A 56,526-nucleotide genomic window follows, 5' to 3' on the forward strand; every position below is an offset into this window, starting at 1 on the left:
CGATCGCAGCCGTCGCCGCCGACAAGGCCTTTCACATGTCGATCCTTGCAGCAACGCATAATCCGGTGCTGCAAAGCCTGCGCCAGGCGATCGAATCCATTCTCGATGCCGTTTTCCCGCATACGGTCGGTGCATTTGCGGCCAATCTCGAAAACCACGCCGCAGTTGCCGAGGCAATCGCCGCAGGCGACAGTATCGCCGCCAGACACGCGATGGAGGCTGTTCTCGACCAGACGTCAGGCTTCCTTGGGCACGCGCGGGAGCGGGCGGCATCATAGCCATCAAGATTTGCTCGCCAAAGCGAGGACTGTGAGGACATGGATGACGGGGGAAGGACCGGACCGCGAAAGGGGGTTCGCCCCTCGTAAACGGAACGCTCTCACGGCCGGTCCCATATTTCCTGCAGGCCAGGCCCGCAAGAGGCGGCGCTTTTGCGCGCCCATTGCGGCAATATATTGTCTAACGCTAAAAAATGGAGACCAGACAAAATAGCGCGATATCGGTTCCCATTATCGCCTCGTGCGTAGATAGTGCCCTCGGGCGCCGCCTGTCGTTATCTCTCATTCGGCAAGACACCTCATATGATGACCGCAAGATCGATCCATCGCTCCTCCATAGAGACAGCACGCCTCCGTCTGCGGCCGACATCGGCCGCAGATACGAAACGCGCATCCGAAATTCAGAGCGATTGGGCTGTGACGCGCATGCTGAGCAACGCCTCATACCCGCCGAACGAAAACGATATCAAAGATTGGTTTTCCAGCCATGAGCGCGAATGGGCCGAAGGCTCCGCCTATCGCTTCGCCATCGAACAAGGGGAAAGAATGATCGGTGTCGTCGATGTCGATGGCATTGTCGGCAGCGCGGGCAGTCTTGGATATTGGCTGGAAAGGCAAGCCTGGGGAAAGGGCTATGCCTTCGAGGCGGCGCAGGCACTGATCGGCTTCATCTTCCACGAAGTCGGTCTCTTCAGCCTCGAATCCGGTCACGCATCCGACAACCCGGCCTCTGGACGGGTGCTGACCAAACTTGGCTTCCGCCAAGTCGGCAGCAGGGAGCTTTTCTCGCGGGCGCGCAGCGAAACCATCGTTCAATGCTGCTATGTGCTCGAGCGACAAATACCGTGAACCCACAGCGCGGTGCTAAGCCGCAGTGTCCTTAGAGCTCGATTTCGTAGACCCGCTCATGCGTCGCGACGAAACCCTTGCCTTCCGGCGTCACCCAGCCACGAAACATTCCCGGCGTATTGTAGGGCGCGACGGCAATACCCTGAGCATCTATAGCCACCAGGCCGGCGCCGATCTGATGCGGCGCCAGATCGTGGTTGATCAACCCCTCGGTCGCGGTCGCGATATCCTGCTTCAGATAGGCCATGCGGGAGGCAATCTCGTGTCCAACCACATAGCGGATGAAGAACTCGCCCTTACCCGTTCCAGACACCGCGCAGACGCCGTCGCGTGCATAGGTGCCCGCACCGATGACCGGGCTGTCGCCCACGCGCCCGTCAGGCTTGTTGTTGTAGCCGCCCGTCGAGGTGGCGGCGGCAAGATGGCCGGCGGCATCGAGCGCCACCGCCCCGACCGTACCATGCTTTTCGTTCTCGGTTCCTTCGGTGCCGTCAGCGGCATGGCGCTTCATCGCCTCCAGCGCCTCGACCCGCTTCAGTGTAGTAAAATAGGATTGCGGCTCGATCTGCAGCCCCTTGGCTTCGGCAAAACGATCGGCAGCCGGGCCGGTCAGATAGACGGCACGGCCATCCTCCATCAATGCGCGGGCAGCCTTGATCGGGTTGCGGATCGCGCGAGAGGCGCTGATGGCGCCCGCCTCCAGCGTCGTCCCATCCATGATCGAGGCATCGAGCTCGTGCACGCCGTTTTCGTTGAGCGCTGCGCCATGGCCAGCGTTGAAATGCGGGCTGTCCTCCATGATCACGACAGCTGCCTCGACGGCATCGACCGCACTGTCACCGGCCTGCAACCGTGTATAGCCTGCACGCAAAGCGGCAGCTAGGTCGCGGAGCGCGCCCTCCCATTCCTCTGGCGTCATGCTGTCTTCGGGCATGACACCGCAGCCACCGTGAATAGCCAGCGCAATCTTCGTCATTTTCCACTCCGATCCGGCGCCGGTGCAACCTTTATGCCCAACACCGCTCTCCTCACCAACGCCCGATCACCCTGATCGGGACGCCATTTCAGTTGAAGGCGATATCGCCGATGACCCTTACTCTTACGCGGCGCGCTCCGCCGGGAAGATAGGCAATCGGAATATCCTCGACTTCGAGCGTCTTCACGCTTTCCTGGCTCGCACCGGAAGCAACGGCTGCATCCTGCGCCTCCGCTTCTGCCTTGGCGATGGCTTCGTCGCGGCTCAACCCCGAAAACACCTGGTCGACTTCGCCCGACACCTGCGCCATCGCGGCGCCGAGCGCATTGGCAACGCCTGCATTTTCGACACGCAGAACTTCGGAAGCTCCCGCGATCTTTTCCGGGATCAGGAAGGCGCCGCCGCCGACGGCGATCAGCGGTACGTCCTCTGCCGACGTCTTCATCTGGTCGAAGCTGTCCGTCACCATATCGCGGATTCGTTCAAGGCTTGCCTTAACGAAGGCCGGATCGAGATCGCGAACGCGATCCCTGTCTCCCATCTCGATCAGACCGGCGGCGACGGCGACGTCCGAGGTGGTCAGGGTGTTCCCGCCAAAGACGCGTGCCTCCGTCAGGATGCGATAGCCGACCGAACGCGGGCCGATCTTGCCAGTTTCCGGATCGATGATCGTTCCGCCGCCAAGGGCGATCGGCAGAAGATCGGGCATGCGGAATAGGGTGCGCACGCCGCCGATGTGGACGATATTGTTGGCCTCGCGCGGAAAGCCGCCGACGAGGCAGCCGATATCCGAAGTGGTACCGCCGACATCGACCACCATGGCGTCGCTCAAGCCGGTCAGGAAGGCGGCACCCCGCATCGAATTCGTCGGACCGGAGGCAAAGCTGTGAACCGGATTGGCGGCCGCGACATCTGCCAGCGCCACCGTACCGTCGTTCTGCGTCAGGTAAAAGGGTGCGGCAACACCTGCTTCGCGCAGCGCGTCCGAAAACGCCTGCACCGTGGTCCTGCCGAGCGACTGCAGCGCCGCATTGAGAAGTGCAACATTCTCGCGCTCGAGCAGACCGATCCGACCGAGAGTATGAGACAGCGTGATCCTCGCATCCGGGATCACCGACCGAACGATCTCAGCCGCCTTGACCTCGCATTCGGTGGTCAGCGGCGAGAAGGTCGCGGATATCGCGATCGACGTGATGCCGGCATCGCGGATCTGCATCGCGGCTTCGCGGATCTCGTCGGGGATCATCGGCACGAGCGGGCTGCCGTCATATTCATGACCGCCATGAACCATGAAGATGAGCGGATCGACTGCCGCGCGCAGGTCGTTTGGCCAATCGCACATCGGCGGCAGGGAAGCGCCGGTCGGGAGTGCAATGCGGATCGCAGCCACCCTTTCCAGTCGCGCCCGTTCGACAACCGCGTTGGTAAAGTGCGTGGTGCCGATCATGACGGCATCGATCGGCCGGCTGGACGCGCCGGCATGGCCGGCGACATGGCTCAAGGCCGACTTCACGCCTGACATGACGTCCTGCGTGGTGGGAACCTTGATGGAAGCGATGATCGTCTCACCGTCGATCAGAACGGCATCCGTATTAGTGCCGCCAACGTCAATACCGATGCGTTTCATGCGAATACCGATCTGAATTCAATGTCGTAACCGAAGGCACGAGGACCGACCGCAGCGATCCCGGCAGGCGAGGTCAGGAGTTCGGGTGCCGGAAGAGCCACCACGGTCACGCGCTGGCCGTAACGCACGGATTCCGTGCCGATGGCACTGCCGGAAATCGTGTCGAGCAGGCAAAGGAGATCCGGCGTCATTGCCACCGGCTCGCCATCGCGGAAAGCGACCGCCCATTCATTCTGGAAAGCGAGCTCCATTCGGGAGCCCTTGTCGGTGTCAATGCCCTCGATCACGGTTCGCCCACGAAGGAAGCCGCCTGTGGTTTCGCGCGCCACGTCGATCACCTTGCCGCGAAACAATTGCTTGCCGCCCTCATGATCGAGAACTGCCTTTACCGGATCGTCATGACGGGCACGCGCCTCGATGACGGCGCGGCCAAGCTCTGTAGCCTTCGTTATGGTGTAATGAATGCCCCATTCCTTCACCTCGCGGCCGGTGCGCGGCGCCTTGCAGGTGGCGGCAGTCGAGCCAACCTCCGTGCAGACCTTGCGCGAAATTCGCTCCATCCATTTCCAGGATGCGGCCTTCGTGACGATAACCTCATTCTCGCGTACGTCGACGAGGGAAAGCGGATACATTGGCAGATTGCCAATGGCGAAGGAGGTCATCTGCGCCTCGGGATAGGCGCGTCCCATCGCATCGGCATTGACGACCGGCCGGCCCAGCATCGCGGCGGCGAGAAAAGAGGAGAGCGCATTCGAACCACCGATCTCCACGCTCATGATCGCGCGAAAGGGCTTGCCGAGATAATCCTCCATGACCTCGACGGCGCGCGCCAGATGCACGGGATCGCTGAGACGCTCCTGCCCGACCAGCGGCGCGCCCATCTTCGAGACGACCGCAACCATATCGTCGTCATCGAGCGCCATCGGATCCATCACCTGCACGCGACGCCCCTCGGCATAGAGTCTTCGAAGGTTAAGAGTCGAGATATAGGGATTGCCACCGCCGCCGGTTCCCAGAATCCAGGCTCCCGTTGCGAGCGGCTCGATATTGTCTTCGGAAAATTCCTGAAGCATGTTTCACCTTCGGCAGTAGCTCCCCCGACCCCGAATGGGGCCGGGTCTATGTCATGTGCAGGCGAAGGTCAGTTCGCCTTGCAGTCCCAATGAAAGTTCGAGAAGTTCAGATCCCAGCTCTGCATGGGAATGAACTCATAGCCCTGAAGGCACTTGTTCGCCGCATAGCGCCGGTTTGGCGACACCGCCCATACGTCGGGTTGCAGCTCGGCGAGCTTGACCTGCAGCTCCTTGTAGGTCGCGTTCTGCTCCTTGATATCGGTGGTCGACCTCGCCTTGTCGATCAGCGCATCGACCTCGGGATTCTGCAGCCATTCCATCGACATCCACGTGCCGGAAGCCTTGGAATGATACTGATTATAAAAAATCGCATCCGGCGACGGGTAGTTGGGCGAGATGTTGACCTGTGTCGAGGCCGGCGTGGTCTCGGGTTTGGAGGAGAGCTCGACGATGCGGTTCCAAGGCTCGGGCTTGATGTCGAGCGTGATGCCGATCTGTTCGAGATTGGCCTGCATCAGCAGCGCCACTTCGGATTCGAAAGCGAGCGAGGCGACATAGCTGTTAACCAGCGTGATCTTCTGACCGGCATATTTGGATTTGGCGAGCTCTTCCTTCGCCTTTTCGAGGTCGAAGACGCCGGGCTGGATATCGTCGTTGTGCGCATCCTTGAACACGGTCGAGAGCGGGCCGGTCATGTCGAAGCCCGGATAGATCGCTTCCTGAATGGTCTTGTAGTCGGTGGCATAGGCGATTGCCCGGCGCACATGCACGTCGTCGGTCGGATAGACCTTGCTGTTCAGCTTGATGACGAAGCCGCCGGCCGTCGTCGACTGGAGCAGCTTGTAGCCCGGCATCTTGCCGATGGTTTCATAGGTGTCGTTGCCGAGACCATGCGAAGAAAGTCCGAGCTCACCCTTTTCGGCAAGCGCCTTGACGGTGGCGTCGTCGCTCGTCTGGACGAAGCGCACCTCGTCGATCGGCGTTCCCTTGGTCCAGCCTAGGAAGTAATCGGGATTGCGCGCGATCACCATATCGGCGGAACGATTGTAGCTAACAAGCTTGTAGGGACCCGAGCCGGCCGAATGCTCGCCCACATAGGCTTCGCCCCATTTGTCGTCCGGCTTGGAATTGGCTTCGATCAGCTTCTCGTTCAGCGCCATCATCAGCGGCGTCACGGCCATGAACGGCGAGAACTGGCGATCGAGCCTGACGACGACGGTCTTGTCATCGGACGCGGTGACATTGTCGGGCTGCACGAGGCCGACGACGAGGTTCGATGGCCCCTTATTGATGCCGATCAGGCGCCGGATAGACCAGACGAAGTCGGAGGCCTTGACCGGCGTGCCATCCTGGAACTTGGCGTCATCGCGAATATGGAAGGTGTAGGTCAGCCCATCCTGGGAGATATCCCAGGATTTTGCCAGATGGGGCACGATCTCGCCCGAAGGGCTGACGGTCGTCAGCGCGTCATACATGTTCACGATCGCCATATAGCCTGTGTAGTCTGTGACCTTGGCCGGATCGAGCGAGCTGAAAATCTGCATCGTGTTGACGGCAATCGACACCTTGTCGGCCGCCGATGCAGCAACCGAAGTTAGCGGCAACGCCAAGGCGCTCGCAAGCAGAAGCGTGGAAAGACGCAGATTTCTGGAACCCATCTTCATTCTAGTTCTCCTCTTTGATGCGGGAACTGCCCCGCTTATGGTTAGGCTGCCTTCCGGCCCGGAGCCGGCAGCGGCGAATAGGTGATGTCCGGATAGCCGAAGGCGGCAGGACCGACGACCTCAAGCGCGCGAACGCTGCGCAGCAGCTCGTGGCAGGGAATGGCGACGACGGCGACGCGCTGGCCGTAGCGCAGCATTTCGGTTGTGATCGGATAGCCGGTATCGACATCGAGCAGCACGATCAGATCCGGCACGCAAACCTCGATCACGTCATCGCGGCGGAAGACCAGAAATTCGTTCTGGATCGCCACGTTCGCTGTCTGGCCGTTGCAATCATCGAAGCCGGCGAGCTCCATGTCGCCGACGACGAAGCCGCCGCGCAGATGGCGTTTGAGATCAGTGATCTTGCCGTTGAACACCCGCCGTCCGCCTTCCAGCGCGCAGACGGCAGCAATGGGATCTTCCTGCGCCTTGCGGGCACGGATCACGGCTTCGCCCAGCGCGATCGCCTTGGTGAAGCTTTTTGGAATACCATACTGATGGACATAGTGAGCCTGCATCGGCGCCGTCGCCAGCATGGCGCCGCCGCCCTGCGCGACCACGCAAGCGCGCGCCATGCGCTCATGCCAGACTTCCGATACGGCATGGCTGAAAATCACCGCATTGCCATGCAGGTCGCACATGACGGAAGGCGTCGAGCTGTGACCATAGATCGAAAAGGTCGTCATCTGCATTTCGGGGAATGCCCGACCCATGCCGTCGCAATCGAGGATGGGAAGACCGCCGAGAGCCGCCGTCACAAGCGGGTTCATCGAATTCGCGCCGCCGATCTCCTCGCAGACGATCGCATCGATCGGCGTGCGGATGAGTTCTTCCATGGCACGCAGGCAGCGCAGCCCTTCGCGTCCCTCACGGATGCGTTCGACGCCGACGACCGGTGCGCCGATACCGCCGATCGACATGCAGAGCGCGTCCGTTTCGATGGCGTCGGTCGCCAGAACCTTCATCTCGTAACCGGCCTTCATCGCCTCCAGAGCCAGAAGCTTGCCCTGGTAGGGATTACCGCCGCCGCCGGTGCCTAGGATGCCCGCTCCGATTTCCAAAGCATCGAGATCCTCTGATGTCAGCCGGCGCAGAGCGGCATCATCATATTTCTGCTTGCGCGTCTCAGGCATTATGGCCTCCCATTTCACCGACGACTTTGACGTGAATGCGCGTGGCGTTGCCTGGCAGATAGGCAAGAGGCGTATCCTCGCGCTCGATAACTTCCAGGGTTTCCGCGAGAGCGCCGGCTGCGATCGCCTTTTCGCGCGCCTCCGCTTCGGCTTCCGCAAGCGCGCTCTCGCGCGTGCGGCCATTGACGAGCGAGAAGACGCGATCCGTTTCGCCGCTGATCTGGGCGATGGCGGCGCCGACCGCGTTTGCGACGGCAAAATTCTCAGGCATGATCACTTCGAGATCGCCGATACGGTCGGGCATGAGAATTGAACCGCCACCAACAGCGATGACCGGCACCGGCGTCGAGGAAATTCGACTGCGTTCGACGCAGGCTTCGAGCATGGCGTTGATCTTTGCCACGGCCGCATCGATCAGACCCTTGTCGAGATTGGCAACCAAGGCGCAGTCACCGACGTCGGCCTTGCCGGAGGCAACCGCGATATCGGTTGCGGTCAGTATCGATCCGCCGAAGCAGAGCGCCTCCTTGCGCACCCGATAGCCGACCGACTTCGGTCCGATTGTAATGCCCGCTTCACCCCTGACGACGAGCGAACCGCCGCCGAGACCGATCGAAAAGACATCGGGCATGCGGAAATTGGTGCGAACCTCGCCGATATCGACGGTCGTGGAAGCCTGGCGTGGAAAACCGTGCGAGAGAGCCCCGACATCCGAAGTCGTGCCGCCGACATCGACGACGACGGCGTCCTTGAGCCCGGTCAGAAACGCGGCGCCGCGCATGGAATTGGTCGGGCCAGAGGCAAAGGTCAGCACCGGAAAGGCACGCACGACATCGGCGGCCATCAGTGTACCGTCGTTCTGGGTGATGTAGAACGGGCATGGTATACCAGCCGCCGCTAGCGCCTTGCCGAAGGCTGCAACGGTGCGATCCGCCAGCGACAGCAGGCTCGCATTCATGATCGCCGCACTTTCCCGCGCCAGCAGGCCGTGACGGCCGATGTCCTTCGACATCACCACAGGCAGGCCGGGGCAATGCTGCTGCAGGATTTCCTTGGCCCGCACCTCCATGGCATCGTTGATGCCGCTGAAGACGCAGGTCACGGCGGCAGCCTTTAAACCCTTTGCACGGATTTCACCTGCGATGCGCACGATGGCGTCTTCATCGAGCGGCGAAAGCTCGCGCCCATCGAACTCGTAGCCGCCTTTGACCTGATAGCCGTGATTGCCGACGATCTCGCGCAGATCGTCGGGCCAATCGACCATCGGCGGCAGACCGGCGCCGGACGGCAGGCTCAAGCGGATGGCTGCGACCTCATCCATGTGGCGGCGCTCGATGACCGCATTGGTGAAATGCGTCGTGCCGATCATGACGGCGGCAATACGGGCCCGATCGATGCCCGAGGCATCGATAACCTTCTCCAGCGCCTCGATCACGCCCGAAGTCACATCTTCGGTCGTCGAGGCCTTGACCCCAGCAAGAACGGTCTTTCCCTCCAGGACGACGGCATCCGTATTGGTGCCGCCGACGTCAATTCCAACGCGATACACGTCAGGCTCCTCTTCGATCAATCTGTGGTTTTGACGAGGAAGCGCATGCGCTCCTCCTCGGTCACGACGGGCTTCAGGCGTTCCTCTTCGTCGGTAACGACGGGGATCGCCGCGATCAGCGCGCGCGTGTATGGATGATTGGGGGCGGCGAAGACCTCTGGCGTCGGCCCTTCCTCGACGATCTCGCCGCGCAGCATGATGGCGATGCGCGAGCAGAAATTGCGCATCAGCGAAAGGTCATGCGAGATCATCAGATAGGTGAGACCCAGTTCCTCGCGCAGCTGCAGCAATAGCTCGATCACGGTTTTCTGCACCGACACGTCGAGCGCCGCAGTCGGTTCGTCGAGGATCAGGATCTTCGGCTCGGCCGCGAGCGCGCGCGCAATCGCCACACGCTGCTTCTGACCGCCGGAAAGCTCGTGCGGATACTTTGCCAGATAGGATTGCGGCAGCCGCACGAGATCCATCAGTTGCTTCATCCGTGCCTCGCGGGCCGGCCCATCCATACCTATGGATCTTAGGGGCAAGGCAAGAGTCTCCTGGACATTGCGCTTCGGATTGAGCGATGTGCCGGGGTTCTGGTAGACGATCTGCGTCAGCCGCCTGCCACGCCCTGGTGCCGGCGCATCGATGGTGACGCTGCCTGAGGTCGGACGTGACAGGCCCATGATGATGCGTGCAACCGAGGTCTTGCCCGAACCGGACTCGCCGGCCAATCCGAAGATTTCGCCCTGATGCAACGTCAGGTTCACGTCGCGAACCGCATGGAAGCCTGGCTTCCGGCCATAGATCTTGTTCAGGCCCTCGACCCTGACGATGGGCGCGCCGTCGCTCTGCGACAGATCGGTCACGCGCTCGCCGTAAAGCGGCGGCACGGCGTCGAGGAGCGCCTTCGTGTAGGGTTGATGCGGGGCAGTGAGTATCTCACGGCAAGGTCCCGCCTCGACGATATCGCCGTGATGCATGACCACCACCCGGTCGGCAACTTTGCGCACGACACCGAGATTGTGGGTGATCATCAGAAGAGCCATGTTCTCCTCGATCACCAACTGATTGATCAGATTGAGAATCTCATCCTGGGTCGTCACGTCGAGCGCAGTGCCCGGCTCATCGGCGATCAGAAGCTTCGGCTGGTGCAACAGCGCAAGCCCGATCAGAACGCGCTGACGCATGCCGCCCGAAAGCTCGGACGGATAGGCGTTCATCACTCTCTCAGCGTCAGCAAGCTGCACCCTCCGCAAGACCGCGGCAATTCGCGTCCGCCGCTCGGCCTTCGACGAGCGAATGCCATCACGCTTGTCCGCAAAACGCATGATATCATCGAGATGCGTGCCGATCTTGAAGACCGGGTTGAAGGACGAGAGCGGGTCCTGCATGATCAGGGAAAAGGCGGTGCCTTTCAGCGCCTCGCGTTCCCTTCGCTGCATTTTCAGAACGTCACGTCCTGCGACGGAAATGACGCCGGAGTTGATGGCGGCATTCTTCGGCAAGGTGCCGATGATTGCCTTTGCTGTCACGGACTTGCCCGACCCCGTCTCGCCAATCAGTGCGACGCGCTCCCCAGCAGCGACGGTGAGGGAAATGTCACGGAGCACCTGCCGGGTGCGGCCGTAGGTCGTGAACGAGACGTTCAGAGCCTCGATCTTGAGAAGCGGCTCGCTCATCGCTTAGCTCTCCACATCAAACATGTCACGCAAGCCGTCGCCCAGGAGATTGAAGCCGAGCGTCACGTAGAAGACCGCAGCACCAGGGCATACGACCTCCCACCAGTAATCGGGCATGAACTGGCGACCGTCGGCGACCATGGAGCCAAGATCCGGAATGGGTGGCTTCACACCGAAGCCGAGGAAGCTGAGCGTGGCACCGAACAGGATGACGAAGGCCGCATCCAGCGTTGTCTTGACGGAGATGACCGCCACGCAATTCGGCAGGATTTCGCGAAACAGGATGTGCATCGGCCCGGCGCCGGCAAGGCGGGCGGCCTCGATATAGTCTTCCGACGCGATAGACTTGGAAACGGAGTAGATCAGCCGCGCATGCCAGGTCCACCAAAGCAGCGTGATGGCGATCATCGCGTTCGTCAGGTTCGGCTCGAGCAGGTTCGACACGGCAAGCGCCATGACCAGCGGCGGCATTGCCAGCATCACATTTGTCAGGCCGGTTATGATTTTTTCGACCCAACCGCCGAAGTAGCCGGCGATAAGGCCGAGCACGGTACCGATCGGCACCGAAATGCCAAGCACGCCGATGACCAGAAGCAGTGAAACGCGCATGCCGAAGACCGTGCGGGAAAAGATATCCCGACCGACTTTGTCGGTTCCGAACCAATGAGCGGCATCCGGCGACACGTGCCGAGCGCGGAAATCGACCACGGCGCCGACATGTTTCGGATAGGGAGTAAGCCACGGTGCGAACACAGCCAGCACGAAGACCGAAATCAGGATCAGCGTGCCGATTACCGCGGCCGGATTGCGGCTGAAGCGATACCACATCATGTAACCGGTGCTCAGCGCGCGATCGGATGCATCCAGCATCTTCATATCGGCCATCAGCGTGCCTCCTTGCGGCGTTGGCGCGGGTCGATCATCGAGATCAAGACATCCACCACCAGGTTCGCAACGATGAAAAACAGGCCGGCGACCAGCACCACGGCGGTCACGGCATTGAGGTCCTTTTGCAGGATGGCGTTCAGCCCGTAGGAGGCGAAACCGCCCCATGCGAACACCATCTCGATGACGAAGGCATTGCCGATCAGCGACGCGAATTCGAGGCCCATGATCGTCAACGGCGCGATCGACGACAGCTTGAGAAGGTAGCGGAAAATGATGACCCGCTCCGGCACACCGAAACTCTGCAGGGTCAGAACGTGATCCTTGCGCTGGTTCTCCAGCATGGAGGAACGAGTGATGCGGGTAATCTGGCCGATGCCGGCCATGGCAAGCGCGAAAGCCGGCAGCACAAGATGCTGAAGCGCATCGACAAACACATCCAGACGTCCCGCCAGCAGGCCGTCGATCAACAGAAATCCGGTCGGTCCGGGCTGAAAGCTCAGAGAATGATCAAGCCGGCCGATGATCGGCCAATTCGGCAGACAGCGTGCGGCAAGCAATTGCAGGCTTATCGCAAACAGGAAACTCGGAATGGTCACACCGGTCAAGGACAGGATGCGGCCGATATGATCCAGCGCACGATCCCTAAAATGTGCGGTGACGACACCGAGCGGAATGGCCACCACGAACATGAAGACCACGGAGACGAGAACCAGTTCCACGGTGGCGGGCACCGTCTGTTCCAGATCGGTCGTGACGGGACGTTGCGAGACCAGCGACATGCCCAGATCGCCTTGCAGCGCCTTGCCGACATAGTCGACGTATTGAACCAGAAGCGGCTTGTCCAACCCCATCTGCACACGCAATGCATCGACCTGCCCCTGCGTTGCCGCCGGGCCGAGAGCCATGCGCGCGGGGTCTCCCGGCACGACGCGCGCCAGCGCGAAAATCATGATGGAAAGCGCGATCATGACCAGAACGAAGGTGCCAAGCCGCGTCAGGATCGCGACTAACGGATGTTGCTGCATCGACGGGAGTTTCCTTGTTCGTCAGCTAACTGACAAACAACAATCCTCATCTGCGGACGATGAACAACTGGCTGTGGGTATAGTTTTTTAGCCTTATGGTATAGGTTATTTTTCAGTACTCGCTTACGAACCCCCGCATGCACAGACTGATTGCCCGACCCCATCTTTGCCATCGCATCGCGACGGAACACGCCGGCGTCATCTTCCTGCGTGCCCCCGCGGGCGCCGGAAAGAGCACAGTCCTGTCCATGACTGCAAAGGCGATGGGCAAGGAGGTTTGCAACCTGCAGCAACCGCGCATGAGCGACGTGAGGGATGGATGGCTCTTATGGGATATACCGGTTTCCGCTCGATCGGCTCGTCTTTCCGCTCAGCTCATAGAGACCGTCGAGGTTCTGGTCATCGCCTGCCGTCCCGATCAGCGCATCAGCGGGCTGGCGCGGCTCATCCTGCATCGAGGTGCGGTGACGCTCGACGCCGCCGATCTGACATTTTCCGTTGAGGAATTGGGGGAACTGCCAGGCGAAGAAGCCAACAGGTTGATCAGGGATTATGCCGGCTGGCCGGTTTTCCTGCCGCTGACACGCCAAAAGGATCCTCGCCTATCCATCGACTATCTGCGCGAGAATTTTCTCGGCCACCTTTCGCCGGGACAGACCGCGCTGCTTTCCATCTGGCTCGAAACGCAATCTCCTGTCACCGTCGAGGAGTGGACGGGCCTTTTGCCACCACGCCTGATCGAGGCACCGGACGAACATCAGGAACTGCTGACACTCTTGACGGGCGCCGTCAGCGAACGCCTGGCAACCTTCGAAACCACCGTCGCCGTGATCGAGGTAGCCTCCGCTTACGAGCAGGCGGGACGTGCGCTTGCCGCCATGTCGCTGCTCCTCGACCATGGGCACGAGGCCCATGCGGCGCAGATTCTGGAGCGTGCCCGGGGTCTGGAGCTGATCTATCGAAACAGCCTCGGGACCTTTCGCGATATCATCATGCGCTTTTCCCACGAGATGATCGCGACCAATGAAGTCGTGCTTTTTGCCATGGCTCGCACGCTCCTGAAGCTCGGAGAATTGCAACGCGTGCGCCACCTCGTCGGCAAACATCTGGGTTCGGATTATCTCGATCCGCTGAAGGTCCTGCTGCGCGGATCGCGCTTTTCCTTCGCGGCGCGAACGTTCCGGCTCAACCTCATGATTTCCGAGGACCTGATGCCGACGGACGCAATGATTACCCGCCTCGGCGAGTTCATGGCGGATTATCCGATGGGCGATTACGGCAAGTGGGCCGCCTACTACAACGCGCTGCTGGAATTCGAGATTCGCCGCAGGAATTTCCGAGAAGCGGAAGCCGCCGCAGCCCGCGCCTTGATCTATCTCGGCCATATGGGCGGCCAGCCGCTGCTGGAATTCTTCATCCATCTGCATCAGACAGTGCTTCGACTGATGAGCGGCGATGCCCTTTTCGCGCGTCGTGCCGCCCAGGAAGCACGGCAGAAACTGGAACAGGTGCCGCACGCAGCAGAGGCTGAATTCCGTATGCTGCGGCTCGCCGAAGCCTGTATCTCCTACGAAGCCGGCCAGCCGCGCGATCTTCTCCAATTCGTTCAAAACGAATTCGATGATTTTGCCGCCGCAGAAATCTGGCCGAGCCTGATGCAGTTCGCTCTTCACTATGCATCGCAGGTGCTGGCCGACCATTTTCCGATGGTGATCAGGCCCGGCTTTCTCGACGGGCTCTGGATTCATCTGTCGGAGGGCCTGCAGTTTCACGCCATGATGGAGATCCGCACCGCCGTCGCCTACCAGAATGCCAATCGCTGGAGCGACGCGGCGGCAACGCTGTCCGCCGTCCGAATGCGTATCGGCCGTAACTGGGTGGAAAGCGCCAACGAGGAGCTGACGCGCCTGACCCGCCGGGACGAAATTTCCTACGCCATGGCATGGCTGCGCGACAGCGTGCGCCTCTCGACGCCGCGGCCCTATTTGTCGCGCCAGATCGACGCGCTGATCGCAAACCCGAAAGTCACCAACCGCGAGAAAGTCGCCCTGCAGCTATGGCAAAGCTATACCGCTTACCAGCGTCGCGACAATGCTGCGACGCGCGCGCATCTTCTATCCGCGCTTGAAGGCGCAACGCGCCTTGGCTGCAACGGCGTGCTCTCCGAGGAGCGGATCTTTCTCTCGCCGCTTCTCAAGAACCAGCGCATTCGCAGCTTCATCGAAACCTCATCCGAGGTCCGCACCGCACTTTCGCTCTTTGCAAGCTCCGTGAACTCGCCACAGGCGAAAGCCCTCCAGGGCGGTCTCTCGCAGCGTGAGGTCCAGATGATTCAGCTGATCGCGAGCGGCATGTCGAACAAGCGCATTGCTCATACCCTTAATGTCTCCGAGGTGACGGTGAAGTTTCACCTCGGAAATCTGTTCCGCAAGCTGGGCTGTCATCGCCGCGCCGAAGCAATCCGGGCGGCAACCGCACTCGGCTGGCTGTGAGCATCGAGCGGATGGGTTGAACGTTACGACGGGCGCCTTTCGACCGATGTCTCCTCGGGCGGCTGCTTGGGCGGAACGTTGCCGTTCTGCTCGGCGCGATCGCGATGCAGCGCGGCGCGGGCGAGGAGCATGAAGGTGATCGGCGTCGTCACCGTGATGAAAATACCGATCAGCAATTCATGAATGACGAGCGTCCGTGTCGCGGTCGAAAAGAAGATCATCGACGCGATCATGATTGCCCCGATGCCGCCGCTCGTTCCCAATGTCGGCGCATGAATGCGCTCGTAGAATGTTCCAAGCCTTAGAAAACCGATGGCGCCGATGAGCGTCAGGAAAGCGCCGATCATGAGAAGCGCACCGACGGGGATAGCGGCCCACAGAGGTATGTTTTCAAACGGCGTGCTCATTCGATCACCTCTCCGCGCATCAGGAATTTCGCCAATGCAACGGTTGCAACGAAGCCAAGCATGCCGATGACGAGCGCCGCCTCGAAATAGACGACGCGACCTGTGCCTATGCCGAAGGTCAACAACAACAGCATCGCATTCACATAAAGCGTGTCGAGCGCGATGATGCGATCCTGCGCGCGAGGGCCGCGAAACATGCGGATTGAAGCGATCGCCATGGCCGCTACGATCATCAGCTGCGCGACCGCCACGGATATCTGGATGATCATGGCGCTCATGCGAATATCTCCATCAGCAAGCTCTCGTAGCGATTGGCGACCGTATCGCGCCATTGTGCCTCGTTTTCGAGATCGAGGACATGAAGCAGCACGGTGTTGTCGTTGGAATCATATTCCAGCCACGCGGACCCCGGCGTGCTGGTCAGGATAACCGCGAGCAGCGCCAGCGGGATCTGATCCCGCACCCTGAGCTCAAGGACAACGAAGCCCGGCGTCGTCTTGCGCGAGCGTCCCCTCAGGATGATCCAGGCCACCTGAGCATTTGATTTCAAGACGTCGAAAACGACTCGGAAGAAGAGCTTGGGCAGCAAATACCATTTCCACAGCCTCGGTTTTTCGGGCCGCAGCGATGCCATGCCCCAGGAGGCGAAAACCGCGACGATGATGCCGAGGATAAGCTGACCAAGCGTGAAGCCGTTCAGCAGCAGCCACATCAGGATCAGGCTCAACGCCAGGAGCGGATAAGGCAGCATCACAGGCCTCCCGCTTTTGCGGGCGCAACGACCGCATTGCGAACCGCATCGACATAGATATTGGGGTCGCTGAGCGTGCGAATGGTCGCGTCCATATATTGCATGACGGGGCCTGCCCAAATGGTCAATGCGAGCGTCAAGGCGAGCAGGCCCATGACCGGGACTATCTCGATGACGAGCACACGGGGAACCGTGCCCTCCAGCGAGCTCCAGAATGTGCGTATGCCGGCCCGTGTCATGGCAATCAGCGCGGCTATGCCGGAGAGAATGACGAGCAGGATCAACGTCCAGACGGCTGTACTTGGCGGAATGCCGATCGCGCCGGTTCCCATCATGGCCGAGAGCATGGCGAATTTCGCGACGAAGCCGGAAAGCGGCGGCAGGCCGGCAAGTAGGATGCCGCAGGCGGCAAAGCAGATGCCGAGCATCGCCATGGTGCCGGGCATGGTCACCCCCTCTTCTTCCTCCGGCTCGCCGTCCTCGGCATCGCCATAGGCTTCCATCGTGACGGCCAGAACGCTGGCGCCGGCATCCTGCCCGCGCTCCACGAGCTCGATCAGCATGAAGAAGGCACTGATCGTCAGGGTCGAACTGACGAGATACATCAGCGCGCCGGACGAGATGGAGCCGTCATTGATGCCGATCACCATCAGCAATGTGCCCGATGAGACGAGCACTGAAAAGCCAGCCAGACGGCCGAGCGCCTGCGAGGCGAGCACGCCGACAATGCCGAAAATCAGCGTCGCCATGCCGCCATAGAGGAGCACCGTCGCGCCGAAGCCGGCGGACGGGCCGGTGCTGAACAGGAGCATCGTCAGTCGCAGGATGACATAGATGCCTAGCTTGCTGAGGATCGCGAATATGCCGGCGACTGGCGCCGAAGCCGCGCTATAGGCCGTCGGCAGCCAGAAGCAAAGCGGCCACATACCGGCCTTGATCAGGAACGCAATGCCGAGTACGCCGGCGCCTGCCTGCATCAGCATGCGGCGATCGGCGGACATTTCCGGGATGCGCACGGCGAGATCCGCCATGTTCAGCGTTCCCGCCGTGCCGTAGATCAGGCTGACGCCGATGAGAAAAAGCAGCGCGGCAGCGAGATTGACGGCAATGTAATGCATGCCAGCCTTGACGCGGAGCGGACCGGAGCCGTGCAGAAGCAAGCCATAGGACGCCGCCAGCATGATCTCGAAGAAGACGAAGAGATTGAAGAGATCGCCGGTCAGGAAGGCGCCATTGACACCCATCAACAGCAGCTGGAACATGGTGTGGAAATGCGCGCCAACCGCATGCCAGCGCGCCAGCGAGAATATCAGCGCGGCGGCGGCAACGATGGATGTCAGCAGCAGCATGAGGGCCGAAAGTCCATCGAGCACGAGCACGATACCGAAGGGCGCGCTCCAGTTTCCGAGGAGATAGGCACGCTCCAGCCCCGGTGATCCATCCTCCGCGCGGAAGAGCGCAAGTGCAATGCCTGCCAGCAGGAGCGTAGCCGCCAGACTAATGAATGCCTTCAGCGTGCGCGAACGCTCGTCGATGAACACGAGCAGCGCGCCCGCAATCAGCGGAACGAGGATCGGCGCGATGATGAGATGATGCAACCAGCCCGTCATTTCCGATCGCTCCTTCCATCGACATGGTCCGTGCCGGTCAAGCCGCGCGAGGCAAGCAGCACGACAAGAAACAGCGCCGTGGTCGCAAAACCGATGACGATCGCCGTCAGCACCAAGGCTTGCGGAACGGGGTCCGCCAGCGCATGCGTCGCAGTGCCGTCATCCAGCAGCGGCGGCACATTCGTCTTCACGCCGCCGACGCCGAAGATGAAGAGATTGACCGCATAGGAGAGCAGCGACAGCCCTATGATGACCTGATAGGTGCGTGGACGTAGTATCAACCAGACACCACAGGCCGTCATGACGCCGATCGCAATGGACAAGATGAGTTCCATCAATCCCCCTTCGCCTTGTCGGCATCGAGCGCGCGCAGACGGTTGATGCGGAGCGACTGGTGCGCCAGTGCAACGAGGATCAGGACCGTGGAACCGACGACCAGCAGGAAGACACCGAGATCGAAGAGCAATGCGCTTGCCGCCGGCACTTTGCCGATCAATGGCACGTCCAGATACTGGAAATGCGATGTCAGGAACGGATAGCCGAAGAACCAGGCGCCGATGCCGGTCGCCGTAGCGATCAGAAGCCCGGCGCTCATCCATCGCAGCGGCAGGATGCGGATGCGATCCTCCGCCCAGCGTGTACCGCCGGCCAGATATTGCAGCAGGAAGGCAATCGAAAGCGTCAAGCCAGCCGAGAAGCCGCCGCCGGGAGCATCATGCCCGCGCATGAAAATATAGACCGACAGGGCGATGACGAAGGGGAACATCCACTGCATGATGACGGAGGGCACCAGCAGATAATCCCGCACGGTATCACCGGCCGAACGCTCCGGCCGTTCCTCGTCGAAACGGTTCTGGATCTGCTGCTGCTCCGGCATCTCCATGCTGTCGGGCGCGGGGCGGAAGCGACGCAGCAGCGCATAGACCGTCAGAGCGACGACGCCGAGAACAGCGATTTCGCCCAGCGTATCGAAGCCACGGAAATCTACCAGGATGACGTTGACGACGTTACGCCCGCCACCCTTCGAATAGGCATTTTCGAGGAAGTAATTCGCGATGGCGTCAGGCACCGGCATGGTCATGACGGCATAGGAGACGAACATCATGCCGACACCACAGATGACGGCGAGCGCCAGATCGCGGAAGCGGCGGAAACGGGCGCGCAAATCGACCGTATCGTCGATCCCTTCCGTCCGCTTCGGCAGCCAGCGCAAACCCAACAGGATGAGAACCGTCGTGACGATCTCAACGAGAAGTTGGGTAATCGCAAGGTCCGGTGCCGACAGCCATATGAACGTCATGCAGACGATCAACCCGACACCGCCCAGCATCACCAAAGCGGCAAGCCGATGATATTTGGCAAAGAAGGCGGTGCCGATCGCCAGACAAATACCGATCGCCCAGACCGCGGCGAAGACCGGATCAGCACCCAGAAAGGAAAAATGCTTCGCTTCGAAACCGGACAGGTAAAGCGGCAGCAGGCCGGCGGCAAACCCTGTCACGACGACCCAGCGAAGCTGCGGCTGGAGCTTGCGCGTGCCGATCCGCTTTTCGGCCGTTCTCGCCCAATGCCAGGAGACTTCGACCAGCACCCGCTCGAAAATTCGCTGCCCTTTCAGGCGGCGGAAGATGGGTGGACCGTCGTCACATCGCGACAGATAATCCTTGAAGGCGAAATAGAACACCGTGCCGCCAACCAATGCGACAATGCTCATGATAACGGGCAGATTGAAGCCGTGCCAGAGCGAGAGGCTGTATTGCGGCGTATCGGCGTTAAGAACGCTGACAACGGCCGCATGCAGGAAGGGTGCCACCGAAAGCGCCGGAACGATGCCGACGACCAAGCATACCACGACCAGAAGCTCGATCGGGAAGCGCATCCAGCGCGGCGGCTCGTGCGGCTTGGCGATCGGCAGATCGGTCGGCGCGGGACCAAAGAAAACGGTTTGAATGAAGCGCAACGAATAGGCAACGCTGAAGGCGCTCGCCAGCGTCGCCACATAGGGAAGCATTCGATCGAGGATGGAATCCGCATGGGTTTCGATCGCTTCGGCGAAGAACATTTCCTTCGACAGGAAGCCATTGAGCAGCGGAACACCAGCCATGGCAGCACTCGCGACGATCGCAAGCGCGCCGGTGAACGGCATATAGCGGAACAGACCGCTAAGACGGCGCATGTCGCGCGTGCCGGTCTCGTGATCGATGATGCCGGCCGCCATGAACAGCGACGCCTTGAAGGTCGCATGGTTCAGCATGTGGAAGATGGCGGCAACCGTCGCAAGCGGGCTGCCGAGGCTGAGCAAGGTGGTGATGAGACCGAGATGACTGATCGTCGAATAGGCCAGCAGCCCTTTGAGATCCTGCTGGAACATTGCGAAGTAGGCGCCGAGCAGCAGCGTGATGATACCGGCGGCTCCGACGATGTAGAACCACTCATTGGTACCGGCGAGAACCGGCCAGAAGCGTGCAAGCAGGAAAACGCCGGCCTTCACCAGCGTCGCCGAATGGAGATAGGCGGAGACGGGCGTCGGCGCCGCCATTGCGTTCGGAAGCCAGAAATGGAAGGGAAACTGCGCGCTCTTCGTCAGCGCGCCGAGCAGGATCAGTATCAGCGCAGGCAGATAGAGCGGATGGTTACGGATGATATCGCCCGATGCCAGGATCTTGTCCAGATCGTAGCTGCCGACGATATGGCCGAGCAGGATCAGCCCGATCAGCAGGCAGAACCCACCGATCCCCGTGATCGTCAGCGCCATGCGGGCGCCGTCGCGGGCGGCGGCGGTATTGTGCCAATAGCTGATCAGCAGGAAGGAGAAGATGCTGGTCAGCTCCCAGAAGATCGAGAGCAGAATGACATTGCCCGAAAGCACGATGCCAAGCATCGCCCCCATGAAGGCGAGCAGGAAAGAGAAGAAGCGAGGAACCGGGTCTTCTTCCGACATGTAGTAGCGGGCATAGACGATGACGAGAAAGCCGATGGCGGTGATGACAAGCGAAAACAGCCAGGCAAAACCATCCAGCCTGAGGCTGAAATCAAGCCCGAGCTGCGGTAGCCATTCTATGCTATAGTGGACGATGCCGCCGTCCTTGACGGCAGGATAGAAGCTTGCGGAAATCAACAGCGCCAGAAATGTGACAGTCCCGGCGATCCAGGCCGGGCCACGCCGCGACTGTGTGCGCAAGAGGCATACGGAAAGAAGACTTCCGATAAACGGCAGAGCCAAAAGTGCTAGAATAAAAACAGGCTCGCCAGTTATCCCAAAACGTCATTCCTTCGCTTGGCCGGATCACGCCCAGACTGCCACGACGGCAAAACCCCTAGAAATCCGGTGTATTATGTCCTATATGATAGATATTGCCCAATATGGGCAGCTTCGAACCCTGCGTCAAGGTAAGATGGCGATGATTTTGACACCAGCACTCTGCCGGGCAGCCCGCGGCTTCCTCGATTGGACGCAGACGGATCTTGCCGACCGCTCCGGCGTATCGCGCAGCACGATCCGTGACTATGAAGGCAATCGCCATAGCTTGCATCGGGCGACGGAGGCGCAGTTGCGCCTGGCGCTCGAGACGGGGGGCATCGCCTTCTTCCGGATCGAAGGACATGAGATCGGCATTTGTACGAAGGCCCTGGTCGCCGAAGCGCCAGCGCCGACGCATACGGAAAGCTGCGAGATCCTTTCCAGCGCCGGCGAAAGAAACCGGACGCCGCCTAAGCCGGAACAATAGTGCCGGATAGCGCTGGACGCGGCCGGCACAATTTCCGACCATAAAGTCGCTTATGCAAGCCGAAGCCTTTCGCCGGCGTTACCTCGCGCGTAGCCGATAGAAGTCCGCTCGCGAGAAGGTGAACGGAAAGGTCCTCAATTCAGCCATATTCCAACCGATTACCGCATCCGCGCCGTACCCCCCAAGACGACCGGAGAAACCCATGCCCAATACGACAGCGACCACAGCAGAAACATCTACCGCCCGCTACCGATCGTCGCAACGGCTCCTGCATTGGCTTATGGCCATCGTCATCATTTCAGCGCTCGTCATCGGCCTTTATTGTTCCTACCTCACCCCGGGCATACCCCTGCGTCGCGCCCTCCTCGACATACACAAATCCCTCGGCATGACGGCGCTTTTTCTCATCGCCATCCGCCTGCCGCTCAGGCTTTCGCTGGGTGAACCTGCCTATCAACGGCCGCTTGGCGTCTTCAATCACTATGCCGCCCGCGGCGCGCATATCCTGCTCTACATCTTGATGATCCTGATGCCGCTTGCAGGCTACGCCACATCTGCTGCCGGCGGCCATGATCTGCCATGGTTCGGCCTCTTCCAATGGCCCAACCTGCTGCCACACGACAAGGGCCTGGAGCGAGCCGCCGCCGAGATCCACGAATATGGTGCTTATTGCCTGTATGCTATCGTCAGCCTGCATATCCTTGCAGCGCTCTGGCACCATTTCGTCCGCAAGGATGAGGTCCTGAAGAGAATGTTGTTCTGAATCGATCTTTGTAACGCAAGCAGCGCGCCGGCTTTGCAGTGGATGGCTCAGATCTTCGCCGTCCCCACCATATGCGGTTTTTATGCAGTTTCCGCAGCCTTCGGTTTGTCAGTGATGGCATTCCGACTGCTGATGCTCGCAAGACCCGCCAATCGCCTTAAAAGGCAGTTCTGCGCAGCAGCGACGGGGAACCGCCTGCAACATATTGTAATATTTTCTAACACGCCGCTATAATTCCTTCTGCTATGGACGGCCGAGGATATGATCTGCGAGATTTTCCTTCGAAAGTCATCGATCGCTGGTTGCTCTCGGCCCATCTTTCAGCCCTTTCAGGCAGCGTAAGGTTTACTCCGGCACGCGGATAACGGGCGAAGGATCAGGATCTACAAACATGGTTGCGCGCATGAGGACGGTTGAGCCTTCACATCATATTCTCGTCGTCGAAGACGATAACGAGATTGCAACCATGTTAGTCGAGCTGATCAAGGATCATGGCTTGCGCGCTTCCCCCGTACGAAGCGGCGCGGAGATGGACAGGATATTGCAAAGGCACCCGTTCGATCTCATCATTCTCGACGCCATGCTGCCCGGAGAAGATGGGTTCAGCATCTGCCGGCGCCTGAGATCGGCTGGAACGATCCCGATCCTGATGCTGACCGCGCTCACGGAGGATATCGACCGCATCATCGGCCTTGAGCTTGGGGCAGACGACTATGTCACCAAGCCGTTCAACCCGCGGGAACTCGTCGCCAGGATCAAAGCGCTTCTTCGCAGAGCTTCGTATGGTGCGGAGACATCGGAGCGGAAGCCGCTTACGAAGATGACCTTTTCAGGCTGGATGATCGACCCAAGAAGCAGGCGGATCGTGGACCCCGAGGGGGCCGAGGTGCTGATGACAACATCCGAATTCGATCTGCTGCTTGCCTTCTGTCACAATCCGAACCAGATCCTGACCCGTGAACAGCTGCTGTCGATGACACATGCGGGAACGGCCGGGCCGGTCGAGCGCAGCGTTGACGCGCAAATCAGCCGTCTTCGGCAGAAGATAGAACCAAATCTGAAGGAGCCGATCTTCATCAAGACCGTGCGGCTTGGGGGCTATCTTTTCGCCGCGAATGTCGAGTATCTGCCGTGAAGTGGCTATCCCGATCATCAGTCCGCACCCAGATCGCCATTCTCACCATTTTGCTTGCTACCATCGTCACGACCATAACGGCCGGCACCGAACCATTCGTTCGCGGCCGGTTCGACAAAGGTGTCGAAGTCGGACTTTTTGCAGGCCGCATCGAAACCATCGCAAAGGAGTTCGCGCTTTCGGCAGATGAAGCGCAAGGAGACGCCATCCTTTCAAGGTTCAGGGCGCAAGGCGTCAATGTCTGGAGGGCGACCGGTGAACAGACCGAAGGTTTGCCAATCACGACACAGGATATCGCCGCCGCCGTGCGCCGGCTGCTCGATTACAATCTCTTTCTCGATCCTTATGGCTTCATGGGCTGGAACAATCCGAAGACTTTGACGGTCAAAGCCGGAGATGGCAGCCTGGTATTTGCCTTGCCAGAATTTTCCACGACACGATGGGTCCTCCCCGCCGTGGTCGGCAATCTTGTGCTGATCGTTGCCCCCGCAGCCATTCTGGCAATCCTGACCGCATGGCTGATCGGAAGACCAATCGTCAATCTGGCAAAGGCAGCCGAAGGTGTGCGCTCCGATGACGAGCTTGACGAACCTTTCGACGTTCGTGGCTCGGCCGAGCTGCGGAGTCTCGCAACGTCGCTCAACCTCATGCGCAAACGCATCCGCGAGCTGGTGGCTGGGCGCACCCGCATGCTGACATCCATTAGCCACGACCTGCGCACACCGTTGACGCGGCTGAGAATGCGCACCGAGCGTTGCGAGCAAGCGGATTTGCGGCAACAAATGTTGAGAGACATCGATGTGCTTTCCGGCATGATCAACGAAAGCCTCGCTTATCTCGGCGGCGAGCTTGAGGCTTTGAAGAAAGTCGAGCTGTCCAGCCTTCTGCAAACCGTGACCGATGACTTTGCCGATACCGGCATCGAGGTCACTTTCGCCGGACCGCGGCGCTTGCCCTATATCTGCCGGCCGCGGGCGCTATCGAGAGCCATATCGAACCTGATCGACAACGCTTCCCGCCATGCCGGCCGCATCAATCTCACGCTTGCCGAGGACGAAGACGGTTCGGTCGTCATCACGGTTGCCGATGATGGCCCCGGCATCGCCGACGACTTGAAGCCGAAGGTCCTGGAGCCCTTCTTCAAGGCCGACAAGGCACGTTCGCCGAGCGGGAATGGCGGTGGTTTCGGCCTCGGGCTTTCCATTGCACATGGAATCATCACCATCGGCCATCGAGGCAGTTTCGAATTGCGCGACAGCAAGCCGAGCGGCTTGGCCGTCGTGATACGCCTGCCTGCCAATTCCGGCATCGGCAATGCCGCAACATTTTCATAAAAATCCGAACACAACCCAACAAGGGCAAACTTTACAAGGAGATCGCAAAAACACTCCAGGAGCTCTCCATGAAGTCCCTTCCCGCATGCCTTGCATTGGCGGCCATTTCCCTTGCTGCAGCAGGCTGCGCCACTTCCGAACCCATGGTCTATCAAGGCCTCGCATCAGCGGCGCAATTGAGACCTGATCCGAGCGACAGTTCCGGCCGGGCACCGTTCAGCTACAAGGTGGTCGTGAACTGGAACCATTATGACAAGATCATCGTCGAGCCTGTCTCCATCTATAGAGGCAAGGACAGCCAGTTCGCAAACATGCCCGAAGAGGACAAGCAGAACCTCGCGCGCTATATGCATGACAAGTTCAGCAGTGTACTTGCCCAACGCTATTCGATGACCGCCATTCCTGGCCCTAGCACGCTGCGTCTGCGCTTGACGCTTGCCGGTGCGGAGGCGACCAATACCGTGCTTGGCCCAGCCTCGCATCTCGATATCGCCGGCGGCGTCTACAATACCGTCCAGGCGGCGCGCGGAAAACAGGGATCGATGACCGGCTCGGCGACCTATGCGGTCGAGATCTTTGATTCGACATCCAACCGCCTGTTGCTTGCCTATGTCTCCAAGCAATATCCGGGCGCGCTCAATCTTGGAGCGTCGTTCGGAAATCTGAAGGCCTCCTATGTTGCAATAGACAAGGGCGCTGCAGATCTTCTGACCCGAACGAGGTAGACGGATGCAGGGTCGCAGGATGTGTATGATCCAATGAGATAGGAGCGAAAGGCAATGCATCTGCACTGCCTTTCGCCCGTCATAGACGTCCTCAGCCGCGGTCGTGAACCACGCCGACGATCTCGCCGGAACGCGAAACGCTCACCAACAAGTCGTCTCCGTCTCTCCATGCTCGAACCAGATAGCGTGGTCCGACGTCTTGCACATCCTTGACCCGATATCCCCGACGCACCAGGAGACGAATGACATCAGACGGGCCGAAATCGTCGGAGTTCTGCCCCCATTCGCGACGTTCTTCGTGGCGGCGGTTCCATCGCTGCAGAAAATCGGCTTCCGGCTGACCTTCTCCCGGAGAATAGGTTGACGATTGGTCCTCATGGAATACGACCTGGGCATAACAGGAGCTGACAGTTCCAATGGCAGCAGCCGATGCCGCCATCATTGTCAGTGCCGCGTAGTAGATCTTCATTGCTTGATCCTCTTGCTTCGCCGCCGCAAGCACAACGCCATGCAAGCCTCCTGCGAACGACCTCGCCAGTATGGCCAGTTCCAGTTTCGGCGGTGCATTTTTTTGTTGAGAAATATTGCGGCCGGCCAAACGGGCCATCGCATCGCTTGGCCGGCCGACCGCCGTGCCATTGCAGATGCCACCACGGCGCCACAGGCGCCTGGGAACTGGTCTATATCGGCCTCAAGGATGAAATTGCCTCAGACCGAAACATGACTGCTGACGAGATGACCATGTCTCAGATCATGAATCATCAAGGCGGGAGGGTCCGCTGCTTGCGGCACGCGAGATGCGTCGAGCATCAGCGGATTGGCCGGGCATATGGAACCGCAAGTATAGGCCGGAATGCCCGCAAACAGGCTCGACATGCTCCGATGAACATGGCCGCTACAAATGGCGGCCGGCGGTCTAATGCCGCTCTTCAGCAGACCCGCCAAGGCTTGCGTACCCTTGCACATGACCGCATCCAACGGGGGAATACCGCAAGGGAACACATGATGGTGGGTGAAAAGCAACGCCGTGCCATTCGGGCTACCCGCCAATGCCCGCCGCAACCAGGAAAGATGTTGCGTGACGTCGCCATAGGCTTCGCCATCCACGCAGGTATCGACCCCGATTATGACAGACCCGCCGCAGGGTTCGATAAAATGCATTGCCGGCCGGTCGTGCCAATAATCCGGTTGCGGCATGATCGTCCGCATGACGGCCCGATCGTCCGAATTGCCCGGAAGGATCAATGAGCGACAGGCAAGGCGATGGAGCGATGTCGATATAAGGCCGTAGCCTTCGAGCCATTTCCCATCAACCAGGTCGCCGGAGACCACCAGCAGATCTGGCTGAAGGACCGCTAACCAGGATACGGCACGGTCAAGCCGCGCCATGCTATCATTCGTCGGGCTGGCGTGAATGTCGCTAATCTGGGCGATAAGCATGAGATCCGTTTCATGATGATGTGATATGTCAAACAACGATCGGTGCGACGCAGACCATACATTCCCTTGACTTCGCGTGCAGCCAAACCGGCTCGCATTGGAGAACATGCTGCGATCGCATTTCCATTCTCCGTCGCTTCAGGTTAACGGCAGCAAGGATCAACCGGCCTTCAGGTCCCGCTGCGGTTCGCCGATCTCCACCGCATGACCGTCAGGATCATAGAAGCGGAATACGCGCTGCCCCCATTCCTGCCTTTCGACGGGATGAATGAGATTGACATGCGGCGCTATCGCCTCGAAGGCAGCATCCACGTCCTCATGTTCGAAATAGAGAAGGATGTTTCGCCGCCCATAGGGTTCGGATGCTTCGCTGCTTTCCCTCCAGACCGTTTGCTCCAGCGATTTTCCATCATGAATCGCAAAGCCGGTTTCAAACAGCACGAAGCTGCCAAAGTCATTCAAAACCCTGAGGCCCAACAGCTCACAGTAGAACGCCTTCGAACGCTCGATATCGCTGACGAAGGGAATTGGATTTACGAAACGCACCGCCAGGACCTGCTCGATTAGGGGAAACGAAGCAAACGAAAAACAACCTTCAAACTGCTTCACTATATCTGAGAACCGGATGCTGGTATCTGGCAAATGATTTCCATCTCGTCTCGCAATCGGAGGCCGCCCGTGGCAGAAACCGCACGAACCATGATCGTCATGGATTCGGGAGAATCCCGCTTTCAGTTGAGCGCCGGCGCATTGATCCGCCACGGCGATCATATCCTAATTCACCGCGCACTCACGGACAACTTCTGGTCTTTGCCCGGCGGCCGGGTGGAGTTTCATGAGGCAGGCGCCGAGACACTTGCCCGCGAGATCGAAGAGGAAATCGGCTGCAAGGCGACCATCGGACCTTTACGCTTCATCATCGAAAATTTCTTCGAATTTGCCGGACGACGTGTTCACGAAGTTAGCGTCTATTACGAGGCGGAGCTGCTGCAGCCATTTCCGTTTCACGAAACGGAAATCGTCCATCGGGTGAAGGATGGCAATGCCGACCTCGAATTTCGCTGGGCACCTTCCACGCTGGTCGGGCTCGACCGGTTCGACCTGGTGCCAACTCCCATACGCAACCTCATCGTCACCAATCCCGCTGGCATTCAGCATTTCGTGCGGCGCGACGCAGCCTGAGTCTCCTGCCGTCTGCATCAATTGCAACAACAAGGAAATAACTTCATAAAAGCTCCGGCATGTTTGCCGAGTTTCCGATAGGCCCGAATCGTCAGGTCGTCATCCAATGTCGCGCATCGCCATTTTGGGAAATGCAGGCGGTGGGAAATCCACCCTCGCCCGCAAATTGAGCGAGCGCCACGCGATTCCCCATTTCGAGATCGACAGGCTGCTTTGGCAGGAAGGCTGGATTCCCACACCGATCGAGACTTATGCCGAGCGGCATGAACGGATCCTATCGGGTGAGAATTGGGTCATCGATGGCCTGGGGCACAAGAATTCGATCCCGGCACGGATAGATCGCGCGACCGAGATCATCCTCATCGATATGCCGCTCTGGATGCATTTCTGGCTCGCGGCCGAGCGGCAGATCGCCTGGCAGTCGGGCACGATCGAAAACGCGCCCGGCGGACTTTCGGCCATGCCACCGACGCGAGATCTGTTCCGGACCATATGGGAAATCGAGCAAGACTGGATGCCCGGCATTCGCCGCCTGTGCACGGAAGCGCAAAATGCCGGCAAGGCGCTGACACGGATAGGCAGTGTCGATGAGCTGGATGCGCTTACGAAGGAATTGGGGTGAACTGCGGCCTTGATGACTATTCAGATAAGCGGCAGTCGCGAGAACGACGACCGTAAAACCATTCCAAAAGATCCGCGATCTTTGAGATTATCTTCTTTGCTTTGATAACGAAGGGCTTTTAGCCTTGTCTAAGCCCATAAGAGCCATTTGCAGGCTCGGACACGGCAGGCGATGGCATTGCGGTCCGAAAACAAAGACGAGCTTCGAAGAGGAAACCTCATTGCCCCGCCATACCACGCCGACTGGCTCCGATGCATCGCTTCCAACGCTTGATCTCCAGCGCCTCTATGCTTCGCCGGCAGAACATCAGGCCTTTATCGCAGAGCTTCGCACGGTGCTCTACGATCACGGCTTCTTCTATCTGACGGGGCACGGCGTCGATCCCAAGCTGATTGCCGATGTGGTCGCAACGGCCAAGCGTTTCTTCGCGCTGCCCATGGAAGAAAAGCTCAAGATCGAGATGGTCAAGTCACCGCACTTCCGCGGCTACAATCGCGCCGGCCAGGAGCGTACCCGCGGCGAACAGGATTGGCGCGAGCAGCTCGACATCAACACCGAAAGTACACCCTTCGAGATCGGTCCGGACACGCCGGCTTGGCGGCGCCTCCAGGGACCGAACCAGTGGCCGGAGGCGTTGCCGGAACTCAAGCCTCTGCTGCTTGCCTATCAGGCCGAGGTGACGCGCATCGGCATCGACGTGCTGAAGGCGATCGCCGCAGCTCTCGGCCAGCAGGAAAACGTCTTCGCCGATATTTATGAGCCGCAGGCCTCGCAGCTTCTGAAGATCATCCGCTATCCCGGCCGCGACGTCGCCGAAACGGACCAGGGTGTCGGCGCTCACAAGGATGGCGGCTTCGTCACCGTGCTGCTCCAGGACACCACGCCCGGCCTGCGCGTGCGCACGGAAGACGGCGTCTGGATCGACGCACCGCCGGTGCCGGGCACCTTCGTCATCAATACCGGCGAGTTGCTTGAGCTTGCGACGAACGGCTTCGTGCGCGCCGACGTGCATGACGTCATCGCACCGCCTGCCGGCGTCGAACGTTTCTCCGTCGCCTTCTTCCTCGGTTCCCGACCGGATGCGACGATCCCCGTCATCGAGTTGCCGGAAGAGCTGAAACGATCGGAGCGCGGCATCTCGGTCGACCCCTTGAACCCGATCTTCCGCGAAGTTGGTCAGAACCAGCTGAAGAGCCGCTTGCGTTCCCACCCGGATGTCGCTCGCGCCCACTATGCCGATCTCCTGGCATCGGAACAGCCGGTTTAGGCCGGATACTCTGAAAATTCGAACGAGGTCGCTAGCTCAGACATCTCGTCTGAAGGCCAGCTCCGAGAGCAATTCCAGGAAAAGTGCGCAGTGGTTTTCCGTCCGGAATTGCGCGAAACCAAAGAGATAGAGCGGTTCAGAGATTCCGTGAAAAACTGAACCGTCCCTAGTGCTGACTATCCGGCACGACGACACGCATGCCGTCGACGACGCTGCTTGCGAGAATCTGACAGCTCAAGCGGCTGTTCGGCGCCGGCTCCATCACGAATTCGATCATCGTCGCCTCTTCTTCGGAAGGCGGCGGCAGAAGATCGAGATGAGGTTGCTCGATGTAGCAATGACAGGTACCGCAGGCCAAGGCGCCGCCGCATTGTGCCACGATGCCATCGATGCCGCTCCTGACGGCCACAGCCATCAGAGTTTCACCCTCCTGTGCCTTAACACGCGTCTCACGACCAGCGGAATCGATGAACACGATTTCACACATTGCATTCTCCATATTTTTCGGTAAGCCCGTTCACGCGGCAATAAGACGAACATCCAGACGTTGCGGACCGCGCACCGAGAGCCCGCGCTTGTAGGCGGGACTGTCATCCAGCAGTTCTATCGCGCGGGTGCGTCGCAGGAGCGTCGAGAAAATGATCTCCATGTCCAGCCGCGCGAGATGATTGCCGAGACAGAAATGCGCGCCGCCGCCGAAGGCCAGATGGCGGTTGGGGGTGCGCTCGACATTGAACACATCGGGTGAGTCAAATTGCTCCGGATCACGATTGGCAGCGCCATAGAGCAGGCCGATCTTCGTGCCCTTAGGCAGCGGCGTGCCGGCAATCGTCTTTTCTTCCGTCAGGTAGCGATGAAAGAATGGCAGCGGTGACTCGAAGCGGAACATTTCCTGGATGGCAGTCGGCATCACGGCCTGGGTTTCCCGCAGCTTGCTCAGAGCATCGGGATATTGCATCAAAGCATGCATGCCGCTACCCAGCACATCGATGGTCGAGCCATGTCCGGCCATGAGGATCAGCATGCAGGTGGACACGAGTTCGTCTTCGGTCAGCTCGCCGGCAACATGCGCCTCGGTCAGCCGACAGAGAAGATCGTCGCGCGGATTGCGTACACGCTCGGCGATGAGTTCCTTGAGGAGTTCGTAGAATTCCGTCGTCGCGCGTTCGGCGATCGCCTTGCGCTCGGCGCTGCGATCGACATCGAAATACTGCACGACCTCTTCCGACCACTTGCGCAGCTGCCCGGCATATTCCTCCGGCACACCCAGCACGGAGCCGATGATGTGGCCCGGAACCTGTGAGGCAAGATCTTCGACGAAATCGATCGTACCTGCCTGTAGGAGACGGTCGAGCAGGCGGTCGACGAAATCCTGTATCATGCCGCGCTGGCGCGCAACGAGTGCCGGGGTAAATTCACGGAACACCTTGCGGCGCAGCCGGTCATGGGTTTCACCATCGGAATCCAGAAGGCTGAATTGCACGAAGCGCGAATGGTTCGGCATGTCGTGCCAATTCTGCCGAACCTTCTGCTCCTGTATCTCCTCCGGGGAAAGAAAGAATTCGAGCGAGCGCACGAGCGTCTTGTCAGCGGCGGCAACGGCCACATCCTGATAGCGCGACAGCAGCCATATGTCGAAATGCTCGTAATAGACGGGACCGGGAGTGGCGCGCAGCTCACGGTAGGCGACATAGGGATCGTCAGTGAACGCTTGGCTGAGCGGATCGAATGCTGGGGTTGCCGTCGGCATAATCAGGACCTTTGTCCATTCTGGTTTATCACCGTAGAATACAGCGGCACGGCATGAAAAGACATGGATGCCAACCGCAGCCATATGGATAAAACTCTCATTCCCCAATAGGGTTAGGTCGCCATGACCGATAAAGCGACTTCACCAGCAACCCTCCCCCTTGACGACGTCTTCTTTCAGACTCCGGGCAAGTTGTCCCGCGCCTTTCCCTACACGCTTCTCGCCGCCGGACGCCGGATCTGCACGCCAGCGGAAATGCCGATAGCCCACCGCTTCAACCATCACACTTTGATCCTTACTCTCAGCGGAAAAGGCCTGTTGCAGGTCAACGGAGTCTCCAGCCTGCTGCATGAGGGGACGATCGCCTGGCTGGACTCCTCAATGTTGTATTCGCATCGCTGCGAGCCACGCCATGCGCACTGGTCCTATCTATGGGTGGGCTTCGTCGGATACGGGCTCGATACCCTGTTTGACAGCCTTGGCGTGGTCGCCAATCCGGTTTTCGACATGAAGGCTGTGCACAATCTACAAGGCATCTTTGAGGGAATCCTCGGTGAAGTGGAAGGAAGAGGCTTCTTTGCAGAGAGCCAGTGCTTCGCCTTGCTCGCCCAGTTGATCTCTTCATTGGTATCGGAGCGGGCCTACAATAGTGACGTTGGCGGCGCCGTTCAGCGCCTGCAGCGGGTCATGGAGACGGTTCGAGCCGATCTGTCACGCGCCTGGACGGTGGCAGAGCTCGCGCCCGCCGCCAATCTGAGCCAAGCCCAACTGTTCCGACGCTTCCGTCAGAGAACGGGAACGACGCCTATCGACTGGCTACGGCACGAGCGCGTAAACGCCGCCAAGCGGCTACTGGTGGTAACGGATGAGCAGATCGGCAAGATCGCCGCCAGATGCGGCTACCCTGATCCATTCCACTTTGCCCGTGACTTCAAGAAGCTAGTGGGCGTCACGCCGAGCGAGTTTAGACGGCAGGGCGAGAACGACAGACCACGCCGATCCTAAGGTGATTGAGTGCCTCTCAGCTTACGCTTGAAGAGTATTTCATGACAGAACCATCTCGATTGGCTTGGGACATATGACGCGATAGAAGTCTGTCGTGCATGCCAGATTATTCGAAATGCATGCCGCGCTTTAGCTGGGGATTAAGAAGTGACGACCGAACAAAGCGTCCTGCGCATTTCCATCATCGTGACATTCGTTCTGGCCGTCGCCGGTATCGTCTTCGGCATTCTCTCCGGCTCCTATGCGATCGTCTTTGACGGCGTCTACGCGCTTACCGATGCGAGCATGACGATCGTGGCGCTGATCGTTTCCAATCTGATCATATCCTCCGCGACGAACACGACACCCGCCGGCAAATTCGCCAAGCATTTCACCATGGGCTTCTGGCACCTCGAGCCGATGGTGCTTGGCCTCAATGGCGTCCTCCTGATGGGAGCCGCGGTCTATGCCCTGATCAACGCCATCGGCAGCATCATGGCCGGCGGCCGTCATCTCTCTTTCGATCAAGCCATCATCTACGCGGTGCTGACCATGTTCATCGCCTTCCTGATGGCGGCTTATGGCAACCGCGCGAACAAGACGCTCAGATCCAATTTCATCGCACTGGACGCCAAGGCCTGGATCATGACCGGCAGCCTCAGCGGCGCATTGCTCCTCGCCTTCATCTTCGGCTTTTTCATTCAGGGAACGAAGCTGCAGTGGATGTCGCCTTATGTCGATCCGGTCGCTCTGGCTCTCGTCTGCCTCATCGTCATTCCCATGCCGATCGGAACGATCAAGCAGGCATTCGCCGACATCCTGCTCGTGACACCTGCGGATCTTCGGGAACATGTCGATCGCGTCGCGACCGACATAGTTCGACGCTACAATTTCTTATCCTACCGCTCCTATGTCGCGCGGGTCGGCCGCGGCAAGCAGATCGAACTCTACTTCATCGTTCCACCGGATGGACCGACGAAGAAGCTGGAGGAATGGGACCATATCCGCGACGAAATCGGTGAAGCGATCGGCGACGAAGGGCCGGACCGCTGGCTGACGATCGCTTTTACGACGGATCCGGAATGGGCGGATTGAGCAGCCGCTACCCCCGCCAATCCTTGAACACTTCGGCGAGAAAATCGACGAAACTGCGCACCTTTCGATCCGACGTAGCGCGTCTTGGAAAGAGTGCGTTGAGCTCGATATCATCGGCTCGCTGCCATTGAGGGAGAACCGCTTCGAGTTCGCCGCGCGCAAAGTGCTGCGCGGCCAGTTGAGGCGATACCAGCGCTATGCCTGCACCGGCAACGGCCTGGCGGATGATGGTGGTTACCTCGTTCGACATCAGGATCGGCTTGACGATGACCTCGGCCACATTGCTGGCTTCGTCGAGCAAGCGCACCGTCGCCAAAGATGTGCCGGCGCCCATCATCATCACGGCATGCTCTCTGAGATCCTGTGGACGTTCCGGTCGGCCGAACCTGTCGAGATAGGCGGGGCTTGCGGCTAGGTGGGCGCGAGACCGACCGAGCGTGCGCACAGAATAGCCGGAATCGGAGAGCGGCCCCGTTCGCAATGCCACGTCGAAGCCGTGCTCGATGAGGTCGAGGGGATAGTTATCGTAAGTCAGGGCCAGCTGCACCTTTTGATAGTTCTGCCGAAACTCGCCCAGTCTTGGCTCCACGACACTCAGGCCGAGGGTATAGGGCATGAGGACGCGCAGCATACCCTGCGGCTCGATGCGCACAGCGCGTGCTGTCTGGTCCGCCTCCTCCAGGATCTCCTCTGCCCTGATGCAGCGCTCGTAATAGTCGCGCCCGGCATCCGTGACCGATACACGCCGGGTCGTGCGATACAACAATTGAACGCCGAGATCGTCCTCGAGCTGTTTTACGCGGCGGCTGACGCTCGTCAAAGGCAGCCGCAGTTGTGTCGCGGCGGCGGTGAAACTGCCGCGTTCCGCAACGCGCAGAAAAATCCGAATGCTCTCGAGGTCTCTGGCCATATTCTACCGTTTTCAGCAACAATATATCCTGAATTTACGCCATTATCCTTATTCGTCCATACCGTTATGGCTACGCGCATGACCGTGGCACCTCTCAACTCAGCACGACTATTCAGCTCCTTGGCACATGGGCTTGCGTTGCCACCGTGGTTGACGCGACCGGCAGTGGGTTTCGCGCTACGAACGACCGCAGCCTCGCTCGTAGCGCTCTACATCGCCTTCCTGCTCAATCTCGACGATCCGAAATGGGCGCCGATGACGGTCTGGATCGTTGCTCAATCCAACCGCGGCATGAGCCTTTCAAAAGGCCAATACAGAATTTTGGGCACGATCATCGGGGCCGTTGCCGCGGTGGCCATGGTCGCGCTTTTCATGCAGGCGCCGGAGCTGTTCATTCTGTCGCTCGCCCTATGGCTGGGACTGTGCACGGCGCTCGCCACCGGCTTGCGCAATTTTCGCGCCTACGGTGCCGTGTTGGCAGGATACACCGCGGCTATCGTCGCATTCGATTCCATCGGTTCGCCGCTGGAGGTCTTCGACATTGCGGTGGCACGGGTAATCTACATCGCCCTGGGGATCATGACGGAAGCGGTTTTCACCACCGTCTTCGCGCCTGGCACGCCGCTGCAGGAGACCCAGAACCGCCTGACAACATATCTCCGCCAGGTCTCCGATCTCTGCGCGCGCGCATTGCGCGGCCAGAGCAACACTTCGGGTTTCCGAGGGCTACTGACGGGCGCGTTGGAACTGGATGCCGCTGCAGAATATGCCGCCGCAAGCTCCCGTTCCGTACGCAGCCGTTTGGGCCATCTACGCGGCGCCGCAGTCGCAATGCTGACCCAGATGGCGATCGCCCAGTCTCTGCGCGAGCATCTCGCGGAGCGACCGGATCTCGATGAACCTCTCGTCGAGAAAGCAGCTATGGCACTCGACGCTATCGGCTCGGCATCACCGGTCGCTCCCAATATCATTGCCGCATTGCGGGCAGATGTTCAGATTGCACTCTCCGAAACTACTGTTGACTCCGATCATGCGATCCCGCCTCGGCTTCTGATCCTGGATCACCTCGACAGGCTGCTTGAAGCCGCCCATGGCGCACTCACGCGCCAGGCCCTGTTTTCGGACGAGAAAGCCCCCTCCTCAAGGCTAAGGCTCTCCTTCCACGTCGATCATCGCGACGCAGTTCAAAACGGTATTCGCACCTTCGTCGCCATCGTCATCGGATCCTGGTTCTGGATCGCAACCGCCTGGCCATCCGGCCCGAGCTTCATTGTCATTCTCGGTGTCATCTGCGCCCTGTTTGCCACCCGGCCCAATCCGGTGGTCGGCGGAATGGGTTTCCTCAAGGGCGGGCTCGTCGCGGTGATTGCGGCAGCGATCTGCAATTTCGCCATCCTGCCGATGCTGTCGGACTTTACCGAACTGGCCATGGTCATCGGCATCATCATGTTTGCAACCGGGCTTGCCATGCGCAACGTCCGCACTGCCGCCCTGGCAACGAGCTTTGCCTTTCTGTTTCTGGATCTGGTCGGCCCAGATAATACCAGCCGTGCCGATGCGGCTTCTTTCATGAACGGTGCCCTAGCGCTGATCCTTGGTGTGGGATCGGGCGTACTCGTCTTCACGCTGCTCTTTCCATCCAACCTGCCGGCAAAGCGGCAGCGCCTGCAACGCGCCACGCTGCGCGATCTGGCGGATATCGGCCGGTCTCCGGGCCATTGGACGAGAGAGCATTGGCTGAGCAGGACGGCCGACCGCCTGGCGGGCCAGGCCGCAGCGAATGCCGGCGTTCCCGAGAAACAGGCGGAAGACGACCTAAGGGGAATGCTTGCCGCGCTTGCGATCGGCGAGGCTGCGATCACGCTCGCCGAACTGGCAAGAGAGCACCCTCATCTTGCCAAACCACTGAACGTCGTGCTGCGTCAGCTCGGCCGCGGCGATCCGGCTCGTCTTGCAAAAGTCTCGCGCGCGGCCGCCCAACATCTTTCCTACTGGATCAGCAAGCCCGACATCTCGACCCGCCACACGCTGATCCGTGCTGCGACCCAGCTCGACACGATCGCCTCGGCGGCATTGAACCACGTCGATTACCTTCGCCAAAAGCGAACCGCCTGAAAGCGTCAGGCACTCTCGGTATCCGCTGCCGGGAGCGCCCCAGCCGATATCCGCTTGCGCCGTGCCGAGCCGAGCACGACGCTCTGCACGCGGCGCGTAAGCGGCTTCTCGATACCTCTGAAGAGCGCCAGGGCAAGCAGGGCAGCAGCGAGCGTCGAGAAGCCAGCGAACAAACCAAGCGGCAGAGCCCCTCCGATCACTTTCGCCCAAATGGCTCGCATGGGTCGCAGGATAAAGGGATGGGCGAGGTAGAGGCTATAGGAGGCATCTCCCAAAGCGACACTCCAGAGTACAGGTCTCTTATGAGGCAAAACAGGACCGATTGCGGCCGCAAGAACGAACAGAGCCGCAGGCAAACCGCTTCGCAGGAATTGCGGCAAGGCCGCATCGTTCCAAAGCGTGGAGACATGAACGAAGCCAAGAAGCCCTATGGCCACGAGCCCGAACGCAATACCCTTGCCGATCCTCACGCCGCTGCGGAAAATCAGAGCGACATAGACGCCAAACAGGAACTCCAGAATGATCGGGCTCGTCCAGAATGCTATCTGGACATGGCTGGGGTCAACGAGATTTCCGACGAGCGCCATGCCGACCATGAGCACCGACAGCCAGATGACCCCCACCCTTATCGGCAAAAGGAGCGCCAGTGCGAAGAACACATAGAACAGCATCTCGTAATTCAGAGTCCAGCCAAGCGCGAGCACCGGCCTGATCTCCCCCACGCCACGCCCGGACGGAATGAAGAAATAGGAGGCGAGAACATGGGATATGGAGCCGACGGGAACGACGAGCAGCGAGGGTGCCGCGAGCGCGCCAAGCAGCATGATACTCGTCAAAAGCCAATAGAGGGGGACGACACGAGCGCAACGCCGTAAAAAAAAATGCAGCGGAGCGCCGCTCTTGCCGAACTCCGATGCTGCAGTGTGGGTCATGATGAAGCCGGAAAGAACGAAGAAGATGTCGACGCCGAAACCGAGATTCCAGGCAGAGCCATCGACCGCTGCACGTCCTGTCGCTGCTGCAAGGATCTCTGTTTCGTGCAGAGCATGGGCGATGACCACGGAAGAGGCTGCGAGCGCGCGCAGCACCTGAAGGTTCAAGAGCATATGAGCGGATTTGCCGGCGTTGCCGCCCGCATCTCGTCCCTCAGGTATTTCCTTATAAAACCTCACCGGAAAGCTCAGCGAATATTGCCCTGGATCTCCATTTGGTATCCACGACAATATAATAACTCGTCGCCGCATGCATAAATCGGCAGCCCTGCTTTAGATTATAGTTATTCTTCAGTTAATATTTCAGACGTTAGGCAGGATAAGCCGTCGCCAGGATGATATGTGCCTGAATTTTAGCAGCAACTTCGCCGCTACCGTGTCTGGCTTCGATTGCGGCGGCGACATAGTCGGTCGCAGCCTGCAGCTTCTCCGCTTCTCTGGCTTCGATTTCGTTACGGAGCAGAGTTCCCTGACAATAAGCTACGGCCGGAAGACGCGGCGAAGATGCCCGGCTTTGCTCGGCCCTCGTTTCAATCGCAATTTCGGAGAAACCAGCGTTCTCGAGATCGCCGCGAATCCGATCCACATCGTGATAGCCATGCGGAGTGCGCGCCAGAAAGCGTGGCGGATCGTTGGGAAAAATCCGGGCAAGCGCGTTCGTGACATCATCCGCGAATATGTTCTCTTCGATGCGGTCCCAGACGTTGAAGAGGAAATGCCCACCGGGCTTCAGAACGCGCTTTGCCTGGCGGTAGGCCGAGATACGGTCCGGAAAAAACATGGCGCCGAACTGGCAAAAGACGAGATCGAAGGATGCATTTTCGAAGGGCAACGACTGGGCATCCGCCTGCTGCCATGTGATGCGGCTGTCGGGAGCCTGCCGCGAAGCGGCGTAATCGAGCATCGGCTGGTTGAGGTCGGTGACGACGTAGTTTGCACCGGGGGATAATTTCGGCGCCAATGCGCGGGTGACAACGCCGGTGCCTGCAGCGATTTCCAACACTGCGTCGGGCCGCAAGGACGCTGCTCGCTGGGCTATATCTGCCGCATAAGGCTCGAAAATCAACGGCACCATATGGCGGTCGTAATTTTCCGGAATCGAGCCAGCGAATAGCTTGTCTGCCTCCAACATCGCATCACCCGCTGCGCGCCTGAGAAAGCCCGATACTAGCATATCGCAGCAGACGCGTCATTCAGCTCTGAAGAGACCCAATCGCACAGAACCGGTCTATTCAGCCCGCGTCACCGCGCGCAAGCACGTCCAGAAGCTGGCTGGTGTTGTCGATGGAGAATTGCACGCGCTCGCCCGGCCAGACGGATTCCGAATAGGAAATCGGCGTGCCCTTGAGATCGACATCCACCTTTCTCGACACAGCCACCGGCTGAGACATGGACTGGCAGAGCTGTTTCGCCTCTTCGCTTGTCGGCAGACGGACGACGATATCCGTGCGCAGGCGGATATAGTCGGGGATGCCGTATTCGGCCAGAATGACGGTGACGCTTCGCCCGCTGCGCCGCGCCTCGTCGAAACCTGGAAAACGGCGCACCGGATAGTAAGCATGCGAATAGTTGATCGGCTCCTCGTCGGCAAAGCCGCGGCGGACAATATGATAAACCGGCTCACCAAGTGGAAGCCGCAAAGCCTCTGCGATCAATTCCGAAGCCGGGACAACCTCCTCATGAATGGCCTGACCGAGCGGTTCTCTGCCTTGATCGAGCAGGTTCTGGGAAAAGCGCGTGCGTTCGGACAGGCGATAGTCGAGGCGACTATCCCTGACGAAGGTTCCGCGCCCCTGCTCGACCAGCACGAGCCCCCGGCTTTCGAGACGGGAAATGGCGCGCCGTATGGTGTGCCGTCCGACGCCGAAACGTTCCATCAGGTCGGATTCCGTCGGAAGCTGCGCCTTTGGTGACAGGCGACCGGTCAGGATATCCTCCGCAATATCGCTCTCGACCTGTTGCCATTGCCCGTGCAGCAATTTCTTCTCCATGCCTGCCTTCCGAATTCAACCATGTCATTCGAATGTCATATATCGGCTACAGCATCGATTTTCAATCTGTGCCCGATATCGGAAATCCAACAAACAGCAGCCAAAGTCAATTTTACCCTCGAGCTTTAGCGCTTAGCCACGCTTTCCTTCATATGGGTGTCACTCGCCATCGTTAGGTAAATATCCGAATGTTTTATTAATCATTCGGATATTGAGGATAAGATGGTAAGACTTGATCGTCGTCAATTTATCGCGGGCACGACCGCAGTCATCGGCACATCAATCGCTATGACCGGCAAGGCCCGGTCCGCCGACGCGGCTATCGAGATTTCGAGCACCTGGGGCTCCGACAAGCCGTTCCAGAAGGTTGTCGACGCTTTCAATGCTAAGCAGCTCGGCATAACCGTTACCAACCGTTTCGACGGCGACTATGAGGCCGTGACCGCCAAGGCGGTCGCGAGCGTCGCCGCTGGCCGTCCGCCGGCCATGATGATCACCGGCTGGAAGTTCGGCTATTTCGCCAAGCGCACGCTCGGCGCCCGCGACCTTCGCGAGATCAATTCCGCAAAGGCAGAGGCAATCCTCGCCAATTTCCGCCCGTCGGTCCTACCACTGGTCAGCATCGACGGCGCCGTCATCGGTCTTCCCTGGGCGATGTCAACGCCGATAACCTATATCAACAGCGACATGTGGAAGGCTGCCGGCCTCGATCCCAATCTGCCGGAAACGCCTGATACCAAGTGGCTCTACGAAGGCGCCCGCAAGCTCGATGCGGCCCTGAAAGGCAAGCATCCGACCTATCGCTCACCGATCTCCCTCTCCAACAACGAATGGACGAGCCAGTCCTTCATCCAGAATGCCGGCGGCTTCATCATCGATCCCGATGGCAAGTTGGCCCTAAACAGCGCGGAAGCCATCGCCGGCATGACCGAATATTGCGCCCCGGCCCATGAAGGGCTTTGGCTTCCCGTCAGCGACAAGGAGCAGACGGCCGCGTTTCAGTCCGGCGCACTTGCGATTTGCACAACCAGCTCGACCGCCGCCGTCACCTTCCCCTTCGGTGCGGCAAAGGCTGTCACGACCAAATTCCCGGGGCTTCCGGGACATCAGCGCAAGATGAACAGCGGCGGCAATTTCCTTGCCATTTACACGCGTAACAAGGAACAGGCGGAGGCCGCTCTAGCCTTCCTCGAATTCTGCGCATCGAAGGAAGGCCAGACGCTTTGGTCTCAGACCGGCTACCTCAACACCTCGACGCACGACATTCCGCTCATCAACGAGTTCATGAAGCCGGCGGCGGCTCAGCTCGGCGATGGCCTGACCGCAGAGACGATCTGGCCCGGCAAGCGCGGCCTCGAAGGACAGGCCGTGTGGCGCAAGTGGGTCTCGCGTATGCTGCTCAAGGAAACGACGGTTGCCGACGGTATCAAGGGTGCTCATGACGAGCTTGCTGGGCTGATTTCGGCATAGGTTCGCATCATGCCATTTCGTCTTCGATCGCTGGCCCCCTACCTCTTCGTGGGGCCAGCCGTTTTTTCCGTGGCGATATTCCTCTATGGCCCGCTGATAGCGTCGATGTTGTTATCGGTGGTCGACTGGAATCTGCTGTCGGCAGACATCCGCTTTGTCGGCGTCGATAACTACGCGTCCATCTTCGACAATCCAGATTTCCGCATGGCGGCCTGGAATACGCTGCTTTACTGCACCGTCCTCATCCCGGCCGAGATCGTCATCCCACTGATCTTTGCGGTCATGCTGCATTCGGTGCGCAAGAATCCGCTGCAAGGGCTCTATCGCGGCAGCCTGTTCCTGCCGACGATCGTCGCCTATTCAGTGGCAGGCGTTGCCTGGTCCTGGCTTTTCAATCCAGTCAACGGTCTCTTCAACGAGGTGCTCGGCCATTTCGGCTTTCCGCCGTCGCGCTGGCACACGGATCCGAACCTTGCGCTCCTCTGTGTCAGCCTCGTCACCTTCTGGAAGACCTTCGGCCTCAACATGCTTTTGTGGCTGGCAGCGCTCGCGAACCTGCCGCATCAGCTGCGTGAGGCGTCTGAGCTCGACGGTGCAGGTTCGACGCGGCATTTCTTCGACATAAGCCTGCCGCTGATGACGCCGACGGCCTTTTTCATCAGCGTCACGACCTTCTTCCATGTGCTTGACGACATTGTCGGCGTCATCGATGTGCTGACCCATGGCGGACCGGCGGGCAGAAGCTCGAGCCTTCTCTATTTCCTGTGGCAGCAGGGTCTGTTGTTCTTCCAGTTCGGGCCGGCAAGCGCCGTTGCCGTCATCATCATCGTTCTCGTGCTCGCCATCACCTGGCTGCAGTTCCGCGTCAGCGAGAAGCGGGTGCACTACAGATGAGCGATATCGGTCACAAGCTTCACAGGTTGCTGCTCCATGTCGTGCTCATGGCAATCTGCATCGTCACCGTGTTTCCGCTCGTCTGGATGGTGACGGCGGCCTTCACGCCAAACGACATGATCATGGCGAGAGCCGTGCGTTTCTGGCCGGAAAATCCGACGCTTTCGAATTTCGCCATCGCCGCAAGCCGTCATCCGATCTGGATGTGGCTTTGGAATTCCATGCTGACCGCCACCCTGATCACCGCCGGAAAGCTCGCTCTCTCCGTGCCGGCCGGCTTTGCCTTCGGGCGACTCGAATTCAAGGGGAGGCAGCCGCTGTTCTGGTTCGTTATCGCCACCATGTCCTTTCCAAACGTGCTGGCGATCATTCCGACCTATATCGCCGTGGTGAAACTCCAGGCCTTCAACACCTATGGCGCGATGATCATCCCATCGATCCCCTATATCGGCTTCTATGTCTTCTACATGCGGCAGGCTTTCCGGTCGCTTCCCGCTTCGATATTCGAGGCGGCACGCATGGATGGAAGCGGATTGTGGCGGCAATTCATCGAGATCGGCATCCCCAATGTCATTCCGGCAATATCCGCCCTTTCGGTGATTTCCTTCATGGGGGCCTGGAACATCTATCTCTGGGGTCAGCTTGTACTCGATGATGCCTTCAAGAAGACGCTGACGACGGGCATTGCCGCCTTCGCCGATTTGGAGGGTGCAGAGCGGGCCTGGGGACCGCTGATGGCAACAAGTCTGTTGTCGATCGTCCCCGTTCTCTTGATCTTCCTGCTGGCGCAGCGTTTCATCGTCGATGCGCTGGCACCAGGCATTGATGACAGATAGGCGGATGCATGCCCCGAGTAATCGTAATCGGATCGGTAAACCACGATCGCATATGGCAGCTGGATGCACCGCTGGTTCCGGGCGGACGCATACAATTTTCGTCCCGCACGACCCGCCTTGGCGGCGGCGCATTCTATACGGGCCTGCAATTGCTGGAATTGGGAGCGGACGTCGCGATCGTTTCGAGGCTGATGCAGGACGAACAAGGGCAAACCGCATTGCGATCCCTTTCCTCGGCCGGCTTCCATACCGACTACATCATGATGGCGCCTGGAAAGACGGCACCGCTGGAAATTTTCCTTGAGCCGAGTGGAGAGCGGACGATCCTCGCACCGACCGGGCGATCTCAGCAGCTGACGGCAGCCGGCAAACTGTCGGGTGCAGGCGTCTATATCAATGCCCTCGCGCTCGACGAAAGCCTCGTCGAACAGATTAGCGCGCAGCCGCTCGTCCTCTCGCAATTTCCGCTGCGGCCGGCAACGCCGCGACCGGCGGACTATGTCATCTCCTCGCGCGACGATGTTCCGGATGATCTCAATCTCGCCTGGCAGAGGGCCGGCCAAATCGCCGGTTCGCGCCTGAAGATGCTCGTGCTCACCGACGGCACGCGCCCGATTACGCTGTTTGACGGCTTGCAGGCGGTAGAAGTCGAACCGGCTACAAAGGTCGACACGACCGATACCATTGGTGCCGGCGACCGTTTCGCCGGTTCTTTTCTGTTCGCCTTGCTGCAGGGGCAGGCACCGGCGGCCGCTGCACGGGAAGCAAGCCGCATCACGGCGGAATGGCTGCGCCGGCGCAGCGCCTAGGGAATTCGCGGCACTCCGAAAATCTCTTCGAGCAAGACAAAATGCCATAGACAATTCATTCGAATGACTATAGTAATCATTCGAATATTTTAGAGCCCCATTCCCCGAACAAATCCTGATGCCCGAGGAAAAGATGATGACTGAGGAGAAGACTGGTAACCCGGTCAACGCATCCTATACGCATGCGCAGGCTCTGGACATTCTCGCCGCAAGCCGCCCGGCGCACATCAAGGCTGCGGCCGAAAAGGTGCTCGACACCCTCGGCGAGGTCGATGTCGTCGTGAACCGTACCGGTCTTGCCATGCTGCCGCTGATCGATACCGTTCGCAGCACCGCCTTCCATCTCGGCGAAGTTCTGGTGTCCGAAGCGCATATCCGCGTGCCGGATCGCGCCGTGGAAGGCTATGGCGCACTGGTCGGCCGGGATCTCGAACACGCCATGGGAATGGCTGTGATCGACGCAGCGATCGCTGCCAATCATCAGGCCGCTCTCATCCTTGAGCTCCTGAATGCCGAACGGCGCCATCAGGAAGAGGAAGACCGGCAGCTCCTACAAAAAGTCGAGGCGACCCGCGTGCAGATGGAGACATTCTGACCATGGCCAACAATCTCCTGCCCACCCTCGACGATACCCGCACCAACGCCACCTTCGAAGAACTCATGTGGGCGCTGAGCCGACCCGGTCATCCGCGTGAACTACCCGCTGAAGGCTTCTGGCCGCTCGCCGAAAGCCTGCTCGATCGCGAATGCAGCTTCCATGTGACAAGCGATCCGGCGCTGGACCTAAAGATGACCTCAACCGGTGCGAGACGAATGCCGCTTGCCGATGCGGATTATGTCTTTACTGCTATCGGCTCCTCCGAAGCTGTCGAAGCCTTGTCGACATTGCGCATCGGCAGCCTACTGTATCCCGATGATGCTGCAACGCTGTTTGCGCCCGCGCGATTTGGTTCCGGACAGAGACTGCGTCTTACCGGCCCCGGCATTAAGGACAGCGTGACGATCGAGATCGACGGTATCGATCGTGCCTTCTGGCACATGCGCACCAAAGCAATCCGTTATCCGCTCGGCTGGGATCTCTATCTCATCGATGGAAGACGCCTGCTTGGTATTCCCCGTTCCACGACAATCGAGGTGCTCTGATGGCCTATGTAGCAACCCGCGGCGGCGAATATGCCATCGAGCAGGCGGAACGGCTTTTCCGCGCCGATCTCGGCCCGATCACGCGCGAGCGCGTCGAGGCGGTTCGAAACGGCCTCCCCTATCTCATCGACCGGCTGATGGGCGAAGCCTCGCTTTATGAGCCAGACCTTGCGGCGCTGGCGCTCGCCCAGGCCGGCGGCGATCTCTACGAAGCGATCCTGCTGCTGCGCGCCTACCGCACGACGCAGCCACGCATCGCCGTCGCCGAACCCGTCAATCAGCCGGATCTTCTGACGGTCCGCCGCATCTCAGCCGCCTTCAAGGATATTCCAGGCGGCCAGATATTGGGGCCGACGCTGGACTACTCCCACCGCCTGCTTCAGGTCGACGTGTTGCAGGGCAATGATTATGTCCCGGAACCGGTGATCCCGGCTGCCAAGCCGGCGCCGGCGACGCAACCGTCGCTCACCAGCTGGCAGAAAGCGCAAGGGCTTATTCCGGACCATCCGGTCGAAACCGTCGCGCCTGAGGAAATCCCCGATCTGACGCGCGAGCCGCTGCTGTTCCCGGCAGCGCGCGCCCACAAACTCCAGAGCTTGGCCCGCGCCGACACCGGCGGCACGCTGGCGCTCGGCTATGCCACCATGCGCGGCTACAGCGCTGTGCATCCGACCGTCAACGAGCTGCGTCTGACCTATGCGCCAGTTCGCCTGCGCCATCCCTCGGGTACAATCTTCAGCGCCGGCCGCGTTCGTGTGAGCCAGACCGAAGTCATTTCCAAGGCGAAGGAATTGCAGCTGGGCTTTTCGGCGACCTTTGGCTGGAACGAGGTAAAGGTGATCGCGGCGGCAACGCTCGACCTTGCCTCCAACCAGCCCGACCCGCACCCGGCTGCCAATGAGGAATTCGTACTCTATCACACCGAGCCGGTCGAAAGCTCCGGCTTCTGCATTCACTTCAAGCTTCCGCATTACGTTACGTTCCAATCGACCCTCGACGCGCTGCGCCGCGTCAAGACGGACGAGGACGCTGCCGCCGCAAAGCCAGCCGTGACAGAAAAGCTCGCCCCGCAACAGGAGGAGGCTGCGCTATGAAACTTCAGGAATTGACCAAGCCCTGGATGGCCTTCAACTACGGTTTCCTCGATGAATCCGCCAAGCGCGAAATGCGCCGCCGCATCCTGAAGGCGATTGCCGTTCCCGGCTACCAGGTGCCCTATGCGAGCCGCGAAGTGCCGATCGCCCGCGGCTGGGGAACCGGCGGACTGCAGGTGACGCTGACGCTGCTCAAGCCCACATCCGTCGTCAAAGTTATCGACCAGGGATCAGACGATTCAGTGAATGCGAGCAGCATCCGCAAGTTCGTGGCGCGGGTCGGTGGTGCCGTCGAGACGGAAGACACGATGGCCGCAACCATCATCCAGTCCCGCCACCGCATTCCGGAGGAAAAGCTGCGCGAGGATCAGGTCCTGGTGCTGCAGGTTCCGAACCCCGAACCACTGCGCCCTGTTCAGCCGGATATGTCCGTCGCCCGCGAAATGCATGGGGATGCCGATTATGGGCAGCTGTGGCTGGTGCTCTACGAACAGCTCGTCAAATCGGGACGGATCATGCAAGGGTCGAGCTATCCGAGCATGGTCAACGGCCGGCATGTGATGACGCCATCGCCGATCCCGCGCTGGGACGTGCCCAAGCTCAATCAGGCCGACCACCTGACAATCCTATCCGCTGGCCGCGAGAAGCGCATCTTCGCCGTGCCGCCCTATACGCGCGTCGAGCCGCTCGTTTTCGATGACGTGCCGTACCGCGTCGAAGATCACCAGGACAAAACCTGCTACCGCAGCAATGTCACCGGCTTCTTCATGAACGAGCTTCCGCAGGAAGACGGTTCCTCGCAATACGAATTGTCCGACAGCCATTTCGGCGTGAAGCACATCCGCAAGTCGGAAGCGGAAGCGGTCGAGATCGGCGAGACCTGGTACAAGAATGGAAGGATGGACTGATGGCCGCGCTTGACCCCACTCAAACGGCAGAGCTGACCCGCCAGCCGCCGCGGCTGATGCTGGCCGAGCCTATCCTGACCATGCGCGGCATTGCGCGCAACTATGGCGACGTCACCGCGCTCGGCGGCGTCGATGTGACTGTTTATCCGGGCGAAGTGCTCGGCATTGTCGGCGAATCCGGCTCCGGCAAGTCGACGCTTCTGAGGATGATGAACCTTGAGGATACGCCCGACACAGGCACCTATAATCTTGCTCTTCCCGGGCACGAGAGCCGCGACCTCTTTACGCTCGACCGCTTCGAGCGGCGAATGCTGCGGGCGCATCACATCGGCATCGTCTATCAGAACCCGCATCTCGGCTTGCTGATGAACCACACGAGCAGCGGCAACGTCGCCGAACGCCTGCTGATTTCAGGCAATCGCAATTTTGCCGAGCTGCGCGAACGGGCGCGCCAATCGCTCGACGCGTCGGAATTTCCGATCGAACGCATGGATGCCCGACCGAACGAGCTTTCGGGCGGCATGCAGCAGCGCGTGCAGCTCGCCAAGGCAATCGCGCTCGAGCCGGCCGTCCTGCTGCTCGACGAGCCGACGACCGGCCTCGACGTCAGCGTTCAGGCGCTGGTCCTCGATACGCTGAAGCGGTTGCAGCGCGAGCGTTCGATCACCATGGTTCTGGTCTCGCACGATCTCGGCGTCATACGCACGATGGCAGACCGGGTTATGGTCATGCGACGCGGCAAGGTTGTGGAACAGGGTCTGGCCGACCAGATCTTCCAGGATCCGCAGCACGCCTATACGCAGCAGCTCGTTCACGCCAAGCTTTGAGGAAACGCGAGAGATGAACATTCAGGTTTCCGCCCGGCAAACCACCCCCCCGGTGCTGCGCGTCCAGGGCCTTTCGAAGCAATTCGAAATGCACCATCTCAAGCGCACGCTGTTTGCCTTCGAGAATATCGATTTCGACCTTCACACAGGCGAATTCATTCTGCTGAAGGGCGAGAACGGCGCCGGCAAATCGACGTTGCTGCGCACGCTCTATCGCTCCTACCTGCCGCGGGCCGGCCACGTCTATTATCACACGCAGGAAGGGATCATAGATCTCGCGACAGCCGCCGATGTCGACATTGCCGTGCTGCGCCGCCGAGAAATTGGCTTCGTCACGCAGTTCCTCAATGCTCGCCCGCGCGTTGCCGCCGAAGAGATCGTGGCCGAGCCGCTGAGGCTTGCCGGCACGTCGCATTCCGAAGCCTTGGCCGAGGCGCGGCGTTGGCTCGATGCCTTCGGCGTCAAGAAGCAGCTCTGGTCGGCTTATCCTTCGACCTTCTCCGGTGGCGAGCAACAGAAGGTCAATCTGGCTCGCGCGCTCATCCTGCCGCAGCGTCTGCTGCTGCTCGACGAGCCAACCGCATCGCTCGATCATGCCGCCCGCAAGGCGCTGGTCGAAAGATTGGCGCAGCTCAAAACGTCCGGTGTTGCAATGATCGGTGTCTTTCACCATCCCGAAGATGTAAGGGCATTGATCGACCGGGAACTTCATCTGGAAGCCATCAAGATCGAGGACGAGCAAGACGATGTGGCTGAGTAATTTCGAAATTATATTGCAGGATCGCGTGATAGAGCGCGGTGCCATCAGGATCGAAGATGGGCTGATCGCTGAAATCAGCGAGCGGCCTGTCGACGGGGCTGAAATAGACGGCCACGGCCGGTTTCTATTGCCCGGTTTTGTCGACATGCATGGCGATATGATCGAAAAATGTGTGGAGCCGCGCGTCAATGTCCGCATGCCGCTCGAACTCGGCGTCTACGACCTCGACAAGATGCTCGCCGCCAACGGCGTGACGACAGCCTATGCTGCGGTCGCCTTCACACCGGCAACTTACGGCCATATCCGCTCCATCGAGCATACCCACGCCATGATCGAAAAGCTTGCATCGATGCGCGAAGAGCTTTTGATCGACCACCGCGTCCATGGCCGCTTCGAGGTGACCTTCCTGCCTGCGCTGAAAGAGGCAAAGACCCTAATCGATGCCGGCGCACTGCACCTGATTTCGCTGATGGATCACACGCCGGGCCAGGGACAATATCGCGATATCGAGCTGCATATCGCCAACACGGCAAAGGCCAAGAAGATCAGCGAAGCACAGGCGGCAGAACTCGTGAAACAGCGCATGGCGGCCCGCTCCGAGCATGGCGACAGCATGGACATCATCAACGGCTTGGCGGAACTGGCGCGCGAACATGGCGTCGTCCTTGCATCTCATGATGACGACACCATCGAGAAGGCAGTGCTGCTACACAGCCTCGGCGCGGCAATCAGCGAGTTTCCGATCAATATTGCGACGGCCACCGAAGCAAGGCGGCTGGGATTGGCGACGGCCATGGGCGCGCCGAATGCGCTGCGCGGCCTTTCCTATTCCGGCAATCTTTCCGCACGAGAAGCCTATGAAGCCGGCGTACTCGATATCCTTGCGAGCGACTATCATCCGTCGGCCATTCTGCCGGCCGTGATCGCGCTCGCGGAAATCGGTAAGGGCGGCCTTCCCGCCTCCGTTGCGCTGGCAAGCGCCAACCCTGCAAGGGCGCTGGGCCTGAATGATCGCGGCCGCATCGCCGAAGGATTGCGCGCCGATCTGGTCATCGCAGAACGCGGCCGGATACCGCGGGTGCGCGGCACGATCCGCGGCGGCAAGATGGTCTGGTCGGACGGAACCATTAAGAGCTTTTGAGGCACTGAGGATGCCTGTTGGCATTTCGCGCCAGCACGCAACCTGCCCATTGGCGGAAGGGTATTTCCCTCCCGCCAATCCGCGTGGCTTACATCGCTTTCTCCGGATGCGGCGAGCTCTCATAGGCGCCCCAGATCGATTGATCGAAATTGATCGTGGCGCCGGTCATCAGACCGGATTCGTCCGATGATAGGAAGGCGACGGCGCGTGCGACCTCGGCCGGATCGACCAGCCGGCCGAACGGCTGTTCGGCGGCGGCCTTTTCCAGCCAGTCTTCGGCGGCACCGTGATATTCGCGCTGGATGCGATCCTCGCCATCGCTCGACATCCAGCCGATATTGAGCGCGTTGACCCTGATGCGGTTCCTGAGCAACCCGAAGGCCGTATTTCGGGTCAGCGTATCGAGCGCGCCTTTGGAAGAGCAATAGGCGCTGATGAAAGGCTGCCCGGCCATCGCCGACATCGAAGAGATATTGACGATCGTGCCTTCGATGCCGTTGGCGATCATGTTCTTGATCGCGTCCTGCATCAGGAAGAACGGGGCACGCACGTTGACGGCGAACATCCGATCGAACAGATCCGGATCGGTATCGAGAATGGTGCCGCGATCGGTGATGGCGGCGACATTGACGAGCGCATCGATGCGGCCGAATTTTTCCACGGCGGTCGCGATGACCTTGCGGCAATCGTCCACCTTACCGAGATCGGCTGAAACGAAAGCGACCGGTATTTTATAGCGGTCACTTATCTCACGCGCCTTGGCCTCGCCCTTGGCGGTGCTGCGGCCACAGATCGTCAGGCCGGCGGCGCCGCGTTCGGCAAACAGCCGGGCAACTTCCGCGCCTAAGCCTTGCGTGCCGCCGGTCACGACGGCGAATTTTCCATCCAGTCGGCTCATACGATCTCAAGCCTCCCTGCGTGCGGCATGGGCGGCGATGAGTTCGGCAAATCGCTTCGCATCCGTCCCGGCATTGATCGCCTCCGCCATGATGGCCGCTTGCGTTTTCGGTGCCAAACCGCCAACGGGCGGATCGCTGTCGAGATTGGTCGGGAAGGCATAGCCCTCTGCCGTCGATGCGATCACGTTCGCAGCTTCTGCGCGGCTCAGCGCACCGGCATCGAGAGCGGCGACCAGCGCCGGATAGACTGCGACAGACATGCGGCTGCGGTTGACGCTCTCCATCGCCCGCCCGAAGGCCGAGGACACCTGCAGGAGGTTGGCCATGCGGTAGATGTCTTTTGAGACATTGTCGCCGGCCCCATGCATGACTGCCGGATTGAAGAAGACGGCATCGCCCTTCTTCAGCGGTAATTGCACGTAATGTTCGGCGAAATAGGCCTGAAATTCCGGCCGGCCGAAGGCGATATAGCCTTCGAAGAAGGTCTGCGAATAGGGTAGGAACAGCGTCGGCCCGCTTTCGAGCGGCATATCGCAATGCGCGACCGCGCCCTGCAGCGTCAACAGCGGCGAAACGGCATGGATGTGGCCCGGATAGGCCTGCATCTGCTGCGGCGACATGAAGCCGAGGTGATAGTCGCGGTGCGGCTTCTGCGCAGTGCCGCCCGGATTGACCCGGTTCATCTGCGCGGTCATCTGATAGCCGACGCCGAGCCAGGCCTCCGACACCATGGCGACCGCCGTCGAGGCGTAATAGCGAGCAAAATTCTCCGGGTCCGCCAGGCAATGCTTTTCCAGTGCGTTCCAGATGCGGTCGTTGGCGCCGGGTTTGGCAAAATGATCGCCGGCGCCCTTGCCCTTCTCTTTCTCCTCGCGGACGATGGCTTCGAATACGGTGGTTGCGCGATCGACAACCGCCGTATCCGGCATGGCGTTCTTGATGACGACGACGCCTGGGCCTGAGGTAAAGGCTTCCACCCACTCGGCCATCAGGGCGCGACGTTCGTCTTCATCCTCGGCGGCGCTGCGAACCTTGTCGCCATCATAGATGAGGATGTTTTTCTCGATCCCCGCCGCCAATGGCCAGTCGGCCGGATCGGCGGTCTTTTCCACCAGGCCTTTGAAAGTATCGAAATTGCCGCAATCGGCCGAAAGCCAGACCTTCCGGCTGCGCCGGCTGGCGAGCGTCTGAGCGTCCATGGTGTTCTCCTCCCAAAATGACGTTGGACTATGAGGTTGATCGTAGTCCCGCACCGGCCTATGAGAAAGACGGAAAACACCTCAAAAACACCTCAGAAAGAGTGACCGTGAAATCGCGCTTTCCCTTGAAAGATATTGCGCTACAGGCTGGGCTCAGCCTCGCGACCGTCGATCGTGTCATGCATGAACGCGAGGGCGTCCGTGCTGTGACCCGCACGCGGGTTGCAGCCGCGATTGCCGAGCTGGAGCGGCAATATGTGCAATCGGGCTTAGCAGGGCGGCGGCTCGTCATCGATGTCGTCATGGATACGCCGCAGCGCTTCTCGTCGGCCGTCCGCGAAGCCTTCGAGGCGGAATTGCCCGGCATGCGGCCCGCATCATTTTTCGCGCGCTTTCATGTGGCCGAGACGATGAGCGAGGCCGAGCTTTTATCCATCCTGCGCGCCATACGCCGGCGCGGCAGCCACGGTGTGGTGCTCAAGGCCGCGTCAACGCCGGCCATTGCCGATTTCGCTGCCCAACTCATGGCAGCAAGGATCCCGGTTGTTACGCTGGTGACTGACCTGCCTGAAAATTCCCGTATCGGCTACGTCGGCATGGACAATCGTATGGCTGGGGCGACCGCCGCCTATCTGCTCGGCCGCATGGCCGGCGAACGAGCGGGCAAAGTGTTGGTGACGCTCTCGAGCAGCCTTTTTACCGGCGAGGACGAGCGTGAGCGCGGATTTCGCGATACTCTTGCGGAGCGATTCCCCCATCTTTCGGTCGTTCGAATTTCCGAAGGGTTCGGCGTCGACCGCACGACGGAACTGCTCGTCCGCGATGCGTTGGAACGCGAGCCGGACATCCGCGCGGTCTACTCCGCTGGCGGCGGCAATCGTGCCATCCTGAAAGCCTTTACCGAGGCCCGGCGCGAATGCACGGTCTTTGCAGCCCACGATCTCGATCAAGATAATATCGGGCTGCTCGCCGCCGGCGAGATCACTCTCGTCATTCACCACGATCTGCGCCATGACGCCCGTAGCGCCTGTCAGCTCATGCTCGCCTATCACCGGATGCTGCCGGCAGATTTTCAGGTGGCACCATCGAGGGTCGCGATCGCAACGCCGTTCGAACCGGCGCATTGATCGAAAACCGCAGGCGTGCGCAGAAAGAGGGCGCGCGGAAAGACCGCTATTCGATCGCCGTGATCTCCAGCTCCTCCTTGCCAAGGGTCAGGATATCGCCAACCGTCTTTCCCATCAGCAATCTTGCGACGGGCGAGACGTAGGAAATCGATCCCGCCTTGGGATCGGCCTCGTCCTCCCCGACGATGCGATATTTTTGCACGCGGCCATCCTCACGGCTGTAGGTGACCGTGCTTCCGAAAACGACGACCTCGGACGAGGCCGGCGCCGGCATGACTTCGGCGGTTCGGACCCTTTCCGCGAAATAGCGCGCATCGCGCAATGGAATAGCTGTCTGCCGCCGGCGTTCGTTGATATCCTCGATCGCGCTTGCTGCTTCGTAGGCTTTGCGCGCATCCTGAAGCTGCAATTCCAGAGCCTTCAGTCCCGCCTCGGTGACGCGGTTCGGATGCGGAGAAATCGGCCGGTCGGGCAACACGGTTTCGGCGGCCGTTTCAGCGCTTTCTTCCTTCATGAACGCAGTGCTCAATTTCAAACTCCATTGCGAAGCGCTAAACCTTGAAATCCCGTCGGGATCTTTTTCCATGAACAATTTCGACGACCTGTCTTTAACCACAGGAAGCAAATCGACCCCGTACTATAGACCAGATGGCAATGCTGGAGGAATAGAACAGCCGATAGAAAGCCGAGATCACCGAAGAGGCCGGGTTCCCGCCAGCGGACATCGCCAACATGTTCGTTGCAACGATCTCTAAAACGACTAGTCTTCAAGCCAGCTAACAACGGCGGATACAAAGTTCCATGTCGCGGGGACTTTGAAACGGCACTCAACTTTAGAGAGATCGATGATCAGCCTCGGTGTATTGACGACTTATATATTGGTGGTGCTTGGTCTGATGGTCATTCCAGGACCTGCCACGTTACTCACGCTCGCCAGGGCAGTCAGTGGCGGCAAGCGCGTGGGATTGGCAACGGGCGTTGGAATAGCCGCCGGCGATCTCTTCCATACGATGATGGCGACCTTCGGATTGTCGGCATTGCTGGCCACATCCGCGCTGGCCTTCGAGATCGTCAAATATGCCGGCGTCATCTATCTGATCTATCTGGGTTTCAAGGCTTTTATCGAGAAAAGCGGCAGCATCGATCTGCCGACTGCGCAGGCTATTACCCCCATGCGCGCATTCCGGCAGGGTTTCTTCACGGAGATACTCAACCCGAAGACTGCGCTTTTCTTCCTGGCCTTCCTGCCGCAGTTCATCCATCCGGAAAGCGGATCCGTCATTGCGCAATTCGCGCTTCTGGGAGCCATTTTCGTGACCCTCAGCATCGGCGTGACCTCGCTTCTGGCGGTCGGTGCCGGCTCGATTGATGGCTGGCTGCGGCGCAACCGCACCATCGGCCGATGGCAGGGAAAGGTCATCGGCACAATCTATATGGCATTGGGCCTGAGGCTCGCGCTGCAACAGCAGTGACCGCCTTTACGGCAACAAAGGAAAATCAAACCTGCTGCCGTTTGACGACGCTGAAATTCATCTCCGAACGGATGCGGAAGCCCATCGCTTCGTATAGAGCGATGGCCGGCGTGTTTGTGGTATAAGCATGCAGATAGGCAGTCTCGCCGCGGGCCGCGATTTCACCAGCCACGAAACGGAAGAGCAAGGTGCCGAGGCCGCGCCCCTGAAAATCGGGATGAGTGCAGAGGCCGCTAAGTTCGGCAAATCCTGTCTGGCGCATGCGCTGACCTGCCATGGCGACAAGGCGCCCATCGATCTTCACGCCCCAGAAGGAGCCGAGGCTTTGGGCCTGCAAGGTGAAGGGGCCTGGCTTCGTCAGCGTAGCAAGCGCTAGCATATCCGCAGCATCGGCCTCCGTCAGCGGCACGACCCGACCGTCCGAGACTCGCTCGGAAGGGCGCTCCGCCATCATCTGCACGAGCCTGGCACTGGAAAGGGTCACCAACCCTTCAGGAACGATGATTGGCTCCGCCTCGACGATCGCCATGACCTCCTCTCCCGAAGGCAGCCTCGCCAGGGCCTCGAGACTTTCGGGCGAATTGTCCGCGGACGCCGCAAAGGGCACGATGGACGGTGGATAGCGGCGGGCAAGCGCATTGCCCTCCGCCAGTGATGCATGGGCAGTTTCAAGAGCACTCCAAATCGGACGATCGAGAATATGGCTCATCATTGCTGCTCCTTGCTGAGGGTGCCGCGTCGCCTGAGCGGAGCTTCCGCAAGTCCGTCCTCGATCGCGGCGAGTTGTTGCAATAGCGGCCCTGAAAGGTCACCGCAGAGCTCTCGGACCGCCTGTTCTATGCGCGGCCAGACGAATTTTTTCGAATAGTCGACGAGCTCCTGCCCCCTGGAAGTCAGCGAGATCAGACGGCGGCGCTGGTCTTCGATCGAGGCCTGCATGTCGACATAGCCCGCTTCCAGAAGCTGCGAGACAGTGCGTGTCGCGCCCGGCTGAGTGATGCCGACGGCCTGGGCAAGTTCGCCGATCGTCAGCGGCCCGGCGCGATCGATGGCGGCGAGAAACGGAAATTGGGCGGACTGCAAAGAAACGTCCAGCTCCTCCATGATCTGCTGCGTATCGGCCTGCAGACGCTCGCCGATCCGGCGAAACCGGCTGCCAAGACAGAGGAACCCCATCGCCCTCACAATATCTTCAGTCAAATCGACCCCCATTCCTCCATTTACATAAATTGTTATATAATGTGTTATTCAATTGCAATCAAGCCCGCTGGCGGTCACTTAGAGGATACGGATATACGATCTCAATGATTGTACTCATCGAGCAGTCCCGGCCTTTACACATCGCTGCCATTCGAAGGCAGACTAACGCTAAGGTCGTACACTGTTTGAATCTGGAACGCGCGACATAACCCTTCAAGGGAGAGGAATAGCTGACGCGCTCCTCCGTCTATGAGCTAGCCGCTGCGATACTTCCGATGTCCCACGCGAACGGGATTATTCAGCAACTAATTAACATATTGAAATACTTCTGAAATACTCGTTGTGTGACGAGAGATTTAACTTCACATTAAGTTCAGTTTATGCGCATATTATTTATTTAGAAATTTACATATTAACTGAATACTAATAAACGCCTTAACTTTCCAACTCATATTAGCTAACCATTACGCAAGCGGAGGTAATGGTTGTGCAAGATATTGGTACAGACTCTCAAAGATATTCAGGAAGAGCTTACTCAACCAAGAATGGCGTTCAAAAACCCGGCCACAACGGGTCGGACGCTACTGGTGCGCATCTTGTTTCCGAAGAGCAGATCTTAAATCAGGAGAGCCAAATGCAGCCGGCAGACGCGCCTGAACATGGAGCCGCCATTCCTGCGCAAGACT

Annotated in this window: 56 protein-coding genes and 1 pseudogene (2 of these 57 running past the window's edge); 28 read left to right on the forward strand and 29 right to left on the reverse strand. The window is 59.7% G+C overall.

Translation table 11 applies throughout. From position 1 onward, the window contains the following. Window positions 1–278, forward strand: the end of a protein-coding gene (locus JJQ51_RS13525; RefSeq protein ID WP_113350866.1) for a FadR/GntR family transcriptional regulator. It extends 424 nt beyond the left edge of the window; only the last 278 of its 702 coding nucleotides appear in the window; its start codon lies beyond the left edge, outside the window; it ends in the stop codon at window positions 276–278. 303 nt (window positions 279–581) lie between these two features. Further along, window positions 582–1,127 carry a GNAT family N-acetyltransferase gene (locus tag JJQ51_RS13530; protein WP_113329328.1) on the forward strand — a complete coding sequence of 182 codons (546 nt, stop codon included), beginning with the start codon at window positions 582–584 and terminating at the stop codon, window positions 1,125–1,127. Between the two features lie 31 nt (window positions 1,128–1,158). Here the strand turns inward: JJQ51_RS13530 and JJQ51_RS13535 are convergent, their stop codons facing one another. From JJQ51_RS13535 to JJQ51_RS13575, 9 genes are all read right to left on the reverse strand, one after another. Then, window positions 1,159–2,103 (reverse strand): isoaspartyl peptidase/L-asparaginase family protein, encoded by a 945-nt coding sequence (locus tag JJQ51_RS13535; protein ID WP_113350865.1) that lies wholly within the window; start codon window positions 2,101–2,103, stop codon window positions 1,159–1,161. Window positions 2,104–2,191: 88 nt separating this feature from the next. Beyond that, window positions 2,192–3,730: a hydantoinase/oxoprolinase N-terminal domain-containing protein gene (locus JJQ51_RS13540; protein WP_113350864.1), complete on the reverse strand. Its 1,539-nt coding sequence runs from the start codon at window positions 3,728–3,730 to the stop codon at window positions 2,192–2,194. Next, entirely contained in the window at window positions 3,727–4,803 is a 1,077-nt protein-coding gene (locus JJQ51_RS13545) for a DUF917 domain-containing protein (protein ID WP_113329331.1), read from the reverse strand. The genes JJQ51_RS13540 and JJQ51_RS13545 overlap by 4 nt, the downstream gene beginning before the upstream one ends. Before the next feature lie 68 nt (window positions 4,804–4,871). Beyond that, window positions 4,872–6,467 carry an ABC transporter substrate-binding protein gene (locus JJQ51_RS13550; protein ID WP_145634731.1) on the reverse strand — a complete coding sequence of 532 codons (1,596 nt, stop codon included), beginning with the start codon at window positions 6,465–6,467 and terminating at the stop codon, window positions 4,872–4,874. 41 nt (window positions 6,468–6,508) lie between these two features. Continuing rightward, window positions 6,509–7,642 (reverse strand): DUF917 domain-containing protein, encoded by a 1,134-nt coding sequence (locus JJQ51_RS13555; RefSeq protein WP_145634733.1) that lies wholly within the window; start codon window positions 7,640–7,642, stop codon window positions 6,509–6,511. Next, a complete protein-coding gene (locus tag JJQ51_RS13560) occupies window positions 7,635–9,191 on the reverse strand; it encodes a hydantoinase/oxoprolinase N-terminal domain-containing protein (RefSeq protein ID WP_145634735.1) in 1,557 nt (518 codons plus the stop codon). The genes JJQ51_RS13555 and JJQ51_RS13560 overlap by 8 nt, the downstream gene beginning before the upstream one ends. Window positions 9,192–9,208: 17 nt before the next feature. Beyond that, window positions 9,209–10,855 (reverse strand): nickel ABC transporter ATP-binding protein NikE, encoded by a 1,647-nt coding sequence (nikE, locus tag JJQ51_RS13565; RefSeq protein WP_145634738.1) that lies wholly within the window; start codon window positions 10,853–10,855, stop codon window positions 9,209–9,211. Window positions 10,856–10,858: 3 nt separating this feature from the next. Continuing rightward, window positions 10,859–11,740: an ABC transporter permease gene (locus JJQ51_RS13570; protein WP_113389492.1), complete on the reverse strand. Its 882-nt coding sequence runs from the start codon at window positions 11,738–11,740 to the stop codon at window positions 10,859–10,861. Beyond that, window positions 11,740–12,768: an ABC transporter permease gene (locus JJQ51_RS13575; protein WP_113389491.1), complete on the reverse strand. Its 1,029-nt coding sequence runs from the start codon at window positions 12,766–12,768 to the stop codon at window positions 11,740–11,742. The genes JJQ51_RS13570 and JJQ51_RS13575 overlap by 1 nt, the downstream gene beginning before the upstream one ends. A gap of 137 nt (window positions 12,769–12,905) precedes the next feature. Here JJQ51_RS13575 and JJQ51_RS13580 point away from each other — a divergent pair, with 137 nt between their 5' ends. After that, window positions 12,906–15,260, forward strand: coding sequence for a helix-turn-helix transcriptional regulator (locus JJQ51_RS13580; RefSeq protein WP_113350859.1), 2,355 nt, complete (start codon window positions 12,906–12,908; stop codon window positions 15,258–15,260). Window positions 15,261–15,283: 23 nt separating this feature from the next. Here JJQ51_RS13580 and mnhG read toward each other — a convergent pair whose 3' ends face one another. From mnhG to JJQ51_RS13610, 6 genes are read right to left on the reverse strand one after another with little or no spacing between them, the layout of a single operon-like run. Then, window positions 15,284–15,667: a monovalent cation/H(+) antiporter subunit G gene (gene mnhG, locus JJQ51_RS13585; protein ID WP_113350858.1), complete on the reverse strand. Its 384-nt coding sequence runs from the start codon at window positions 15,665–15,667 to the stop codon at window positions 15,284–15,286. Continuing rightward, on the reverse strand, window positions 15,664–15,945 hold the full coding sequence (locus JJQ51_RS13590; RefSeq protein WP_113350857.1) for a K+/H+ antiporter subunit F: 282 nt from the start codon (window positions 15,943–15,945) through the stop codon (window positions 15,664–15,666). Before JJQ51_RS13590 ends, mnhG begins: the two co-directional genes overlap by 4 nt. Beyond that, window positions 15,942–16,418: a Na+/H+ antiporter subunit E gene (locus JJQ51_RS13595; protein WP_113350856.1), complete on the reverse strand. Its 477-nt coding sequence runs from the start codon at window positions 16,416–16,418 to the stop codon at window positions 15,942–15,944. The genes JJQ51_RS13590 and JJQ51_RS13595 overlap by 4 nt, the downstream gene beginning before the upstream one ends. Then, window positions 16,418–18,028 (reverse strand): monovalent cation/H+ antiporter subunit D, encoded by a 1,611-nt coding sequence (locus tag JJQ51_RS13600; protein ID WP_113350855.1) that lies wholly within the window; start codon window positions 18,026–18,028, stop codon window positions 16,418–16,420. Before JJQ51_RS13600 ends, JJQ51_RS13595 begins: the two co-directional genes overlap by 1 nt. Continuing rightward, window positions 18,025–18,363 carry a Na+/H+ antiporter subunit C gene (locus tag JJQ51_RS13605; RefSeq protein WP_113350854.1) on the reverse strand — a complete coding sequence of 113 codons (339 nt, stop codon included), beginning with the start codon at window positions 18,361–18,363 and terminating at the stop codon, window positions 18,025–18,027. Before JJQ51_RS13605 ends, JJQ51_RS13600 begins: the two co-directional genes overlap by 4 nt. Further along, the gene (locus JJQ51_RS13610) at window positions 18,363–21,284 is read right to left on the reverse strand and encodes a monovalent cation/H+ antiporter subunit A (protein ID WP_331275827.1); all 2,922 of its coding nucleotides are present in this window, start codon (window positions 21,282–21,284) and stop codon (window positions 18,363–18,365) included. Before JJQ51_RS13610 ends, JJQ51_RS13605 begins: the two co-directional genes overlap by 1 nt. A gap of 79 nt (window positions 21,285–21,363) precedes the next feature. On the opposite strand from JJQ51_RS13610, the pseudogene JJQ51_RS13615 reads away from it, so the two are divergent. The 5 genes and pseudogenes from JJQ51_RS13615 to JJQ51_RS13635 form a co-directional block, all read left to right on the forward strand. Then, a pseudogene (locus tag JJQ51_RS13615) lies at window positions 21,364–21,648 on the forward strand (helix-turn-helix transcriptional regulator); the annotation flags it as partial. Window positions 21,649–21,958: 310 nt separating this feature from the next. After that, window positions 21,959–22,519, forward strand: a complete 561-nt coding sequence (locus JJQ51_RS13620; RefSeq protein ID WP_113350851.1) for a cytochrome b — start codon at window positions 21,959–21,961, stop codon at window positions 22,517–22,519. A gap of 403 nt (window positions 22,520–22,922) precedes the next feature. Continuing rightward, on the forward strand, window positions 22,923–23,654 hold the full coding sequence (locus tag JJQ51_RS13625) for a response regulator (protein WP_233788651.1): 732 nt from the start codon (window positions 22,923–22,925) through the stop codon (window positions 23,652–23,654). Continuing rightward, window positions 23,651–24,988 carry an ATP-binding protein gene (locus JJQ51_RS13630; protein WP_113350850.1) on the forward strand — a complete coding sequence of 446 codons (1,338 nt, stop codon included), beginning with the start codon at window positions 23,651–23,653 and terminating at the stop codon, window positions 24,986–24,988. The genes JJQ51_RS13625 and JJQ51_RS13630 overlap by 4 nt, the downstream gene beginning before the upstream one ends. A 68-nt stretch (window positions 24,989–25,056) precedes the next feature. Beyond that, window positions 25,057–25,713, forward strand: coding sequence for a DUF3313 domain-containing protein (locus JJQ51_RS13635; RefSeq protein WP_113350849.1), 657 nt, complete (start codon window positions 25,057–25,059; stop codon window positions 25,711–25,713). Window positions 25,714–25,804: 91 nt separating this feature from the next. On the opposite strand, the gene JJQ51_RS13640 is transcribed toward JJQ51_RS13635, so the two are convergent. From JJQ51_RS13640 to JJQ51_RS13650, 3 genes are all read right to left on the reverse strand, one after another. After that, window positions 25,805–26,320 carry a hypothetical protein gene (locus JJQ51_RS13640; protein ID WP_246661161.1) on the reverse strand — a complete coding sequence of 172 codons (516 nt, stop codon included), beginning with the start codon at window positions 26,318–26,320 and terminating at the stop codon, window positions 25,805–25,807. A gap of 101 nt (window positions 26,321–26,421) precedes the next feature. Continuing rightward, entirely contained in the window at window positions 26,422–27,153 is a 732-nt protein-coding gene (locus tag JJQ51_RS13645; protein ID WP_113329349.1) for a phosphodiesterase, read from the reverse strand. Between the two features lie 159 nt (window positions 27,154–27,312). Next, a complete protein-coding gene (locus JJQ51_RS13650; protein WP_113351068.1) occupies window positions 27,313–27,699 on the reverse strand; it encodes a VOC family protein in 387 nt (128 codons plus the stop codon). 132 nt (window positions 27,700–27,831) lie between these two features. Between JJQ51_RS13650 and JJQ51_RS13655 the strand changes: the two genes are divergently transcribed. From JJQ51_RS13655 to JJQ51_RS13665, 3 genes are all read left to right on the forward strand, one after another. Next, complete coding sequence (locus JJQ51_RS13655; protein WP_113351067.1) at window positions 27,832–28,335, forward strand: NUDIX hydrolase; 504 nt, start codon at window positions 27,832–27,834, stop codon at window positions 28,333–28,335. A gap of 106 nt (window positions 28,336–28,441) precedes the next feature. Next, window positions 28,442–28,957 carry an adenylate kinase gene (locus JJQ51_RS13660; protein ID WP_113350848.1) on the forward strand — a complete coding sequence of 172 codons (516 nt, stop codon included), beginning with the start codon at window positions 28,442–28,444 and terminating at the stop codon, window positions 28,955–28,957. A 220-nt stretch (window positions 28,958–29,177) separates the two neighbouring features. Further along, window positions 29,178–30,224: an isopenicillin N synthase family dioxygenase gene (locus tag JJQ51_RS13665; protein ID WP_113350847.1), complete on the forward strand. Its 1,047-nt coding sequence runs from the start codon at window positions 29,178–29,180 to the stop codon at window positions 30,222–30,224. A 166-nt stretch (window positions 30,225–30,390) separates the two neighbouring features. On the opposite strand, the gene JJQ51_RS13670 is transcribed toward JJQ51_RS13665, so the two are convergent. Together JJQ51_RS13670 and JJQ51_RS13675 are read right to left on the reverse strand one after the other, a co-directional pair. Then, window positions 30,391–30,711, reverse strand: a complete 321-nt coding sequence (locus tag JJQ51_RS13670; protein ID WP_112721834.1) for a 2Fe-2S iron-sulfur cluster-binding protein — start codon at window positions 30,709–30,711, stop codon at window positions 30,391–30,393. A 30-nt stretch (window positions 30,712–30,741) separates the two neighbouring features. Further along, the gene (locus JJQ51_RS13675) at window positions 30,742–31,974 is read right to left on the reverse strand and encodes a cytochrome P450 (protein ID WP_113351066.1); all 1,233 of its coding nucleotides are present in this window, start codon (window positions 31,972–31,974) and stop codon (window positions 30,742–30,744) included. A 123-nt stretch (window positions 31,975–32,097) separates the two neighbouring features. Here JJQ51_RS13675 and JJQ51_RS13680 point away from each other — a divergent pair, with 123 nt between their 5' ends. Beyond that, window positions 32,098–32,979 carry a helix-turn-helix transcriptional regulator gene (locus JJQ51_RS13680; protein WP_246661162.1) on the forward strand — a complete coding sequence of 294 codons (882 nt, stop codon included), beginning with the start codon at window positions 32,098–32,100 and terminating at the stop codon, window positions 32,977–32,979. Between the two features lie 147 nt (window positions 32,980–33,126). Further along, on the forward strand, window positions 33,127–34,053 hold the full coding sequence (locus JJQ51_RS13685; RefSeq protein WP_113350846.1) for a cation diffusion facilitator family transporter: 927 nt from the start codon (window positions 33,127–33,129) through the stop codon (window positions 34,051–34,053). A gap of 7 nt (window positions 34,054–34,060) precedes the next feature. On the opposite strand, the gene JJQ51_RS13690 is transcribed toward JJQ51_RS13685, so the two are convergent. Next, on the reverse strand, window positions 34,061–34,963 hold the full coding sequence (locus JJQ51_RS13690; protein ID WP_113329355.1) for a LysR family transcriptional regulator: 903 nt from the start codon (window positions 34,961–34,963) through the stop codon (window positions 34,061–34,063). Between the two features lie 165 nt (window positions 34,964–35,128). Here JJQ51_RS13690 and JJQ51_RS13695 point away from each other — a divergent pair, with 165 nt between their 5' ends. Further along, window positions 35,129–37,078 carry an FUSC family protein gene (locus tag JJQ51_RS13695; RefSeq protein ID WP_162751538.1) on the forward strand — a complete coding sequence of 650 codons (1,950 nt, stop codon included), beginning with the start codon at window positions 35,129–35,131 and terminating at the stop codon, window positions 37,076–37,078. A gap of 5 nt (window positions 37,079–37,083) precedes the next feature. Here JJQ51_RS13695 and JJQ51_RS13700 read toward each other — a convergent pair whose 3' ends face one another. From JJQ51_RS13700 to phnF, 3 genes are all read right to left on the reverse strand, one after another. After that, window positions 37,084–38,250 (reverse strand): acyltransferase family protein, encoded by a 1,167-nt coding sequence (locus tag JJQ51_RS13700; protein WP_246661739.1) that lies wholly within the window; start codon window positions 38,248–38,250, stop codon window positions 37,084–37,086. A 130-nt stretch (window positions 38,251–38,380) separates the two neighbouring features. Then, window positions 38,381–39,202: a class I SAM-dependent methyltransferase gene (locus JJQ51_RS13705; RefSeq protein ID WP_113350844.1), complete on the reverse strand. Its 822-nt coding sequence runs from the start codon at window positions 39,200–39,202 to the stop codon at window positions 38,381–38,383. Between the two features lie 100 nt (window positions 39,203–39,302). After that, the gene (phnF, locus tag JJQ51_RS13710; protein WP_069610056.1) at window positions 39,303–40,061 is read right to left on the reverse strand and encodes a phosphonate metabolism transcriptional regulator PhnF; all 759 of its coding nucleotides are present in this window, start codon (window positions 40,059–40,061) and stop codon (window positions 39,303–39,305) included. A 222-nt stretch (window positions 40,062–40,283) separates the two neighbouring features. On the opposite strand from phnF, the gene JJQ51_RS13715 reads away from it, so the two are divergent. The 11 genes from JJQ51_RS13715 (at window position 40,284) to JJQ51_RS13765 (ending at window position 49,943) form a co-directional block, all read left to right on the forward strand. After that, a complete protein-coding gene (locus tag JJQ51_RS13715; RefSeq protein ID WP_113329358.1) occupies window positions 40,284–41,531 on the forward strand; it encodes an extracellular solute-binding protein in 1,248 nt (415 codons plus the stop codon). Between the two features lie 9 nt (window positions 41,532–41,540). Then, window positions 41,541–42,425 carry a carbohydrate ABC transporter permease gene (locus JJQ51_RS13720; protein WP_113350843.1) on the forward strand — a complete coding sequence of 295 codons (885 nt, stop codon included), beginning with the start codon at window positions 41,541–41,543 and terminating at the stop codon, window positions 42,423–42,425. After that, window positions 42,422–43,261 (forward strand): carbohydrate ABC transporter permease, encoded by an 840-nt coding sequence (locus JJQ51_RS13725; protein ID WP_233788647.1) that lies wholly within the window; start codon window positions 42,422–42,424, stop codon window positions 43,259–43,261. Before JJQ51_RS13720 ends, JJQ51_RS13725 begins: the two co-directional genes overlap by 4 nt. Window positions 43,262–43,269: 8 nt before the next feature. Beyond that, window positions 43,270–44,070, forward strand: a complete 801-nt coding sequence (locus JJQ51_RS13730; protein WP_186450327.1) for a PfkB family carbohydrate kinase — start codon at window positions 43,270–43,272, stop codon at window positions 44,068–44,070. A gap of 136 nt (window positions 44,071–44,206) precedes the next feature. After that, the gene (locus JJQ51_RS13735; RefSeq protein ID WP_113350841.1) at window positions 44,207–44,665 is read left to right on the forward strand and encodes a phosphonate C-P lyase system protein PhnG; all 459 of its coding nucleotides are present in this window, start codon (window positions 44,207–44,209) and stop codon (window positions 44,663–44,665) included. 2 nt (window positions 44,666–44,667) lie between these two features. Next, complete coding sequence (gene phnH, locus JJQ51_RS13740) at window positions 44,668–45,213, forward strand: phosphonate C-P lyase system protein PhnH (protein ID WP_113350840.1); 546 nt, start codon at window positions 44,668–44,670, stop codon at window positions 45,211–45,213. Next, complete coding sequence (locus tag JJQ51_RS13745) at window positions 45,213–46,307, forward strand: carbon-phosphorus lyase complex subunit PhnI (protein ID WP_113350839.1); 1,095 nt, start codon at window positions 45,213–45,215, stop codon at window positions 46,305–46,307. The genes phnH and JJQ51_RS13745 overlap by 1 nt, the downstream gene beginning before the upstream one ends. Continuing rightward, window positions 46,304–47,215, forward strand: coding sequence for an alpha-D-ribose 1-methylphosphonate 5-phosphate C-P-lyase PhnJ (locus tag JJQ51_RS13750; protein WP_113329363.1), 912 nt, complete (start codon window positions 46,304–46,306; stop codon window positions 47,213–47,215). The genes JJQ51_RS13745 and JJQ51_RS13750 overlap by 4 nt, the downstream gene beginning before the upstream one ends. Continuing rightward, window positions 47,215–48,042, forward strand: a complete 828-nt coding sequence (locus JJQ51_RS13755) for an ATP-binding cassette domain-containing protein (protein ID WP_113350838.1) — start codon at window positions 47,215–47,217, stop codon at window positions 48,040–48,042. Before JJQ51_RS13750 ends, JJQ51_RS13755 begins: the two co-directional genes overlap by 1 nt. Window positions 48,043–48,055: 13 nt before the next feature. Beyond that, entirely contained in the window at window positions 48,056–48,802 is a 747-nt protein-coding gene (locus JJQ51_RS13760) for a phosphonate C-P lyase system protein PhnL (protein ID WP_113350837.1), read from the forward strand. Next, window positions 48,789–49,943, forward strand: coding sequence for an alpha-D-ribose 1-methylphosphonate 5-triphosphate diphosphatase (locus JJQ51_RS13765; protein WP_113350836.1), 1,155 nt, complete (start codon window positions 48,789–48,791; stop codon window positions 49,941–49,943). The genes JJQ51_RS13760 and JJQ51_RS13765 overlap by 14 nt, the downstream gene beginning before the upstream one ends. Window positions 49,944–50,031: 88 nt before the next feature. On the opposite strand, the gene JJQ51_RS13770 is transcribed toward JJQ51_RS13765, so the two are convergent. Continuing rightward, entirely contained in the window at window positions 50,032–50,841 is an 810-nt protein-coding gene (locus tag JJQ51_RS13770; protein ID WP_113350835.1) for an SDR family oxidoreductase, read from the reverse strand. Between the two features lie 6 nt (window positions 50,842–50,847). After that, on the reverse strand, window positions 50,848–52,041 hold the full coding sequence (locus JJQ51_RS13775) for a phytanoyl-CoA dioxygenase family protein (protein ID WP_113350834.1): 1,194 nt from the start codon (window positions 52,039–52,041) through the stop codon (window positions 50,848–50,850). A gap of 107 nt (window positions 52,042–52,148) precedes the next feature. Here JJQ51_RS13775 and JJQ51_RS13780 point away from each other — a divergent pair, with 107 nt between their 5' ends. Next, the gene (locus tag JJQ51_RS13780) at window positions 52,149–53,168 is read left to right on the forward strand and encodes a LacI family DNA-binding transcriptional regulator (protein WP_113351062.1); all 1,020 of its coding nucleotides are present in this window, start codon (window positions 52,149–52,151) and stop codon (window positions 53,166–53,168) included. A 46-nt stretch (window positions 53,169–53,214) separates the two neighbouring features. Here the strand turns inward: JJQ51_RS13780 and greA are convergent, their stop codons facing one another. After that, window positions 53,215–53,697: a transcription elongation factor GreA gene (greA, locus tag JJQ51_RS13785; protein WP_113351061.1), complete on the reverse strand. Its 483-nt coding sequence runs from the start codon at window positions 53,695–53,697 to the stop codon at window positions 53,215–53,217. 316 nt (window positions 53,698–54,013) lie between these two features. Between greA and JJQ51_RS13790 the strand changes: the two genes are divergently transcribed. Continuing rightward, a complete protein-coding gene (locus JJQ51_RS13790; protein WP_173004604.1) occupies window positions 54,014–54,640 on the forward strand; it encodes a LysE family translocator in 627 nt (208 codons plus the stop codon). Between the two features lie 25 nt (window positions 54,641–54,665). Here the strand turns inward: JJQ51_RS13790 and JJQ51_RS13795 are convergent, their stop codons facing one another. Beyond that, a complete protein-coding gene (locus tag JJQ51_RS13795; protein ID WP_113351059.1) occupies window positions 54,666–55,349 on the reverse strand; it encodes a GNAT family N-acetyltransferase in 684 nt (227 codons plus the stop codon). Then, window positions 55,349–55,840 carry a MarR family winged helix-turn-helix transcriptional regulator gene (locus tag JJQ51_RS13800; RefSeq protein ID WP_113351058.1) on the reverse strand — a complete coding sequence of 164 codons (492 nt, stop codon included), beginning with the start codon at window positions 55,838–55,840 and terminating at the stop codon, window positions 55,349–55,351. The genes JJQ51_RS13795 and JJQ51_RS13800 overlap by 1 nt, the downstream gene beginning before the upstream one ends. A 634-nt stretch (window positions 55,841–56,474) precedes the next feature. On the opposite strand from JJQ51_RS13800, the gene JJQ51_RS13805 reads away from it, so the two are divergent. Continuing rightward, window positions 56,475–56,526, forward strand: partial view of a WecB/TagA/CpsF family glycosyltransferase gene (locus JJQ51_RS13805; RefSeq protein ID WP_113350833.1) — the start only. The gene runs 758 nt beyond the window's last position; 52 of the gene's 810 nt are visible here — the first part of the coding sequence; it begins with the start codon at window positions 56,475–56,477; its stop codon lies beyond the right edge, outside the window.

The organism is Rhizobium sp. AG207R (assembly GCF_027109195.1).
Lineage (GTDB): Bacteria > Pseudomonadota > Alphaproteobacteria > Rhizobiales > Rhizobiaceae > Rhizobium > Rhizobium dioscoreae.

What these genes read in the sequence shown, in the direction of transcription:
- JJQ51_RS13530 (WP_113329328.1), top strand. Translation starts at nt 582, where the DNA reads ATGATGACCGCAAGATCGATCCATCGCTCCTCCATAGAGACAGCACGC.
- JJQ51_RS13535 (WP_113350865.1), bottom strand. Translation starts at nt 2,103, where the DNA reads ATGACGAAGATTGCGCTGGCTATTCACGGTGGCTGCGGTGTCATGCCC.
- JJQ51_RS13540 (WP_113350864.1), bottom strand. Translation starts at nt 3,730, where the DNA reads ATGAAACGCATCGGTATTGACGTTGGCGGCACTAATACGGATGCCGTT.
- JJQ51_RS13545 (WP_113329331.1), bottom strand. Translation starts at nt 4,803, where the DNA reads ATGCTTCAGGAATTTTCCGAAGACAATATCGAGCCGCTCGCAACGGGA.
- JJQ51_RS13550 (WP_145634731.1), bottom strand. Translation starts at nt 6,467, where the DNA reads ATGAAGATGGGTTCCAGAAATCTGCGTCTTTCCACGCTTCTGCTTGCG.
- JJQ51_RS13555 (WP_145634733.1), bottom strand. Translation starts at nt 7,642, where the DNA reads ATGCCTGAGACGCGCAAGCAGAAATATGATGATGCCGCTCTGCGCCGG.
- nikE (WP_145634738.1), bottom strand. Translation starts at nt 10,855, where the DNA reads ATGAGCGAGCCGCTTCTCAAGATCGAGGCTCTGAACGTCTCGTTCACG.
- JJQ51_RS13570 (WP_113389492.1), bottom strand. Translation starts at nt 11,740, where the DNA reads ATGGCCGATATGAAGATGCTGGATGCATCCGATCGCGCGCTGAGCACC.
- JJQ51_RS13575 (WP_113389491.1), bottom strand. Translation starts at nt 12,768, where the DNA reads ATGCAGCAACATCCGTTAGTCGCGATCCTGACGCGGCTTGGCACCTTC.
- JJQ51_RS13580 (WP_113350859.1), top strand. Translation starts at nt 12,906, where the DNA reads ATGCACAGACTGATTGCCCGACCCCATCTTTGCCATCGCATCGCGACG.
- mnhG (WP_113350858.1), bottom strand. Translation starts at nt 15,667, where the DNA reads ATGAGCACGCCGTTTGAAAACATACCTCTGTGGGCCGCTATCCCCGTC.
- JJQ51_RS13590 (WP_113350857.1), bottom strand. Translation starts at nt 15,945, where the DNA reads ATGAGCGCCATGATCATCCAGATATCCGTGGCGGTCGCGCAGCTGATG.
- JJQ51_RS13595 (WP_113350856.1), bottom strand. Translation starts at nt 16,418, where the DNA reads ATGCTGCCTTATCCGCTCCTGGCGTTGAGCCTGATCCTGATGTGGCTG.
- JJQ51_RS13600 (WP_113350855.1), bottom strand. Translation starts at nt 18,028, where the DNA reads ATGACGGGCTGGTTGCATCATCTCATCATCGCGCCGATCCTCGTTCCG.
- JJQ51_RS13605 (WP_113350854.1), bottom strand. Translation starts at nt 18,363, where the DNA reads ATGGAACTCATCTTGTCCATTGCGATCGGCGTCATGACGGCCTGTGGT.
- JJQ51_RS13620 (WP_113350851.1), top strand. Translation starts at nt 21,959, where the DNA reads ATGCCCAATACGACAGCGACCACAGCAGAAACATCTACCGCCCGCTAC.
- JJQ51_RS13625 (WP_233788651.1), top strand. Translation starts at nt 22,923, where the DNA reads ATGAGGACGGTTGAGCCTTCACATCATATTCTCGTCGTCGAAGACGAT.
- JJQ51_RS13635 (WP_113350849.1), top strand. Translation starts at nt 25,057, where the DNA reads ATGAAGTCCCTTCCCGCATGCCTTGCATTGGCGGCCATTTCCCTTGCT.
- JJQ51_RS13640 (WP_246661161.1), bottom strand. Translation starts at nt 26,320, where the DNA reads ATGGCCCGTTTGGCCGGCCGCAATATTTCTCAACAAAAAAATGCACCG.
- JJQ51_RS13645 (WP_113329349.1), bottom strand. Translation starts at nt 27,153, where the DNA reads ATGCTTATCGCCCAGATTAGCGACATTCACGCCAGCCCGACGAATGAT.
- JJQ51_RS13660 (WP_113350848.1), top strand. Translation starts at nt 28,442, where the DNA reads ATGTCGCGCATCGCCATTTTGGGAAATGCAGGCGGTGGGAAATCCACC.
- JJQ51_RS13670 (WP_112721834.1), bottom strand. Translation starts at nt 30,711, where the DNA reads ATGTGTGAAATCGTGTTCATCGATTCCGCTGGTCGTGAGACGCGTGTT.
- JJQ51_RS13675 (WP_113351066.1), bottom strand. Translation starts at nt 31,974, where the DNA reads ATGCCGACGGCAACCCCAGCATTCGATCCGCTCAGCCAAGCGTTCACT.
- JJQ51_RS13680 (WP_246661162.1), top strand. Translation starts at nt 32,098, where the DNA reads ATGACCGATAAAGCGACTTCACCAGCAACCCTCCCCCTTGACGACGTC.
- JJQ51_RS13690 (WP_113329355.1), bottom strand. Translation starts at nt 34,963, where the DNA reads ATGGCCAGAGACCTCGAGAGCATTCGGATTTTTCTGCGCGTTGCGGAA.
- JJQ51_RS13705 (WP_113350844.1), bottom strand. Translation starts at nt 39,202, where the DNA reads ATGTTGGAGGCAGACAAGCTATTCGCTGGCTCGATTCCGGAAAATTAC.
- phnF (WP_069610056.1), bottom strand. Translation starts at nt 40,061, where the DNA reads ATGGAGAAGAAATTGCTGCACGGGCAATGGCAACAGGTCGAGAGCGAT.
- JJQ51_RS13715 (WP_113329358.1), top strand. Translation starts at nt 40,284, where the DNA reads ATGGTAAGACTTGATCGTCGTCAATTTATCGCGGGCACGACCGCAGTC.
- JJQ51_RS13720 (WP_113350843.1), top strand. Translation starts at nt 41,541, where the DNA reads ATGCCATTTCGTCTTCGATCGCTGGCCCCCTACCTCTTCGTGGGGCCA.
- JJQ51_RS13725 (WP_233788647.1), top strand. Translation starts at nt 42,422, where the DNA reads ATGAGCGATATCGGTCACAAGCTTCACAGGTTGCTGCTCCATGTCGTG.
- JJQ51_RS13730 (WP_186450327.1), top strand. Translation starts at nt 43,270, where the DNA reads ATGCCCCGAGTAATCGTAATCGGATCGGTAAACCACGATCGCATATGG.
- JJQ51_RS13735 (WP_113350841.1), top strand. Translation starts at nt 44,207, where the DNA reads ATGACTGAGGAGAAGACTGGTAACCCGGTCAACGCATCCTATACGCAT.
- phnH (WP_113350840.1), top strand. Translation starts at nt 44,668, where the DNA reads ATGGCCAACAATCTCCTGCCCACCCTCGACGATACCCGCACCAACGCC.
- JJQ51_RS13745 (WP_113350839.1), top strand. Translation starts at nt 45,213, where the DNA reads ATGGCCTATGTAGCAACCCGCGGCGGCGAATATGCCATCGAGCAGGCG.
- JJQ51_RS13750 (WP_113329363.1), top strand. Translation starts at nt 46,304, where the DNA reads ATGAAACTTCAGGAATTGACCAAGCCCTGGATGGCCTTCAACTACGGT.
- JJQ51_RS13755 (WP_113350838.1), top strand. Translation starts at nt 47,215, where the DNA reads ATGGCCGCGCTTGACCCCACTCAAACGGCAGAGCTGACCCGCCAGCCG.
- JJQ51_RS13760 (WP_113350837.1), top strand. Translation starts at nt 48,056, where the DNA reads ATGAACATTCAGGTTTCCGCCCGGCAAACCACCCCCCCGGTGCTGCGC.
- JJQ51_RS13765 (WP_113350836.1), top strand. Translation starts at nt 48,789, where the DNA reads ATGTGGCTGAGTAATTTCGAAATTATATTGCAGGATCGCGTGATAGAG.
- JJQ51_RS13770 (WP_113350835.1), bottom strand. Translation starts at nt 50,841, where the DNA reads ATGAGCCGACTGGATGGAAAATTCGCCGTCGTGACCGGCGGCACGCAA.
- JJQ51_RS13775 (WP_113350834.1), bottom strand. Translation starts at nt 52,041, where the DNA reads ATGGACGCTCAGACGCTCGCCAGCCGGCGCAGCCGGAAGGTCTGGCTT.
- JJQ51_RS13790 (WP_173004604.1), top strand. Translation starts at nt 54,014, where the DNA reads ATGATCAGCCTCGGTGTATTGACGACTTATATATTGGTGGTGCTTGGT.
- JJQ51_RS13795 (WP_113351059.1), bottom strand. Translation starts at nt 55,349, where the DNA reads ATGAGCCATATTCTCGATCGTCCGATTTGGAGTGCTCTTGAAACTGCC.